Genomic DNA, 57671 nt, shown 5'->3' with positions numbered 1-57671 from the left:
CCTGGTCTTCCCCTTCTACGTCATCCCCGCCCACGAGGGCGGCGACGGCGCTATCGAGCAGGACGGTGTCTGATGTCGCTGCCGGCCCCCAACCTCGACGACCGCCGCTTCCAGGACCTCGTGGACGAGGCGAAACGCCTGGTCCAGCGGAACTGCCCGGAGTGGACCGACCACAACGTCTCCGACCCGGGGGTGACGCTGATCGAGACCTTCGCGATGATGGTCGACCAGCTCATCTACCGGCTCAACCGGGTGCCCGACCTGCACTACCTGCGGTTCCTGGAGCTGATCGGGCTGCGGCTGTTCCCGCCGACCGCGGCCCGGTGCGACGTCACGTTCTGGCTGTCCGCCGCGCGTGACGCCGCGGTGACGGTGCCGGCGGGCGCCGAGGTGGCGTGCGTGCAGGCCGAGGCCGAGGAGCCGGTGGTCTTCCACACCCGCGACGACCTGTTCATCGTGCCCTGCTCGCTGTCGCGGATCATGACGTGGAGCGCCGGCGGGCAGCCGTTCGACCGCACCGAGGACCTGCGCGGCGGGGCCGGGGTGGAGTGCTTCGCGCAGCCGCCCGGGATCGGCGACGCGGTCCTGTTCGGGTTGTCGGCCGCGGTGCCGCGGTGCGCGGTGCTGCTGCGGCTGGACTGCCCGGTACGCGGTGTCGGCGTCCGCCCGGACGATCCGCCGCTGCAGTGGGAGGCGTGGACCGGCACCGAGTGGGCGCCGTGCGAGGTGGACCGGGACGACACCGGCGGCCTGAACAAGCCCGGCGACGTGGTGCTGCACGTGCCGCCGTCCCACGTGGTGTCGCTGATCGGCCGGCACCGCGCGGGCTGGCTGCGCTGCCGGACCGTCGAGCCGCGCCCCAAGCAGGCGTACTACACCAACACCCCGGGCATCACCGGGGTGACCGCGGCGACCATCGGTGGGACGATCGGCGCCGAGCACTCCGACACGGTGGAGCACGAGGTGGTGGGCCTCTCCGAGGGCGTACCGGGGCAGCGGTTCCGGCTGCAGCGCCGCCCGGTGGCGGCCACCGGCGACCTGATCGTCGAGGTGGCCGGCGGCAACGACTGGGAGCAGTGGCACGAGGTGCAGACGTTCGCCGCCTCGGGCCCCGGCGACCCGCACTTCATGGTCGACCGGGTGCAGGGCGAGGTGGTGTTCGGCCCGGCGACCCGCGAGCCGGACGGCACCCTGCGCTACTACGGCAAGGTGCCGCCGAAGGCCGCGCCGATCCGGGTCCCGCTGTATCGCACCGGCGGCGGCAAGCGCGGCAACGTGGCCCGCAACGTGCTGCGGATCCAGCGCGACCCGGTGCCGTTCGTGACCAGCGTGACGAACCGGCGCGCGGGCAGCGGCGGCGTCGACGGCGAGTCGGTGGCCGACGCCGCGCTGCGCGGGCCGCTGCTGCTGCGCACCCGGGACCGGGCGGTGACGGTCGACGACTACGAGTACCTCGCCCGGGAGGCCGCGCCCGACGTGGCCCGGGTCAAGTGCGTGCCGGTGCCGGACCAGCCCGGCGCGGTCCGGCTGCTGGTCGTGCCGAAGGTGTCCGAGGCGCTGGACCCGGCCCTGGCCGAGCCGCAGCCGAGCGACGACACACTGGCCCGGATCGCCGACTACCTGGCGGAACGGCGGTGCCTGGGCGCCCGCGTCATGGTGGAGCCGCCCTACTACCTGGGCGTCACCGTGGTGGCCCAGCTGCACGCGCGGACCCGCACCACCCGCGACACGCTGCTCTCCCGCGCGACCGAGGCGCTCTACGGCTACCTCAACCCGGTCGTCGGCGGCCCGGACGGCACCGGCTGGCCGTTCGGCCGCCCGGTGCAGTCCGGCGAGATCTTCGCGGTGCTCCAGCGGCTGCCCGGCGTCGACCTGGTCGAGGACGTCCAGCTGTACGAGGCACGCGCCCGCACCTCACCCGACGTGCGCCCGGTGCAGCGCATCGACCTGCCACCGCACGGCCTGGTGATCTCGCGCGGTCACCAGATCCGGATCACCGAGGGATGACCATGCGTACCGGACTCGACCAGGCGCCGACCGCGCACCCGATCGGCCAGACCCTGCCGGCGGTCTACCAGGAACACCAGTTCGTACTGCAGCTCACCGAGGCGCTCGACGAGGTGCTCGCCCCGGCGCTGCTGACCCTGGACAGCTTCGCGGCCTACCTCGACCCGCACGTGGCCCCGGAGGACTTCCTGGACTGGCTGGCCGGCTGGGTCGCGTACCCGCTGGACGACACCTGGCCGCTGGCGCAGCGACGGGCGCTGGTGGCCGAGGCGGTGCAGCTGCACCGCTGGCGCGGCACCCGGCGCGGGCTGGCCAAGCACGTCGAGCTGCTCACCGGCGGCACGGTCGAGGTGGCGGACAACGGCGGCTGTGGCTGGTCGCCGCACCCGGACTCGGCGCTGCCCGGCACCCCGGTGCCCCGGATCGAGGTGACGGTGCGGACCCGCCCGGGCACCACGGTCGACCCGGCCCGGATCCGGACGCTGATCGTGGACTCGCTGCCGGCACACGTGCCGGTGACGGTGCGCGCGGAGACCGTCGCGGTGGGCCGCGCCCGGGTGCACCGGGATCAGTGAGCGGCCTGCGGGGCGATGCCCAGCTCGGCGAGGACCTCGGCGTACCGGCCGCGGGCCCGCTGGGCGGCGCCCACGTCGCCGTTGCGCTCGTACGCCGCGACCAGCACCCGCCAGCCCTCGTCGTGGTAGCGGTCGATGGCCAGGCAGCGCTCGGCCGCCACGGTGGCCGGCACCGCCTCGCCCGCGTCCAGCTCGTACGCGGCGAGCTGGGCGGCCGCGATGGCCACCGCGGTGCGCAGCACGTCGCGTTCGCGGACGACCCATTCCTCCGTACCGTCCTGGGGTAGCAGGTCGCCGCCGTAGGCGCCGACGGCCGCCCGCAGGGCCCGCACCGCGCCCGGATGGTCTCCGCCCAGCTGCCGGCGGCGCGCGGCGTCGAGCGCGGCGCGCACCTCCGTCACGTCGCAGGACGACGGCGGCGGCAGCGCCAGCCGGTAGCCGTCGCCCTCGCGCACCAGCAGCCGGGCCTGCCCGCGCGGGGACTGCGGCTCCAGCAGCTTGCGCAGGCTGGACACGGCGACGTGCAGGTTGTGCGCCGCGGTGGTCGGCGACAGGTCCGGCCACAGCGCCTCGACGAGCACGTCGCGGTGCACGGCGGTGCCGGCGTTCATCGCCAGCAGCCGCAGCAGGCTGCGCACCCGGGGCTTGACGGTGGACGGGTCCACCGGCAGCCCGGCCAGTTCGACGCTGAAACCGCCGAGGCAGCGCACCGCGATCGGCGGCGGCCCGCCGGCTTCCGGGCGCGGCGGCTCGGTGGCCTCCAGCCACGCCGCGGTCAGCGTGGCGGGCAGGCCGCACTCCGCGGCGAAGCTCCGGGCCCGCGCCGCCGAGCCCGGCGGGCACCCCGGCACCCCGGCCACCGCGGCCAGCGCGAGCGCCCGCGCGCCCGGCACCCCGGCCGACCGGGCCACCGCGGCGGCCTGCCCGGCCAGCAGCTCGGCGTCCGGCAGCTCCGCGGCGGTCGCGGCCAGCGCGTGCAGGGCCTGCAGCCAGGCGACCAGGACGGCGGCGTCCAGCCGCCGGCAGCGCTGCACCAGCTCGGCGGTCTCGGCCGGATCGGCGGCGCCGGCGTGCGGCAGCCACGCCAGCCCGGCGGCGATGACCTCACCCCAGGCGTCACCCTCGCGCGCGCACTCCTCCGCGATCGCCCGGGCCGCCTTCGCCCCCTGCTCGGTGCCGTCGACCGCGACGGCGGCGCGGGCCATCCGCGCCAGCCACGGCGCCTCGTGCTCGGCCTCCAGCGCGACCTGCGCCAGCGCAGCCGGGCCGGCCGGCGCCCGGGTGGCGACCTGCGCCGCGCCGTGCAGCAGCCGCAGGGCCATGCCGAGGACCCCGGGCACGTCCGCGTCCGGGTCGGCCAGCTCCCGGCGCACCCCGAGCAGGTCGCCGGCGAGGGCCAGGGCGACCGCCCGCACCAGCCGGCCGACGGGACCGGTCAGCTCGTCGGCCCGCCCGGCGACCATCGCCGGGTGTCCCTGGGTGGCCGCCCGCAGCCAGTTCGGCCACGGCCCCTGCGCCCGCTGCGGCCCGGGCAGCCAGACGTTCGCCCGGGCCAGCGCCTGCTGGCAGTGCGCCCGCCCGTCGGCGTCGGTGAACCGCCCCTGGGCGTGCCGGAACGACTCGATGGCGGCAGCGAGCCGGCCCCGGCTGAACCGGTGCCGGCCCTCGGCGAGCATCAGCCACGGGTCCTCGGCGACCAGCCAGGCGGGCAGCACGTCCCGCCACGGCTCCACGCCGTCCGCGATCAGGCTCGCGCCCAGCTCCCCCAGCAGCCGGCGCACGCTCGACCAGCGGCCGGCGCGGGCGTAGGACCGGGTGGCCTCGGCGTACGCGTGCTCGCGTTCCAGGATCTGCGCCGCCCGGACGTGCCACTGCCGGGCGCCGTCGTCGCCGAGGTCGTCGACCAGCGTCGCGGCCAGGTGCGACCGGAGCACCTCGTGATAGCGGTAGGTCCAGCCGCCGTCGGCGCTGGTGGTGAAGGCCTGGAGGCGTTCCAGCTCGGCCAGGATCAGGTGGCTGTCGTGCTGGCCGAGCAGCTCGTCGCAGCGCGGGCCGGTGAGCGTGTCGAAGACCCCGGTGCGGATGAGGAAGGAATGCAGGTGGCCGGGCAGGTCGGCGAGCACCGTACGGGCCAGGTAGGCGCGGCAGAGCGACGCCCGCCCGTCGAGCGCGGCCACGGCGGCCCGCCGTTCGGCCAGCGGGCGGCCGCGGGTCGACAGGTGGAACAGGTGCAGGCCGGCGGGCCAGCCACCGACCCGCCGGGACAGCGCGGCGATGTCGCTGGGCGGCAGCGGCTCCCGGTAGACGTCGCGGAGCAACTCCTCGGCTTCCCAGGCACGGAAGCGCATCTTGTCCGGTCCGATGGTCAGCAGCCCGGTCAGCTCGTGCCGGGCGGTGTTGACCCCGGGCATCCGCCGCCCGGCGAGCACGGTGTGCAGGTGCGGTGGGGCGGCGACGAGCATCCGTTCCACGGCCCGCTCACCGTCGGAACCCTCCAGCCATTGCGCGTCGTCGATCACCAGCAGGGTGTCCTGGCGCAGCACGGCACCCAGATCCTCGGCGAACTCGGCGAGATCGTGGGCCCGCCGGGCCGGTGGCAGCGCGACGGGACAGGCCCGGCGCAGGCGGCGGCCCAGCGTCGCGGGGTCGGTGTCGCCGGGATCGGCGGTGATCCAGACGACGGCGCCGTCGAAGGCATGGGCGTAGTGGGCGAGCAGCGTCGTCTTGCCGAACCCGGCCGGTGCGACGATGAGCGCGAGGGGGGACTGACGGAGCGGGGTGAGCTCCATCAGCAGGCGAGATCGCACCAGCCCGGTGGCGCCGGTGTATCGGTACGTCGGCACGTCATCACCGCTTTGGTGGGCGGAGTCATGGGCAGGTCGTTCCACCGACCAGTCTGCACCGACGCACGCGCTGGTTACGCGTGAAAGTTGACACCGGTCAGGAACACGACACGCACCGCTACTTCTTGCCGGGCACCAGCACCTTGTCGTCCTCGCTCGCCACCGGCGCGGGCCCGACCTGGCCCGGGCTCACCGTCCACCCGGCACCGGCGATCTCGCCCAAGGATGCATTTGTGGTGCTCCGGTTGTCGGCCCCCGTGCGCCGCTTGTCGATATAGGCTCGGCTCCACGACAGCGCCCGGCTCGCCTTGTCGGCGTTCGGCGTCAGGGCGGCGATCGTCGTCAGGTCCACGGTGCACAGGGTGCAGGGGCTGTAGTTGATCTGCGCGTCTATCCGGCGGATCCGGCTGCGCCACTTGTCGTCCGCCTCGTTCTGCAGCCAGCTGGCGAACTGCCGCTCCGCGTGCGTCGCGTTGGACTGCACGCTGCTTCCCTCCGCCGTGTTGAAGGTGACCATGCGGAGGGTCTTCTCGCCGGGCCGGGGCGGTTCGATCAGACCGCCGGAGCGCTGTTGCGTGGAGCTGAGGGCACGCCCGCGCTTCGGCTTGGCCGACTTGTCGAGCTCGACGCCGGACATCTCGTAAACAGCGTCGGTGAAGACGTAACCGCCGCTGCTGTCGCGCACCGGCTGACCCTTCTCGTCGCGGGCCACCTGCGTTCCCGAGGGCCGGCGTCCGCGCATGCCCGCCGGCAGCTGGTCGGTCGCGTCGTCGAGCGTCACGGTGATCTTCATGGTGACGTAGGGCGTGCCCTCGGTGAGCTTGCCGGTCTCCTTGTCCTCGCGCTTCTTGAGGTAGCGGGGAATGAGGCTGACCAGGCGGTCGAACGGGCTCGCCTCCGCCATGACGTCAACGGCACCTTCCGGGCCGACCGGACCCAGCTCGAGCCGCTTGAGCCCGCGGGGTGCGAGCTCGGCCAGCAGGGTGGGCAGCTCGCCGCGGACCTTGTCCACGCTCGCACCGCCCCGGAACGCGCTCAGCACCCGGCTGCGGGCCAGCGCCCGGACGTCGCCGCCCCGCACCCGCGCCATCGCCGCGCTGGCCTTGCCCTTCACCCAGGCCTTGCCGGCGGCGACCTTCGCCTTCACCTTCCCGCTGATCCCCTTGATGCCCCGGATCACCGGCCCGGCCAGCTTCAGCCCCGTCTTGATCACGAAGTCCAGCGCCTGGTTCACCGGCTTCTGCAGCGTCTCCACGATCGACCGGATCTTCTGGCCGATGCCGCCCAGCCCGATCACGCTCGCCAGGAAGCCGATGATGATCGGCAGCATCTGCCCCAGCACGTCGTTGATCTTGTTGATGACCCCGCTGATGTTGCCGCGCACCACGTCGGCGACCGAGTCCAGCACCGTCTCCACGAACTTCGCGATCCGGCTCGCGTTGGTCACGAAGAACATCACCACGTCGTAGATCAGCTTGCAGGCCTTGATGAACGCCGCCGCCGGGTTGAGCAGGCCGATCAGCCAGGTGATGCCGGCCGCGATGATCCTTTCCTCGACGAAGTCGCGGACCTTCTCCAGGATCATCTCCTTGATGTCGCCGAGCTTCTCCAGCAGCATCTCCCAGAGCCCGCCGACGCCCTGGGCGGCCAGGATCTGGAAGATCGCCACGCCCTTCTCGACCGCGGCCATCGCCGGCGCGCCGATCTGCTTGACGATGCGGTTGCGGATGTTGGCCCAGGTCAGTCCGAAGATCGAGGCCAGCAGCTTGATGATGCCCTTGACGTCGAAGGTCTCCGGCAGCTCGACCCCGCCCTCGGCCAGCGCGCCGAACAGCCAGCCCATCAGGCCCTTGCGCAGGTGGTCGACGATGTTGTCCTTGAATTTGAGGATGCCGCCCTTCACCCCGGCGATCAGGTTGCCGAGGAAGCCGGCCGGGTTCTTGATGATCTCGCCGACCACGCCTGCCGCGCGGGCCAGCACGTTCTTGAGCATCGCGACGAGCTCGCGGATCGTGTTGATGACCGCCTTGATCGCGCCGATCGCCTTGTCGACCAGGCCCTTGTTCTCCGCCTGCAGCGCCTCGATCCGCTCGTCGAGGCCCTTGCGCGCGTCCACGTACCTGGTGGCGAGGGTGTCGACCAGCGACTCCTGCTTGCTGTCGACGTCGCTCTCCAGCTGGGCGAACCGGTCGCCGATCTCCTTCGAGGCCGCGGAGCCGACCTTCCTGAGGTCGGTGGGCAGGCTCTGCACGTACGCGGAGATCTCGTTCTTGCCCCGCGCGATCCGCTGCTTCGCCGCGGTGAGCTCGGTGCCCACGATGGTCGCGACCCGGGTGATGACCACGTCCATCCGCTGCAGGTAGAGCTCGCGCCCGGCCCGGTAGAACTCGTCGACCTTCGCCGGCATCCCGAACAGCTTGTCCTTGGCCCAGCGGAGGCCGCCCAGCCAGCCGCCGTAGCGGTCCTTCTTGTAGGCCGCCATCTTCGTCGCGACGAAGATCTCGAACGCGCTCCGGGCGCTCGCCTCGCCCCGGTCGAACTCCGCCTCCACCTTGGCGTCGATGCCGTCGAGGAGCTTGCGCACGTCGGCCTCGGCGGCGGCGAAGATGCCCTGGATCTTGCCGGTGACCTCGGCCCGCTTCGCCTCGTCCTGGGATTTCGCCTTGCCCTTGCCGGCGACCAGCGCGGCCAGGGCGGCGCCCTTGGCGCCCTGCATGCCCGCGACCCCGGCGGCGGTCTGCGCGCCGGCCTCGGTGCGGCCCTGGGCGAGGACCTGCTGCTCCTGCCGGCGGAACTCGGCCGGCGCGGTGTCGGCGTGCGCGGCCGCGGTCTTCTTGTCCGCGAGGGCCTGCTGGAACTCCGGCTCGTCGGACTGCGCCAGCTGGGTCTCGGTGACCTCGGCGTCGGCCAGTTCCTGGTCGGCCTGATGTTTGCCGGCCGCGAGGTTGACCTGCTCGGCCGGGGCCGGCTTGGGCACGGCGCCCGCGGCCGGGATCGCCACTGCCCGGCCGGGCTGCTCCTCGGCCATCGGCGTGACCGGCTTCGGCAGCGCCTTGCTCTCGTCCGGCGGCGCGGCGGTCGCGGTCTCGATGTCCCGGGACTGGCCCTGCTTGCCCTGGGTGACCAGGCCCTTGACGTCACCCTTGACCTCGCCGGCCTTGCCGGACCCGCGGTAGGAGTCGGCCTCCGCCAGGGTCTTCGGCGACTTGGCCTCGATGGCCGCCTGCACGGCCGCGATGAAGGCCTGCTTGTCGAAGCTGCCGGCCGGCTGGGCGTCCATCGTGTCGACCTTGGCGGCCTTGGCCTGCCCGGTCAGGTCGTCGCTCGGCGCCAGCGCGGCGTCCTGCGCCTCCTTCGCCTTCGCCGCCGCGGCCGGGTGCGCCCGCTTCTGCTGCGCGAAGCCCTTGACGTTGTGCCGCACCTGGGTGAAGGCCGGGTCGTCGTCGGGCCGCACGCCCGGCGGGGCGACCGGGGGGCGCAGCAGCTGGTCGTCGGAGAGGGCGGTCGGAGCGGGTGGGGCGCCGCCGACGGCCGGGGCCGGGGCCGCCTTCACCCCGGCACCGCCGCCGCGGGCGCCGGCCCTGGTGACGGCCGCCGCGGCCCGGCCGAGCGGGCTGACCGCCGGGACCGGTTTCGGCGGCGGCACGGGCGCCTTCGGCTTCACCGAGCCCGGGCCGAACCCGGTCGTGGTCACCGCGAGCGCCGACGCGGGCGGTCGCGGACCTTCCAGATCAACAGGTACGCCCACAGCCTTCGCCGCGCGCAGCCCCTTCTCCACGGTGTCGAGGGCGGGCTCGTCGCGCCGCATCTCCCGCAGCGCCGCATCGACGTCGGCGCGGGCCTGCTCGCCGGGCGACCGCAGCCGCGCCGCCAGCAGGGCACCGACCGCCGCGTTGCCCGCGGCGCGCTGCAACGCCAGGACGGCCTGCCGGCCGGTGGGCGGGCGCCGGTGCTCGCCGCCGGCCCGCTGCCGGCCGGCGGCGAGCGCGTCGCTCACCTGGGCCCGCGCACCCTCGGCCGTCTGACGTGCGCCCGTCATCCCCCGAGCGTGCCGCCGCGGCCCCGGCCGCGCCGCCGACCCGCAGGCACCCGCGGAGGCAGTTCCGGTTGCCCGATCGGGCAGCCGGGGCGCACTCAGGCGAGCTGGTACGCCCGCACCACGTAGAACTTCCGCCGGAAGATGATGTTCCGCTCCACCCGGACGTCGATGTAGTAGCCCTCCCCGACGCTGATCCCGGTGATCTCGTAGCCGACGTCGAAGTCACCCGGGTCCGGCCCGTCGAGGTCAACCTGGGGGCCGCGGCCGGCGAACGCGTTGCGCAGTTCCTCCAGCATGCCCAGGCTCCCCGCCACGCCCAGCACCTTGATGCCGGTGCCCGGCTCGACCGGCCGGGCCGGGCCGGGTTGCTGCTCAGCGGGCCGGGCGAACCGGCGTGCGGTCATGGCGGCCTACCGGGGCTCACGGGCCGGCCCAGCGTAGGCCGGGGTGTGCCACCGGTGGGTGCGTGAAAGGGCAGCTATGCGGGCAGACCGTCCAGGCGGGCGAGCACCTGGAGCATCACCTCGTCGGCGCCGGCGCCGATCGAGGTCAGCCGGGTGTCCCGGAACAGCCGGGCCGTCCACGTCTCCTCGAGGTAGCCCATGCCGCCGTGCACCTGCAGGCACCAGTCGGCCACCTCCCGCACCAGCCGCCCCGCCTTGAGCTTCGCCACCGTCGCCGCGCGGGTGATGTCCTCGCCCGCCATCAGCGCCTCGCAGGTGATCAGGTTGTGGCTGCGCAGCAGCTCGACCTCCGCCTGCAGCTCGGTGAGCCGGAACGCCACGTACTGCCGCTCGGCCAGCGGGCGGCCGAAGACCGTCCGGTCCAGCGCGAACCGCCGGGTCCGGTCGAGGGCGTACCGGCACTGACCGACCGTGGTGTACGCGGCGAACATCCGCTCGGTGACGAACTGCCGCATCTGCTGCTGGAAGCCGCGCCCCACCTCGCCGATGGTGTTGGCGACCGGCACCCGCACCTCGTCCAGCACCAGCTCGGCGGTGTCGGAGCAGCGGTTGCCGAGCTTGTCGAGCGTACGGGCGACGCGGAAGCCGGGGGCGTCGGTGGGCACGACGATCTGCGACATGCCCCGGTAGCCGCCCTCGTCCGAGGTGCGCGCGAGCAGGCAGAGCCAGTCGGCCTGGGCCCCGTTGGTGATGTAGACCTTGCGGCCGGTGATGACCCAGTCGTCGCCGTCGCGGACCGCGCGGGTGCGCAGCCGGGCGACGTCCGAGCCGGTGTCGGGTTCGGTGACGGCGATGGCGGTGACCGCGGTGCCGGCGATGGCCGGGGCCAGGTAGCGCTGTTTGAGCTCGGCGGATCCGAACTCGTGCAGCGACGGCGTGGCCATCATCGCCTGCACCCCGAGGGCCATGCCGACCCCGGTGGCGTGCATCCGCCCGTACTCCTCGGCGGCGACCAGCTGGAAGCTGTGGTCGGCGCCCTCGCCGCCGTAGGCTTCGTCGTATTCCAGGCCGAGCAGGCCGAGCGCCGCGGCCTTGGGCAGCAGGTCGTGCAGCGGCACCCGCCCGGCCGCCTCCCAGGCGTCGACCTGCGGGTTGACCTCGGTGTCGACGAACCGGCGGACGCTGTCCCGGAAGGCACGGTGATCCTCGTTGAGCCGCATGGGCCCGACGCTAGCCAACCCGCCCCGGCAGAAACAAGCACACTTGCTTGTTTTTTGAACCTGTGCCAGTGTCCGTGCCATGGATCCCGAGACGCTGCGGGTCGGCAACTGCTCCGGCTTCTACGGCGACCGCCTGTCGGCCATGCGGGAGATGCTCGACGGCGGCGAGCTGGACGTGCTCACCGGCGACTACCTGGCCGAGCTGACCATGGCAATCCTGGGCCGGGACCGGGCCAGGGACCCGGCCACGGGCTACGCGAAGACGTTCCTGGCGCAGCTGCGCGACTGCCTGCGGCTGGCGCTGGACCGCGGCGTGCGCATCGTCAGCAACGCCGGCGGGGTCAATCCGGGCGGTCTGGTCGCGGCCGTCCGCGAGCTCGGCCTCACCCCCAGGATCGCCCTGGTACGCGGTGACGACCTGACCCCGCGCGCCGGCGCCCTCGGGCTGGGCGCCCCACTCGGCGCGCACGCGTACCTGGGCGCCTTCGGCATCGCGCGGGCGTTGCAGGCCGGCGCCGAAGTGGTCGTCACCGGCCGGGTGACCGACGCCTCGCTGGTGGTCGGGCCGGCCATCGCGCACTTCGGCTGGGGCCGCGACGACCTCGACGCGCTCGCCGGCGCCACGGTGGCCGGTCACGTGATCGAGTGCGGCGCCCAGGCCACCGGCGGCAACTACAGCTTCTTCACCGGCGTCGCCGACCTGCTGCGCCCCGGCTTCCCGCTGGCCGAGCTGCGCCGCGACGGCTCCAGCGTCATCACCAAGCACCCGGGCACCGGCGGCGAGGTCAGCGTCGGCACGGTCACCGCCCAGCTGGTGTACGAAGTGGACGACGCCCGCTACGCCGGCCCGGACGTCACCACCCGGCTGGACACGGTGGCGCTGCGGCAGGCCGGCCCGGACCGGGTGGAGATCACCGGCGTGCGCGGCGAGCCGCCACCGCCGGACGTCAAGGTCTCCTGCACCGCGATCGGCGGCTACCGCAACGAGCTGACGGTCGTGCTGACCGGGCTGGACATCGAGGCCAAGGCCGCGCTGTTCCGCCGCCAGTTCGAGGCCGCCGGCGGCACCGCGCCGGCCGAGGTCGGCTGGACGCTGGCCCGGCTGGACGCCCCGGACGCGCCCACCCAGCAGCAGGCTTCCGCCCTGCTCACCGTCGTCGCCCGGGACCCCGACGAGAAGGTCGCCGGCCGCGCGTTCAGCAACACCGCGGTCGAGCTGGCGCTGTCGTCGTACCCGGGCTTCTTCAGCACCACGCCGCCGGAGCGGGCCCACCCGTACGGTGTCTTCACGGCCGGCTTCGTCCCGCAGGCCGCGCCGGTGCACGAGGTCGTGCACGACGACGGCGCCGTGGAACGGATCGACCCGCCGCCGGTCACCGCGGCCCTGCACCCGCATCCCGGCGGCCCGCCCGTCCCCGGGGTCCCGGGCCCGACCCGGCGGCTGCCGCTCGGCACGCTCGCCGGGGCCCGCTCCGGCGACAAGGGCGGGAACGCGAACATCGGCCTGTGGGTCCGCGAGGACGCGGCCTACCCGTGGCTGGCCGCGCTGATCACCGAGGAGACCGTCCGCGAGCTGCTGCCGGAGACGGCGGCGCTGCCGGTGCGGGTCACCCGGCTGCCCGCCCTGCGGGCCGTCAACGTCGTCGTCGAGGGGCTGCTCGGCCGCGGCGTGGCCTACCAGGCCCGCTTCGACCCGCAGGCCAAGGGGCTCGGCGAGTGGCTGCGCTCGCGGCACGTCGAGATCCCCGTCGCCCTGCTGCCCGACCGGGAGGAACAGTGACCATCCTGCGGTCCACGTTGGAGCCGGAGGGGGCGGAGGCCCGGCTCGCCCGGCAGTCCATGCTGGACGCGCTGGACGAGATCGCCGCCGAGACCGCCAAGGCGGTGGCCGGTGGCGGCGAGAAGGCGGTCGCCCGGCACCACGCCCGCGGCAAGCTGACCGCCCGCGAGCGGATCGAGCTGCTGCTCGACCTGGACTCGCCGTTCCTGGAGCTGGCCGCGCTGGCGGGCTACGGCTCGCCGTTCACCGTGGGCGGCAGCGTCGTCGCCGGAATCGGCGTGGTCAGCGGGGTGGAGTGCCTGCTGATCGCCAACGACCCCACGGTCAAGGGCGGCGCCAGCAACCCGTGGTCGCTGCGCAAGACGCTGCGGATGCACGAGATCGCGTTGCAGAACAGGCTGCCGGTGCTCGCGCTGGTCGAGTCCGGGGGTGCGGACCTGCCCACCCAGAAGGAGGTCTTCGTCCCCGGCGGCGCGGTCTTCCGCAACCTGACCCGGCTGTCGGCCGCCGGCATCCCGACCATCGCGCTGGTCTTCGGCAACTCCACGGCCGGCGGCGCGTACCTGCCCGGGATGAGCGACCACGTGGTGATGATCGAGCGGCGGTCCAAGGTCTTCCTGGCCGGGCCGCCGCTGGTCAAGGCCGCCACCGGGGAGGAGTCCGACGACGAGTCGCTGGGCGGCGCCGACATGCACGCCCGGGTGTCCGGCCTGGCCGACCACTACGCGGTGGACGAGCAGGACGCCATCCGGCTGGGCCGGCGGATCGTGGCCCGGCTGAACTGGCGCAAGACCGCCGGCCCGGTCACCGATACGCCCAAGCCGCCGCGGTATCCGGCCGAGGACCTGCTGGCGATCGTGCCGCCCGGGCTGAAGGCGCCGTTCGACCCGCGCGAGGTGATCGCCCGGATCGTCGACGACAGCGACTTCGACGAGGTCAAGCCGCGCTACGGCAGCTCGCTGGTGACCGGCTGGGCGCAGCTGCACGGCTACCCGGTCGGCATCCTGGCCAACGCCCAGGGTGTGCTGTTCAGCGCCGAGGCGCAGAAGGCGGCCCAGTTCATCCAGCTCGCCAACCGGTCGCACACCCCGCTGCTGTTCCTGCACAACACCACCGGCTACATGGTCGGCGCAGAGTACGAGCAGGGCGGCATCATCAAGCACGGCGCCATGATGATCAACGCGGTGGCGAACTCGACGGTCCCGCACATCTCGGTGCTGCTCGGCAACTCCTACGGCGCCGGGCACTACGGCATGTGCGGGCGCGCGTACGACCCGCGGTTCGTTTTCAGCTGGCCCAGTGCCCGGTCGGCGGTGATGGGCGCCCAGCAGCTCGCCGACGTCAGCATCATGGTCTCCCGGGCATCCGCGCTGGCCCAGGGCAGGCCGTTCGACGAGGACGGCGCGCAGGTGGTGCGGCAGATGATCGAGCAGCAGATCACCGCGGAGGCGATGCCGGCGGTGCTGTCCGGGCTGGTCTACGACGACGGCATCATCGACCCGCGGGACACCCGGGACGTGCTGGGCCTCGCCCTGTCCGCGATCCACACCGCCGAAGTGCGAGGCACCGACGCGTTCGGTGTCTTCCGGATGTGAGGGCAGCCACCATGACCATCAGCTCCGTCCTGGTCGCCAACCGCGGCGAGATCGCCCGCCGGATCTTCGCCACCTGCCGGCGCCGTGGCCTCGGCACGGTCGCGGTCTTCGCCGATCCCGACGCCGGCAGCCCGCACGTCCGGGAGGCGGACAGCGCCGTCCACCTGCCCGGCTCCGCGCCCACCGACACGTACCTGCGCGGTGACCTGATCATCGCGGCCGCGCACCGGGCCGGCGCCGACGCGATCCACCCCGGCTACGGCTTCCTCGCCGAGAACGCCGCCTTCGCCCGCGCGGTGCAGGAGGCGGGGCTGACCTGGATCGGGCCGTCCCCCGAGGCGATCGAGGTGATGGGCTCCAAGATCGAGTCCAAGCGCCGGATGGCCGCCGCCGGCCTGCCGGTGCTGGACCTGCTCGACCCGGCCGCCGTCACCGAGGCCGAGCTGCCGGTGCTGGTCAAGGCGTCGGCCGGCGGCGGCGGGCGCGGCATGCGGATCGTCCGGGCGCTGGCCGACCTGCCCGGTGCCGTGGCGTCGGCGTCCCGGGAGGCGGCCGCCGCGTTCGGCGATCCCACCGTCTTCTGCGAGCGGTACCTCGACGCCGGCCACCACGTCGAGGTGCAGGTCCTGGCCGACGCCCACGGCACGGTCTGGGCGCTGGGCGAACGCGAGTGCTCGCTGCAGCGCCGGCACCAGAAGGTGATCGAGGAGGCGCCCGCGCCGCTGGTCGACCGGGTCGGCGGCGACCTGCGCAAGCGCCTGCTGGCCGCGGGGCGCGACGCCGCGGCCGCGGTCGGCTATCGCGGGGCCGGCACGGTGGAGTTCCTCGCCGACGAGCGCGGCGAGTTCTGGTTCCTGGAGATGAACACCCGCCTGCAGGTCGAGCACCCGGTCACCGAGTGCGTCACCGGCACCGACCTGGTCGGCCTCCAGCTCGACATCGCCGCGGGCCGCCCGCTGAGCGGTCCGGAGCCGGCCATGACCGGCCACGCCGTCGAGGCCCGCCTGTACGCGGAGAGCCCGGTCGACGACTGGCGCCCGCAGACGGGCACCGTGGTGACCTTCGACGTCCCCGACGTGACCGCCCGGTTCGGCCGCGCCGGGCTGGACGGCATCCGCCTCGACTCCGGGGTGGAGCCGGGCAGCGTCGTGGGCACCCGCTACGACGGCATGCTCGCCAAGGTCATCGCGTACGCGGCCACCCGCGAGGCCGCCGCCCGGCAGCTGGCCGCCGCCCTGCGCCGCACCCGCGTGCACGGCGTGACCACCAACCGCGACCTGCTGGTGGCGAGCCTGCTGCACCCGGCGTTCCTGGCCGGCACCGCGGACACCGGCTTCTACGCCGCGCACCCGCCGGCCGCGCTGACCGCCGGGGCAGGGCTGGATCCGGAGCTCGGCGCGCTGGTGGCGGCCCTGTCCGACGCCGCGCTGGGGCCCCGCCTCGCGCGTGGCTTCCGCAACATCCCGGTCGGCTACCGCAGCCGCACGTACGCCGCCGGGGACCGGGAGATCGAGGTGCGGTACCGCTTCGGCCGGGACGGCCTGGAGGTCGCGGGCACGCCGGGCGTCTCCCTTGTGGACGCCACCGCCGGGGCCGTGGTGCTCGACCTCGACGGGGTCCGCCGCCGCTGGACGGTCGGCCGGTTCGACGACCGGGTGGTCGTGGACGGCCCGCGCGGTGCGGTCGAGCTGCGCCGGGTGCCGCGCTTCACCGACCCGTCGGCGCAGCTGCCGGCCGGGGCGCTGGTCGCGCCGATGCCCGGCACCGTGGTGCGGGTGGACGTCCGGATCGGCGAGCCGGTGCGGGCCGGCCAGTCGCTGGTCTGGCTGGAGGCGATGAAGATGGAGCACGTGGTGCGGGCCGCGGCGGACGGCACGGTGGCGGAGCTGCCGGTCCCGGTCGGGCAGCAGGTCAGCCAGGGCACCCCGCTCGCCGTGGTGACCCCCGCGTGACCTCGCCGCGGCAGGACCGCTCGCGGGCGACCCGGCGGCGGCTGCTGGAGACCACCGTCCGGTGCCTGGCCGGGCACGGCTGGGAGGTGTCCACGGTGGCCTTCATCGCCGCCGAGGCCGGGATCAGCCGGGGCGCGGTGCAGCACCACTTCCCGACCCGGGAGGCGCTGATCCTGGCCGCCCTGGAGCACATGTTCGAGGAGCGGGCGGCCCTGCTCGACGCGTTGCCCGATCCCGGCGGCGCCGGCCCCGACCGGGTGCACGCCGTGGTGCGGGGGCTGGTCGACGCGATCGGCGGGGAGCTGTTCCGGGCCGCGCTGCAGGTGTGGACAGTGGCCGCCGCCGACCCCGAGCTGCGCGCCGCGGTGGTGCCGCTGGAACGGCACTTCGCCCGGGGCGTGCACCGCCGGGCGGTCCGCCTGCTCCGGGTGGACGACGCCGACCCGGCCGTGCGCGGGCTCATCCAGGCCACCCTCGACCTGGCCCGCGGGCTGGCCCTGGCCGACGTGCTCACCGACGACTCCCGGCGGCGCGCCCGGGTCGTCCGGGTGTGGTCGGACCAGCTGGCGGCGGCCCTGGCCGGGCCCGCCACAAGGTGACGCCCGTCGATGTCTTGACACGCCCGCGGCGCTGAGCTGGGCTGGTCCGGACAAGGAGGTCGACGATGACAGCAGCCACCACCCGACTCCGGAACCTCGGCACCGCCGCGGTCGCCACGTTCGCCGCCGCGACCCTCACCCTGACCGGCTCGGCCGTCGCCGCCGAGCGGCCGGCCGCCTGGACCGGCACCTGGACCACGGCGGTGACCGCCGCGGCCACCCCGCCGCAGCCGCAGACCGTGTTCGAGGACCAGACCCTGCGCCAGCTCGTGCACACCAGCATCGCGGGCCGCTCGCTGCGGGTGCGGCTGTCCAACGAGTACGGCAGCACGCCCCTGGTGATCGGCGAGGCGCGGATCGCCCGGCACGCCGGCGGCACGCAGCTCGTGCCGGGCACCGACCGGCGGCTCACCTTCGGCGGACGGTCCTCGGTCCGCATCCCGCCCGGCGCGCCCGCGCTCAGCGATCCGGTGTCGCTGGCCGTACCGGCGCTGACGAACCTGGTGGTGAGCATCCACCTGCCGGAGCGCACCGCCGCCGCGACCGTGCACGGCTCGGCGTTCCAGACCAGTTACCTCGCCGCCGGCAACGTCACCCGCTCCCCCACGCTGACCGGCACCACCACGACGTCCTGGCACTTCCTGTCCGGGGTCAGCGTCGCCGCCGCGCCGCGCTCGGCCGCGGTGGTGGCGTTCGGCGACTCCATCACCGACGGCGCGATCACCACCATCGACGCCAACCACCGCTGGCCCGACTTCCTGGCCCGCCGGTTGCAGGAGCACGACCCGCTACGCACGGTCGGCGTGCTCAACAAGGGCATCGGCGGCAACCGGCTGCTGTACGACGGCAACACGCTGCCCGGCACCCCGTTCGCCGGCATCGGGCCGCTGTTCGGCGACAGCGCGCTGAGCCGCTTCGACCGCGACGTGCTCGCCCAGCCCGGCGCCCGGGCGGTGATCGTGCTGCTCGGCATCAACGACATCGGCCAGCCCACCTCGATCGCGCCGCCGGCGGAGGCGGTCACCGTGGCGGAGCTGATCACCGGCCACCGGCAGCTGATCGCCCGCGCGCACGAACGCGGCCTGCGGATCCTCGGCGCCACCCTGACGCCGTTCCAGGACACCACCATCCCGGGCTACTACAGCGAGGCGAACGAGGCCAAGCGCGCCGCGGTCAACCGGTGGATCCGCACCAGCGGCGAGTACGACGGCGTCATCGACTTCGACCGGGCGGTGCGCGACCCGGCCCAGCCGCAGCGCATCCTCGCGCGGTACGACAGCGGCGACCACCTGCACCCCAACGACGCCGGCATGCAGGCGATGGCCGACGCGGTGCCGCTGCGCCTGCTCCAGGGCCTCGGCGACCGGGTCAGCGCGGGCTGAGAGGCACCGCGTAGGCCAGCGGCAGGGGCAGCCGGTCGTCCCAGGTGCCGGTCAGCACCGGGCCGGTCACCCGCTCCCGGGTGCCGAGCCGGCGCAGCACGGCCAGCTCCACCTCGTCGGTCACGATCACGGTCGGGTCCTCGTCGACGACCCGGCGCACGGCCCCGGCGGCCGGCACCGGGGCGTCCCCGGTGCCGCTGCCGCTGACCACCATGCCCGGCGCCCGGGTCTCCCGCCGCCCGTCGACCTCGAAGAACTCCTCCGCCTGGGTGCCGCCGGCGTGGATGACCCGGGACAGCGTCGCGGCGTAGACCGGGTCGCCGCAGGCGTCGTAGACCCAGCGGCGACCCAGCACCGAGTGCTCGGTCGTGCCGACGAGGAAGTCCGCGGCGCCCTCCAGGGGCGCGCCGCGGTAGCTGAGCGGGACCTGCAGCACGGGACCGTCACCGGCGCGCACCAGCATCGTCTCGAGCCCGACCGCGCCGGCCGGGTCGTCGAAGCGGTAGGCGGCGACCCGCACGAGCTCGGCCTCGGGCTGCCCCTGATACCAGGGCCGGCCGGCCAGCCAGCCGGCCAGCAGCTCAAGTTTGGTCGGGGTCAGTTCCGCGCGGTGCAGCAGGGCCATGCGCTGAATCTAGTTGATGCCTGCCTCCCGCAAGGCGGCCGCGACCTCCGGCACATCAAGCCGGCCCTGTGCCACACCCATCACCAGGTTGTACGCATCGTCATTGCTCATGCCGGGCTGCCTCCCGGTATTGAGGCCGCAGAACACCCACGCCGCCGCCAGCGCCAGACGTTTGTTGCCGTCCTGCAGCGGACGGTTCATACAGATCGACACCAGAAGGGCCGCTGCTTTGTCGGCAACGGTCGGGTACGGCTCATGCCCGCACACCTGCGCCTGCGGCCGGTGCGCCGACATCGACAACAGCCCGACGTCACGGATCACCACCGGCTGCGTGTCGAGCACCGCCACGGCGATGTCGACCAGATCTTCGGCATCGAGATATATCACTCGCCCAGGCGCCGCAACGCGTCGGCGAAGTTCGTCCGCACCACCGCCACCTCGCGGCTGATCATCGCCTTCTTCGTGTGGCGGCTGAGATAGTCCTCCGCCATCTTCACCAGGAGCGCCTGCACGCTGAGGTGCTCGCTCTCGGCCTGCGCGCGGAGTCGTTCCGCCAGCGCATCCGGGGGTCGAAAGTTCATCGCCATGTCTCGGATGGTACCAGAGTGGCACCACTCAGCGACAACGCAAAGTGCCACGTCAAGCGGCCCCGCGGGGGCGAAACTCACCATCAACCGACCGCCGTACGGCCGCCGGTGAGCGCTCAGATCCAGCCCTTGCCACGGGCGATCCGGACGGCCTCGTGGCGGTTCGCCGCGCCGACCTTCCCCGCCGCCGCGGATAGGTAGTTGCGGACCGTCCCGGGTGACAGCGCGGCCCGCCGGGCGATCTCCTCGACGGCGGCGCCGTCGGCGGCCAGGTCGAGCACGTGCGCCTCCCGCGGGGTCAGCGGGCTGTCGCCGGCGCTGATCGCCTCGGCGGCGAGTTGCGGGTCGACGTACCGGCCGCCGCCGTGGACGGTGCGGACCACCGCGGCGAGGGTCTCGGTGGAGACGGTCTTGGGCAGGAAGCCGCGGACGCCCGCAGCGAGCGCCCGCTTGAGGTGGCCGGGCAGGCCGTGGCTGGTGACGATCATCGTGTGGCAGGCCGGCACGTCCTGCTGGATCAGGCCGGCCACCGTCACGCCGTCCAGGTCGGGCAGTTGCAGGTCGATGACGGCCACCTCGGGTCGCAGGGCGCGGGCCATCGCGAGGGCCTCCGCGCCGGTCGCGGCCTGGGCGATCACCGCGAGGTCGTCCTCGAGCGCCAGCAGCGCGGCCAGCGCGCCGCGGATCAGGTGCTCGTCGTCGGCGAGCAGGATCCGGATCGGCTCCGGCCGGTTCGGGGTCACGGATGGGCCGGCGGGGTGCTCGCCGGCAGCCGCGCGGTGAGCCGGAACCGGTCCGGTCCGGGCCGCTCGGCGACCACGACGCCGCCCTGTCCGGCGATCCGTTCGGTGAGCCCGGTCAGCCCGCCGCCGTACCGCACCCGGTCGGTGCCGGGCTGCGGTGGCCCGGCGACACCGTCGTTCTCCATCATCAGCGTCACCGTACCGCCGTCGTCGGTGTGCAGGGTGATGGTGCAGTCGCCGGCCTCGCTGTGCCGCAGCACGTTGGTCGTCCCCTCGCGTACGGCCCAGCCGAGCATCCCCTGCACCAGCGGGGACAGGCCGGCGCCGTCCCCGCTGACCCGGCAGGCGATGCCCGCCGAGCCGAGCAGCGAGCGGGCGCCGGCGAGCTCCACGTCCAGGTCGGCCGCGCGGTATCCGCCGGCCACCGCCCGCAGCTCGGTCAGCGACTCCTGGGCGATCCGGCGCACCTCCAGCATCTCGTCGACGGCCTGCGCCTGGCCGCGCCGGGACAGCTGCGCCGCCAGCTCCGCCTTGAGCGCGAGCACCGACAGGGTCCGGCCGAGCACGTCGTGCAGGTCCCGGGAGAACCGCAGCCGCTCCTCCGCGACGGCCAGGCTCGCCCGCACCTGGTGCGAACGTTCCAGCTCCCGCACCGTCCTGAGCATCCAGATGGAGACCCGGTACGCGGGCACCACGAACACGATCAGGGCGCCCATCGCCAGGGCCGTCGCCCACGGTTGCGCCGCACCCTGCGCCCAGGACACCGCGAAGCCGCCGGCGCAGACCACGGCGCCGGCGGCCAGCGCCACCCGTGGCGCGACCGTGGTCGACAACGCGGCCACGAACGCCACCGAGAGCACGAGCAGCAGGGCGTTCGCGGGACCGTCGGGGTGACCGGGCGTCGGCTCCGGATAGGCGAGCAGGACCGCCACCCCGCCCGCCACCGTCAGCACGCCGGTGGCCGCCGTCAGCCGGACCGGCCGGGGCCCCTCGCCCAGGTAGTGGTTCGTCCCGGCGTGGGTGAGCGCCAGACACGCGGCGGTGTGCACGGCGAGCAGCCCCAGCACCGCGCCCGCGGCGACCGGCCCGCCGAGCTCCGGCAGCACCCCCACGGCGACCAGCAACGGCAGCAGCACCGCGCTGAGGTAGAACGACCCGCGCAGGTAGAGATCAAGGCGGGCCGCCTGGCCACGGGTACGCCACCAGGCCGTCACGTCCATCCGGCATCGCCCTTCCGTGGTTATGAGCGTGGCTCCCAGCGGAACCGGCGGCGCACCGCGCCAACCGCGAGCATCACCCAGGCAGCGAGGATCACCACGGGCAGGCCGGCGGCACCGGTCGTGCCCGCGAAGTCCGCCGGCGCGCCGTCATCGGCGGTGCCCAGCCAGCCTAGGCGCAGCAGCTCGACGACCGGCGTCAGCGGCAGGTACTCCGCGACCGCCGCCACCGGCCCGGGCAGCGACTCCCGCGGCAGCATCAGCCCCGAGCCCAGCATGCAGGCGAGCAGCACGGGCAGGGTGGTGATCTGGGCCAGCTCCACGGTCGCCGTGAAGGCCGCCGAGGCGGCGGCCAGCACCGTGAACAACACCAGCCCGCCGGCCATGCCGAGCAGCAGCAGCGGCGGGTTCACCGGGGTGGGCAGCCCGAGCAGGAGCGCGCCGGCCCCGACGGCCAGCACCGCCTGCGCGAGCCCGACGAGCACCACCGGGACCGCGGCGCCGGCCAGGATCTCGCCGTCGGTCAGCTCGCCGACGCGCAGCCGCTTGAGCACCAGCGACTCCCGGCGGGCCACGTAGGTGCTGACCAGCGGGTGGTAGACCGTGCTCAGCAGCAGGAACCCGAAGAGCGCGGTCAGCGCCAGCGCGCCGTCCCCGGTGTTCGCCGAGGCGAGCAACGCGACGAAGGCCACCGGGGTGAACAGCACGTGCAGCAGCGTCATGCGGTTGCGCCAGAGCAGCAGCAGCTCGGCGCGGGCCAGGGAACGGACCCGGCCACCCGCGCCGTCGCTCCACAGGCGAGCGTGGTCGGTGAGCGTCATGACACAGCCTCCCGGATCGGTTCGGACGCGGTGATGGCCAGGAAGGCCTCCTGCAACGAGGCCGACCGGGCATCCAGCTGGTGCAGGTCGACGCCGAGCCGGGTGGCCCACTGCAGCAGCACGGTCAGGCAGGCCTGCAGGCGATCGGTGCGCACGACGACCCGGCCGTCCGCGCCGACCTCCAGGCGGCAGTTGCCGGGCAGCTCGGGAAGCCGTTCGGCCTGTTCCGGCGGCCGCAGGACGAAGCCGATCCGGGCCGGATGGGCGGCGACGATGTCGGTCACCGAGCCGGCCGCGACGATCCCGCCCCGGTGCAGCACGGCGAGCCGGTCCGCCAGGTCCTGCGCCTCCTCGAGGTAGTGGGTGGTGAGGAGCACGGTGACGCCCTCGTCGCGCAGGCGCCGGATCAGGGCGTGGGTGTCGCGGCGGCCGTGCGGGTCGAGCCCGGTGGTCGGCTCGTCGAGGAACAGCACCTCCGGGCGTCCGAGGATGGCCAGGGCCAGGTCGAGGCGCCGGCGTTCGCCGCCGGAGAGCTGCTTGACCCGTACGGCCGGAGCCAGCGCGACCGCGTCGAGCGCCTCCTCGACCGGGCGGGCGGCGCGCAGCGTGCCGGCCCACATGCGCACGGTCTCGGCGACGGTGAGGTCGGCCGGGAAACCACCCTCCTGCAGCATCACCCCGGTCCGCGGCCGCACCGCCGCGCGCTGGGCGTACGGATCGTGGCCGAGCACCCGCACCGTGCCGGAACTGGGCCGGGCGAGGCCCTCGATCATCTCCATCGTGGAGGTCTTGCCCGCGCCGTTGGTGCCGAGCAGCGCCCACAGCTGTCCGCGCGGCACCGCGAACGACACCGCGCGGACGGCCTCGAATCCGCCCGCACCGCCGTAGCGGCGGCTCAGGTCATGCGCCTCGACGGCGACATCAGACGTCGGGTTTCTCATGGTTCGAGTCTCGGGACCCGCCGTGCCGCGGTGAAGTGCCGATCCTCATCGGCGCAGATGCGGAACGCGCCGGTGGCCCATGACAAATGTCAGCCGCCGGACGGCCCGCGGGCCGGTGTCATCCGAGGTCTGTCAGCGGCTGCTCCGCGCGCATCGCGGGCCGTGGCCGGCGGCCGGCCGGCCCGGTGGTGCGCGCCGGCGCCGCCACCGAGGCCCGCGACCGCAGCCGCATCGGCAGCTCCCGCACCCGCGGCTCGGCGTCGCCGGCCAGCAGCAGTTCCACCGCCCGGCGGCCGAGATCAAAGTACGGCAGATTGATGCTCGACAATTCCGGGTCGAGCCAGCGGGCAATATCGGAGTTGTCGAAGGAGATCACCGAAAGGTCGTCCGGAACGGTCAGCCCGGCCGCCGCGACGGCCTGATAAACGCCCATCGCCGTCCGGTCGTTCATGGTGATCACCGCGGTCGGCCGCGCGGTGTCCCACCAGCCCGCACGGAACAGGTCGGTGAGGGCGGCGCGGGCCGCCTGCGGCCACCAGGCGCACGGCACCCGGCCGGCCAGCCGGAGCCCGGCGGCGCGCAGGCCCTCCTCGACGCCGGCCCGCCGCCGCCGGCCGGCGACGGCGTGCGCGGGCACCTCCCCCACCAGCCAGATGCCGGTGGTGTGCCCGGCGTCGGCCAGCGCCTTCGCGGCGGTGCGCCCGCCCCTGCCGTCATCCGGTACGACCGCCGGCACGGCCAGCGTGGGGTCCACGCAGTTGGCCAGCACCAGCCGCCGGTCGCGCAGCGGCTCGGGCACGGACCGGACCGAGGTCGCCATGGTCGCGTAGATGAACCGGTCGACGCCGCGGGACAGCAGCGCCTGGACCGCCGAGGCCTCCAGGTTGCCGACGCCCTCGGTGTCGGCCATCAGCACCAGGTGGCCCCGGTCGGTGGCGGCGGCGATGCACCCGCGCAGCAGTTCCCCGGCGAACGACTCGGTGGCGATCACGTCGCAGATGAGCCCGACGGTCGGCGCCCCGGCCGGCACCGTCGTCCGCGGCACCAGGTGGCGCCGGTAGTCCAGCGTCCGGGCGGCCTGGAAGACCCGCTCCTCGGTGCCCGCCGAGATGCGCATGTCCCGCCGCCCGGACAGCACGAAGGACGCGGTGGTGGCGGACACGCCCGCCCGCGCGGCGACGTCCCGCAGGGTGACCCGCCCCCGCTTTCCCACCGGCATCAGCTCCGATTCCCGGCCCGCCTGATCAATTTCCGGTGGATCACGGCGGGATTTCCGGACCATTACGAGTGCCTTGACATGCGCTCGGAACGCGCAGGACACTCACGCTAATTGTTTAGCACCCGGAGGCCCGTCCGGGAGCACCTCTCCTCGGACCCACCTCGGCCAGGTGGTGGTCCGCAGCGCCGGCCTGACGGAGCGATCCGGCCCGGCGCACCCTGCCGCCGGCCGCCCGGAGCCATCGGGGCGACCGACGACTGCCCGGCAGCAGTCCCGGCGAAGGAGTGACCGATGACGACCACAGTGCCGACCGCTCGGGACCGCACCGGCCCCGCCCACAGCCGCAGGAACCGCCGCCGGGACGACACCGGGCTGGCTCTCCTGTTCATCCTGCCCGCGTTCATCGGCTTCGTGGTCTTCCTGCTCTGGCCGACCGCCCGGGGCATCTATCTCAGCTTCACCCGGTTCAACCTGCTCACCCCGCCGGAGTTCAACGGGCTGGACAACTACGTCCGGATGGCGCAGGACCCGGTGTTCTGGAACTCGATGCGGGTGACCGTCTACTACGTCATCCTCAACATCGGCATCCAGACCGTGCTCGCCCTGGTCATCGCCGTGATGATGCAGCGGCTCACCAAGAGCACCTGGCTGCGCGGGATCGTGCTCACGCCGTACCTGGTCTCCAACGTGGTCGCCGCGCTGATCTTCCTGTGGATCCTGGACTACCAGCTGGGCATCGGCAACACCGCGCTGGAGGTCATCGGCGTGGACCGGATCGCCTTCCTGTCCTCGGACGCCTGGGTCATCCCGACCATCGCGCTGATCAACGCCTGGCGCCACGTCGGCTACACCGCGCTGCTCATCTTCGCCGGCCTGCAGACCATCCCGGAGACCATGTACGAGGCCGGCCGGGTGGACGGCGCGAGCGAGATCCGGATGTTCCGCAGCATCACCGTCCCGCTGCTGCGCCCGATCCTGGCGCTGGTCCTGATCATCACCGTGGTCGGCTCGTTCCAGGTGTTCGACACGGTCGCGGTGACCACCCGCGGCGGGCCGGTCGACTCGTCCCGGGTGCTGCAGTACTACATCTACGACGTCGCGTTCGGGCGTTTCCAGTTCGGCTACGCCTCCGCGATGTCGGTGGCCCTGCTCGTCGTGCTGGTCGTCATCACCTTCATCCAGTACCGGCTCACCCGCGCCGAGCAGTCCGACCTGAACTGAGGAGGGGACATGGCCACCGTTACCACTCCCCCGGTCGCCACGACCGGAGCCGACACCGCAGTCCGGCCGGCCGAGGCGCCGGTGCCGCGCCGGTTCAGCGTCGGCCGGCTGCTCGCCTGGCTCTTCCTGATGCTGGTCATCCTGGTCAGCCTGTTCCCGTTCTACTGGATGCTGCGCACCGCGCTGTCCAGCAACAACGCGCTCTACTCCGGCACCGACAGCCTGCTGCCGGTGCAGCCCTCGGCGGGCGGCTTCGAGCGGGTCTTCGGCATCCAGACCGGCCAGGAGGCGATCGACGCCGGCGGGGCCGGGCAGCCGATCAACTTCTGGCGGTACCTGTTCAATTCCGTGGTGGTGTCCACCCTGATCACCGCCGGCCAGGTGTTCTTCTCCGCGATGGCCGCGTACGCCTTCGCCCGCCTGCAGTGGCGGCACCGGGAGAAGGTCTTCGCGTTCTTCCTGGCCGGGCTCATGATTCCGGCGATCTTCACGCTGCTGCCGAACTTCGTCCTGATCAAGCAGCTCGGCCTGGTCGACACGCTGCTCGGCATCGCCCTGCCGTCGATGCTGATGACGCCGTTCGCGGTCTTCTTCCTGCGCCAGTTCTTCCTCGGCATCTCCCGCGAGGTCGAGGAGGCCGCGCTGGTCGAGGGCGCCTCCAAGGTCCGGGTCTTCTTCCGCCTGATCATCCCGATGTCCTGGGCGCCGATCACCACGCTGGCGATCCTGACCTACATCACCTCGTGGAACGAGTACTTCTGGCCGCTCATGGTCAGCTACACCGACAACTCGAGGGTGCTCACGGTCGCGCTCGGGGTCTTCAAGTCGCAGACCCCGCAGACCGGGCCGGACTGGTCCGGGCTGATGGCGGCCACGCTGGTCGCCGCGCTGCCCATGCTGATCCTCTTCATGCTCTTCGCCCGGCGCATCGTCAACTCCATCGGCTTCAGCGGGATCAAGTGATGTCCAGGAACCTGCGCGCCACCGCGGCCGCCCTCGCCCTGACCCTCCTGACCGCCTGCGGCGGCGCCGGCACCGGCGGCACCACGGGCACCATCGAGTACTGGCTCTGGGACTCCGGGCAGCAGCCCGGGTACCAGAAGTGCGCGGACGCGTTCCAGCAGCAGAACCCGGGGCTGCGGATCCGCATCTCGCAGTACGGCTGGGACGACTACTGGTCCAAGCTCACCGCCGGCTTCATCGCCGACACCGCGCCCGACGTCTTCACCGACCACCTGTCGAAGTACGCCCAGTTCGTCGACCTCAAGGTGCTGCGCCCGCTGGACGACCTGGCGCCCACCGCCGACGTCCGGGACGCCGACTACCAGGCGGGCCTGGCCGAGCTCTGGAAGGGCCAGGACGGCAAGCGGTACGGCACGCCGAAGGACTGGGACACGATCGCGATGTTCTACGACCGCGCCGCGCTGCGGGCCGCCGGCATCGAACCGGCCACCCTGGAGACCCTGTCCTGGAACCCGGTGGACGGCGGCACCTTCGAGAAGGCGATCGCGCACCTGACCGTCGACGTCAACGGCGTCCGCGGCGACGAGCCCGGCTTCGACAAGAGCCACGTCAAGACGTACGGGCTGGCCTCCGAGGGCGCCGGCGGGGGCGGCTGGGGCCAGACCCAGTGGTCCGCCTTCACCGGCAGCGCCGGCTGGCAGGCGCTCGACAAGAACCCGTGGGGCACCCGCTTCAACCTCGACCAGCCGGTCTTCCAGGACACCCTGCGGTGGTACTTCGGCCTGGCGCAGAAGGGGTACATGCCCAGCTTCGCGGCGATCGGCGGCGCCAACGCGATCGGCACGGACAAGCAGATCCAGTCCGGCATCGCGGCGACCGGCCTGAGCGGCTCCTGGATGATCTCGACGTTCAGCAAGCTCACCGACTCCGCCGGCAAGAAGCTCGACATCGGCATCGCGCCGACCCCGATCGGCCCCACCGGCAAGCGCGCCTCGATGTTCAACGGGCTGGCCGACTCCATCACCACGCTGAGCAAGCAGCCGGTCGACGCCGCGAAGTGGGTCAAGTTCCTCTCCGGCGAGCAGTGCCAGAACATCATCGGCGAGTCCGGGGTGGTGTTCCCGGCCCGGCCCAAGGGCACCGAGCTGGCCATCGCCTACAACAAGGCCGAGCGCGACCTGGACGTCACGGCGTTCACCGACCAGGTACGCGACAAGACGACCTTCCTGTTCCCGGTCACCACCAACGCCGCCGACATCCTGGCGCTGATGCGGCCGCGGCTGGACGGCGTCTACATCGGCTCGTCGCCGGTGTCCAGCCTCACCGAGCTCAACAACCAGCTGAACGAGCTGTTCAAGGTCACCCGGTAGGCCCGCCGTCCCGCCCTGCCGCGGCGCCGCCCGGTCAGCGCCGCGTCCTCGATCCGACTCGGGAAGTCCACGCGCCCGTCCGTCGCGAGGCGGCCGGTGGATGACAGCGTGGGCTACCGTGCGAGCGGTGCTGACCATCCCGGGCCGGAAGCTGGGTAGCCTCGCCGCCGTCGCTGTGCTCCTCGCCGTCGCCTTCGTCCTCGCCCCGCCCACCCTGGCGGGGGCCCGGTCGAGCGCCGGCATCGGCGACGAGCGCGATCTCACCGAGGCGCTCCGCGCGGCCTTCGTCGAGTACTGGCACTCCGGGGCGCCGGCCTTCTCCCCGCGCCTGGAGCAGGTGGTCGACTACTGGTTCCGCTACCACGTGGTCAAGGCCGGGATCGCCGCGCTGCTGCTGGTCGTGCTCGTCGCGCTCGGTGTCCTGCTCCGGCAGGCGTACCAGCGGGCCGACGCGATCGGCCGGCGGGGCAGGGCCGCCCTCGCGTCGGCCGGCGCCCTGGTCACGGCGCTCGGGCTGCTCGCGCTGGTGACGGTGATGGCCAACGTCCAGGGGGCGGTGGCACCCTTCGCCTCGCTGCTGCCGATGCTCACCGGGAACACCGCCGACGCCGAGCTGACCGGCACGCTGGATCAGGTCAGGCAACGGATCGCAGCAGCCCCGGCGCCGGGCGGCCGGACCCCGCCGGCGCTCGCGGTGATGATCGACGACTTCGCGCGGTACCACGTGGCGATGGCCCTGATCGCCGCGATCGTCGCGGCGAGCCTGGTCGTGCTGAGCGTGGCGGCCTGGCGGCGGTTCAGCAGGGCGACCGCGGCCGACCGGGCGACCAGGCGCAGCCGGGCGTCGTTCGGCGTGCTCACGGCGGTGACGTCGCTGATCCTGATGGTGATCGCGCTGGCGAACACGGCCACCGCGGCGGACCCGGCGCCGGCGCTCGCGGCCTTCTTCGCCGGTGGTTGGTGACGCACGGGCCACCGGTCACGAGCGCGGGCCGGTTCATGTCAGAACAACATCAAGCTATGCTCCTCGGGTGACCACCCGGGACCACGCTCAGCTCCGCATCGCGGCGGACCTCGCCGTGCTCACCGTCCGCGAGGGTGCCCTGCAGGCGCTTGTCATCACCCGCGGCAACAAGCCCTTCATCGGCCAGCCCGCCCTGCCCGGCGGCTTCGTCCACACCGACGAGAGCATCGACGCCGCCGCGGCCCGGGAGCTCCACGAGGAGACCGGCCTCGACGGCAGGAACATGCACCTGGAGCAGTTCGCGGTGTACGGCGACCCCGACCGCGACCCGCGCGGCCGGGTGGTCAGCGTGGCGTACCTGGCGATCATGCCCGACCTGCCGATCCCGACCGCCGGGTCGGACGCCCGCAGCGCCGCCTGGGTCCCGGTCGACAAGGTGCGCGGCAGCCTGGCCTTCGACCACGACCGGATCCTCGACGACGCCGTCGAGCGCGCCCGGCAGCGGCTGGAGCTGACCACGCTGGCGACGAGGTTCTGCCCGCCCGAGTTCACCATCGGTGACCTGCGCTCGGTCTACGAGGTGGTCTGGGGCGAGCCGCTGGACCCGCGCAACTTCAGCCGGAAGGTCATCAACACCGAGGGTTTCGTCGAGCCCACCGACACCAAGCGGTCCCCCGCGACCGGCCGCCCCGCGGCGCTCTACCGGGCCGGGCCGGCCGTCACGCTCAATCCGCCGATCATGCGGGCCGGCTCGCGCTGAGCCGGCCCCACAGACGCCGGTGCCGGCGCCCCGGGCGGGGCACCGGCAGCCGGGTCAGGCCGTGATCAGCGGCAGACCTTGAGGACCCCGTCCCAGTTGGTGCCGGCCTGGCAGACCGGCTCGGCGGAGGCGGGGGCGGACGCGACGGTGGCCGCGCCCAGGCTGATGGCGGCCGCCGTGACGAGCAGGGTCACGGCGCGGCGCAGGGTTGAACGCATGGTGATTCCTTTCCGGAACCTCGTGGGAAAGTCGTGAATGAGGGCGAGAGGACCCGGCGTCGCGTTCTCCCCCGCCCGGACGGGCGTGGGAGCCGGAGGCTTGCCGGCCTCCACGCGGCGCCCCGCGCGGCCGGTCCCCGGCGGGCCGGCACGATCGCCGGCCGCCCAGTGCGGCGGTGGAGCCCGGGCCGGTCGTCCGCCTCGGCGCCGGCTCTCCGCCTTACTGTCAAACTCACAATAACTGGGTCCAGGGTTTGCGTCAAGTAGACAATAAGTCTGTTACGGTGAGTGGACTCCCCGACACTCTCGGTCTTGAGGTGGACGCATGATGTATCGCGCGCTGGATCTGGTCCTGACCGTCGCCCTGGCCCTCGCCGTCGGTGTGCTCGGCGCCTTCGACGTGGTCGGCCCCGCGGTCACCGGCGGCGCCACGCTCACCACGCTGGGCCTGCTCGCGGCGAGCACTCTGCACGGCCGCTCGTCGCTGGGGGCGCTGACCCGTACCGTCGCCGAGCTCGGCCGGAATCTCAGCGAGCGCGCCGGCGCCGACCGGCTGCTGACCGCCTCCACGTCCGGTGTGGACCTCGATCTGGACGCGGCCGACGACGTCCGCGCCCTGGGCGTCACGCTGGCCCGGACGCTGCGCAACCATCACGCCGTCCTGCGCCGGCGGCTGGACGCCGGCGCCACCGTCCGCATCGCCCTGATCGCGCCGCGGGCGGAGACCGTCGCCGAGGCGGCCCGGCGCAGCACCATCGCGGACCGACCGATGATCTTCGAGCACCGGCTGCGGCCCACCCTGGACCTGCTGGACGACCTGGCCGAGCACGCGGCGGCCGGCCCCGGCCGCATCGAGGTGCGGCTGCTGGACTTCGTGCCGGCGTTCGGCCTGCTCGCGATCGACGCGGACACCCCGCACGGCCAGCTGCGCGTCGACATCTACTCGCACCGCTGCGGCACCCCCGAGCCCGCGCTGCCGCTGTACGCCGACCGCGACGTCCGCTGGTTCCGGCACTTCGTCGCCGAGTTCGACCAGGTGTGGGCGGCGGGACGGCCCTACGACCGCCCCCAGGAGGAGCTCACGCGATAGGGGTGCCGCCGCTGGCCGCGGTGAGCGCCTCGACGATCCGCGGCGCGGTCCGGCGGGTGCCGCCGGACCGCAGCAGGCAGCGGATCGCGGTCACCGCGTCGCCCGCCGGGATCCAGGACACCTCCGAGCCGGTGGCCGCGGGCAGGTCCAGCCGGCCGGCGATGCTCGGGTGCACCACGACCACGGCGCTCGCCCGGTGCCCGCGGGGTTGCAGGCGGCGCAACCGGCGTACCGCGCCGAGCAGCGGGCCGGCCGACTGACCGATGTAGACGCCGCCGCAGAAGACGGCGCCCGCGGCGCTGGTCGCGTACGAGCCGGGCGGCCAGGCCACCGCGTCCACCAGCACGACGCGGGGGCCGGCGCTGAGCGCGTACGGCAGCGGCGGCTGGCCGTTGAGCCGGACACCCTGATAGAGCCGGACGCCCGGCAGCCGCAACAGGCCGGTCAGCAGCTCACCGGTCCGCCGGGCGACCTCGGACGCGGTGGTCCCGATCGGACGCAGTGGGCGCCGTTCGGTGTCCACGATCCGGGCCGGGCCGGCGTGGCGTGCATCGATCATGCGCGGTCCCCCCAACGCTTTCGGTCATCCCGCACTGACGTGGCGCAATTCAGTCACGGCCGACTACCGAAGAGCTTCCGAATGACTACTTAAAGTTCGACGCGGCCCGTTCGGCGCTGGCGGCGGGCACCGGCGCCTTCTACGGTCGGACAGCGGGGATCGACGCGGTGTGAGGGGCGGAGGTCCACAGAAGGTGATCTACGGGGTCCTGGGCGAGCTGGAGGTACGCGATCCACGCACCGGGCGGCCGGTGCGGCTGCCGCCCGCACGGCAGCTCGCCGTGCTCGCCGCGCTGCTGATCCAGCCGAACAAGCGGCTGTCGCACGCCGACCTGCTGCGGATGGGCTGGGGCACGGCCGACGTCGCGGAGGCCCAGCTGCACAAGGCGGTGTCGGCGCTGCGGGCCCTGCTGCGGCCGATCGGCCGGGCCGACGACCTCGTCACCCACGCCCGTTTCGGCTACGAGCTACGCGCCGGCCCCGACGACCTCGATCTGATCGCCTTCGAGCGGCTCGCCGCGACCGCCGCCGACCCCGGCCGCACCGAGGACGAGGCGGAGCTGCTGGGCCGGGCACTCCAGCTGTGGCGCGGGCCGCGGCCGCTGTCCAACGTGGCCGCGCCGATGCTCGATCCGCTGGTCCTCGCGCTCCAGCTGCGCCGCAAACGGATCGCGGTCCGGTTCTTCACGCTGCGGGCCCGGCGGCGCGAGTTCGGCGCCGTCCTCGACGACCTGCAGCGCCTCGCGGCCGAGTTCCCGACCGACCACCAGCTGCAGAAGCTCCTGATGATCGTGCTGTACCACAGCGGGCACCGGGCGGAGGCCGTCGAGGCGTACGAGCGGTACACCCGGGCGCTGGACGCGGCCCTCGGCGACATCGACGCCGAGCTGCGCACGCTGGCCTACGCGATCGGCGCCGGCAACGACGAGGTGGTGGCGCGGTCGTTCCCGCTGGACGAACGGCCCGCCCGCAGCGTCACCACGGTGCCCCAGCAGCTGCCCGCGGCGCCGCCCGGGTTCGTCGGCCGCGACCCGCTGGTGGCCGAGCTGAACTGGCTGCTCGGCGCGGGCACGCCGTACCGGGTCATGGTCGTGCCCGGTCCGGGTGGCATCGGCAAGACCGCGCTCGCGCTGCGGGCGGCGCACCAGCGCCGCGCGGAATATCCCGACGGCCAGCTCTGGGCGGAGCTGCGCGGCGCCTCGGCGGACCCGGCCGGCCCCGCCGAGATCCTGGCGCAGTTCCTCCGCTCGCTGGACGTGCCGGTCGTGCCGGAGTCGCTGGCCGAGCGGGCCGCGCTCTACCGCAGCCTGCTGGCCGACCGGCGGATGCTCGTGGTGCTCGACGACGCGGCCGAGGGCGCCCAGGTCGTGCCGCTGATCCCGGCCGGCGCGGGCTGCAAGGTGCTCGTCACCGCCCGCCGCCACCTGCCCGACGTGCCCGGCGCACACCACGTCGGCACGCTGGAGCCGCTGGCCGAGCCGGATGCCGCGGTGCTGTTCGAGTCCGTGGTGGCGGCCTCGCGGATCGACCTGAGCGGCGAGCGCGCGGCGGTGCGCGAGGTGGTCCGGCTGTGCGGCGGGTTGCCGCTGGCCCTGCGGATCGCCGCCGCGCTGCGCGTGCACGACGATCCGCACCCCACCGCCGAGCTGGCCCGGCGGCTGCGCACCCACGGGCCCGCGGCGTACGCGTTCGGCGCCGACAGCCTCGCGCGCACGCTCGAGACCGGGCTGGCCCCGCTCGCGGCGGCACACCGGCGGCTCTTCGTCGACCTCGGGCTGCTGCCGCTGCCGACCTTCGGCACCTGGACCGCCGCCGCGCTCAGCGACGACCCCGAGCGCGGCCGCGCCGCGCTGGCCGAGCTGGCCGCGGCGTCCATGGTGGAGACCACCGCGGCCCCGGTGCCACGCCGATTCCGGTTCCACGACCTGACCCGGGAGTACGCCCACCGCCGGGCCCTCGCCGAGCACCCGGACCCGGGTGAGCGCGACGAGCTGCTCCGCCGGGTGTGCGCGGCCCTGCTGGACCTGACCCGCCGCGCGCACGCCCGGCTGTACGGCGGCGATTTCGAGGTCGTGCACAGCGACGTGCCGGACGCGTACCTGCCGGACGACGCGTACGCCGAGGTCGACGCCGACCCGATCGCCTGGTTCCAGGCGGAGCGGCTCACCGTGCGGGTGGCGGTGGAGCTTGCCGCCCGGCTCGGGCTCACCGCGCTGTGCTGGGACCTCGCCGTCTCGGCGCACGAGTTCTACACGATCCTGAGCCTGCACGACGACTGGTACGCCACGCACACCACGGCGCTGCGGGCCTGCCGCACCGCCGGTGACCGCCGCGGCGAGGGCATCGTGCTGACCTGCCTCGGCCAGCCGGCCCTGGTCGCCGGCGGCCGCCGGCCCGGCGTCTCCGGCATCGCCGAGCTGACCCGGGCCGTGCGGCTGCTGGACGCCGAGAAGGACGAGCACGGCCTGGCGATCGCCCGCCGCACGCTGGCCAACGCGGTCCGCCGCCGCGGCCGCTCCACCGAGGCCCTCGCGCTGTTCGGCGCGGCGCTGCCCGGATACGAGGCCGCCGGCGACACCGTGGGCCGGTGCCAGACGTTGCGGTTCATCGGCCAGGTCCACCTCGACCGCGGCGACCACGGGCCGGCCATCGCCGCGCTGGCCCGGGCCCAGGAGATCGCCGACCGGCTGGGCAAGCCGCGGCTGATCGCGCAGACCCGGTACTGGACCGGCTGCGCGCGGCTGGCCGCCGGCGACCCGGCCGGCGCGGAACGCTCGTTCGCCGCCGTGGCGGCGATGGTCGGCAGCGACAGCGGGCTGGGCTCGGCGTACGCGGAGCACGGCCTCGGTGAGCTGGCCCGGCACCGGCACGACCCGGTCCGCGCGGAGGAGCACCTGCGCCGCGCCGCGACGCTGGCCCACGAGCACGCCGACGCGCTGCTGGAGGGCCGGGTCCGGCTCTCCCTGGCGGAGCTGTGCCGCGACCGGGGCCGGCCCGCCGACCAGGTCGCCGAGCTCGGCCGGGCGGCCCGCTGCTTCGCCGCCGTCGACGCCGCCTACCTGGAGATCCAGGCGCAGGCGCGGCTGGCCGCGGCGCTGACGGCCCAGGGCCCGGCCGTGGTCGCCGACGCCGCCTGGGCCCGCGTCCAGCAGCTCTACGACGCCGGGGAGGTGCCCGAGCAGGACCGGGTGCTGGGCCGCCCCGCCCCCGGCTGACCGGCGCCGGCCGGCGGCCCATCAGCTCGCCCGCCGGTACGCGGGCCCGGCCCACCAGCTGCGGCCCTCGGCGGCGACGCCCTCGAGGACGAACAGTGTGTTGCGCAGTCCGGTCGCGTCCTCGGCGCCGTCGGCCAGGATGCGCGAGTCCTCGTCCGCGCCGGCCTGCCCGGGCTCGGTCACGGCGACCTCGATGTCGGCGCCGTTGACCAGGAAGAGCTGGAACTCCCGGGCGCCGTCGTCGCGCAGGGTCACCCGCACCGCGGCCACCGCGTCGTAGCGGTAGTTGGTGCGCTCCCAGTGGTGGAACGTGGCCCGCGCGAGGTTCAGCTCGACGGTGATCTGCCGGACCCCGTCCGCGGTCAGCAGGAAAACCAGCAGCTTGTACCGCGAGTAGCGCCACGGGCCGTTCTTCGCCCGCGCCCGCTTGCTGCCCTCGCCGCGCGCCTCCATCGACGCGTACGCGCTGATGTCGCTCCACTTGAGCTGGTATGCGGCCAGCGCGTGCTCCAGCAGGATCCGGCGGTCGCAGTCGAGCCACTGCGCCATCTCGATGTCGTCCGGCCGGTCGGCGAGCCGCTGCTCCCACCGCTGGTGCTCGAACCAGTACGAGGTCTCCCGCTGCTGCCGTTCTTCCTCCTCGGCCACGACCCGCTTGTTCTCGGCCACCACGCGCAGCCCGACGACCACCGCGACCCAGACGGCGGCCGCGATCGCCACGACGGCGCCGGCGGTCTGGAGCAGGTTCTGCCGGGCGGCGGACTGCACGGCCCAGACGATGCCGAGCATCGCCACCACGGTGCCCGCGCCGGCGCCGGCCTTCACCGGCGGCAGGACCCGCCAACGCCACCGGTGGTCGAGCAGGGTTCCGGCGTCCCACTGCCGCCGCAGCTCCCGTACCTGGAAGCGGATCAGCCACTTGACGGCCTCCGGCTCGACGCGGTGCTCGCGGTAGACCTCGCACACCTCGTCCCGCAGCTTGCTCATCGGCCCGTACGCGTCGACGAGCCAGCCGGCCCGGTCCGGGCCGTTCGGCGCGTACCGGTCGGCGTAGCGCATGTAGAGCCGGTCCACCCGGTGGGTGAAGCCGCCCGGCCGGGCGGCGTCGCTGGGGAACCGCTGCGACCGCCACCGCCGCGTCTCCGCCCGCAGCGCGTCGGCGCGGTACCGCCACTCGGCGCCGTTGATCAGGGCGACGCCGGCCGCGACGAGGGCGACCACGAGCGCGATGACCGCCGAGGTGTCGTCGCGCTGCAGGGCGAGCCAGCCGACGGTGCCCACGGCGCCGGCGCCGACCGCGCTCATCGCCACGGCGAAGGCGACGCTCGCCGGGGGCACGTCGGACGGCCGGACCGGCCTGGTCCGCGGGCGGGCCGGATTGGGCTCGAAGAACTTCCACACCCGCTCCTGCCGGCGCTCGGCACCCTGACGGACCCGCGCCTGCTGGACGTCCCGGTCCCACAGGTCGTCCTTGAGCGAGCCCTGCAGCACCCGTTCCAGGTGGCGGAGGACCTCGTTGCGCAGCACGGCGTCGAGGTGGTCGATGTCGAGCAGGATCTCCGCGGCGCCGGTCCCGGGCTCCGCGTGGTCCTGGCTGGCGGCGACCAGGCGGCGGATGACGTTGATGCCCGGCGACCACCGGTCCTGCGGCAGCCCGTCGATCTCACGCAGCACCGCCCGCAGCTCCACCCAGTCCTCGCGGGACAGCTCCGACAGCGTCCGGCCGCTGAAGAACGCCAGCAGCCAGTAGAACCAGACCTTGCGGGACCGGCGGAGGTGCACGGTGACCTCGGTCAGCAGCTTGCGGGCGGTGGTGGCCTGCCCGGACGCGAGGTAGCGCAGCGCGAAGCCGAACTTCTCCTGCGGCGAGGCGTCGTGCGGGACCTGGTAGTAGTTGTTGTGGACGCCACCGTGGATGGTGCCGGCCACCGCGCCGTGGTTCCCGCCGTGCGCCGTGACGGTGGTGCCGCCACTCTCGGCGCTCACCACCAGCTCCCCTGCTCGTGATCGGCGCGAGCGGGGCGGGCACCGTTGCTGACCCCGCCGTTGATGATCCCGGCGACCGCGCCGTGACTGCCACCGGTCGTCTCGACGTGGATCCCCGGCGCACCCGGGTTCTCCTCGTCCTCCTCGGCGCCCGCTGGATGATGGGCGATGAGGTCCGCCGCCAGCGCGGTCGCGAAGACGGCCGCGTTGCGCACGGCCCGCGCCTGCCAGCGCCGGCCGTCGGTGGCGGACTTCGTCCCGTCGGCCCGGTCGCTGATCGCCCGGATGACGGCCACCGGCGCGGCGCCGAGCTGTCCCGCCTTGGCCACCCCGGCGGCCTCCATCTCGATGGCGACCGCGTCGTCGTAGTGCTCCCGGATCCAGCGCAGCGGCTCGGACACCCGGGCGTCGTGCAGCACCTCCCCGGACGCCACCGGCCCGAAGTGCACCCGCGGCCCCTGCGCCCCCGCCCGCAGGTTCCGGGCCCGCTCGACGCGCCGGGCGATCTGCCGGGCGGCCTGGTCGATGCCGTGGTCGATCTCCCAGACCCGGGGCCGGGACTTGAGCCCGTCGGCACGGGCGGCGGCACCGTGATAGGCGTACACGTGGGTGGCCACCACGACGTCGCCCAGCGCCAGTCCCGGCCGCAGGCTCCCGGCCACCCCGACGAAGAACACCGCCAGCGGCCGGAACTCCCGGATGGCCCGCTCGGCGATGACCGCGGACGCGTGGTTGCCCTGCCCGGTGAGGGCCAGCACCACCTCGCCACCGCCGCCGATCGCGCCGATCTCGAAGCGGGTGCCGGACACCGGCGGGGGCTGGCGCAGGTCGGCGAGCAGGTCCCGGACGGCGTCGTACTCGACGTCCAAAGCGGTGAGCACAACGACCGGCGGCCGGTTCCGTCGACGTTCGTTCATGCCATCAACCCTTCATGTCAAGGTCACATTAACCCCGACGACAGGTCGATCGCCGTACGTCCGGGGCGAGCGGATACATCGTCATAAATCGATCTACCGGACTCCTACCGGGCACCGGCTCCGGCCGCGAGATCCTGTGTTCGCGGCCGGCCCCTGTAGCCGCCGCCCCCGGTGAGGTGGTGCCCTGGGGTGCCCGGCGCCGACCGGCAGCCGCCACCGCCGCGCCGGCCCCGGGCACCCGTGCCCATGCTCGCCGGAATTTCTACCGTTTCCCCACCGTCACCCTGTCGGCGTCCCCCGATCGGGTCACCGCCGGTTTAGGCTCCGGACCGCCGCACGGCCGAGGACCGAGGAGCCCGCATGCGTGACGACGGCGACCCCGTCAGCCGGGGCGAGGTCGACGCCCTGATCATCACCGCGCTGAAGGAGGAGTACGAGGCCGCCAGGGCGGTCCCCGGGACAGCCGAGTGGCGGGAGCACGGGGTCGGCGGTCCGGCGCCGTACGCCACCGGTCGGTACCGCACCGGGACCGGGCAGACGATCTCGGTGGCGCTGGCCCGCCCGAGCGGGATGGGCGCGCGAGCCACCGGCCCCCTCACCACGACACTGACCGACCGGCTCAAGCCCACCTGCCTGGCGATGTGCGGCGTCTGCGCCGGCAATCCCGGTGACACCGCCCCGGGTGACGTGATCGTCGCCGCCCCGGCGTACGAGTGGGACGAGGGCAAGCACCACGGCACCGCCTTCCACGCCGATCACCAGCAGTTCCCGCAGGACACCCGGTGGGTACGGGCGGTCGAGGACTTCACCCCGGCGGACCTGCCGAGCCACGGCGTCGCCACCGAGGAGGAGGCGACGGTCTGGTATCTGGAGCGGCTCCACCGGGGCCAGGATCCCCGTACCCATCCCGCCCGGCCGCGCTACTTCCCGGGCTCGACCTGGCGCACCCGGCTGGACCGGCTGGCGTCCGACGGCCTCATCACCTGGCGGGACGGCAGCCTGGAGCTGACGCACCGCGGGCGGGACCGCATCCGGCGCGCCCTGTACATCGACGTCGACGGGCCGGACCGGCTGCCGTTCGCCGTCTTCGCCGGGCCGATGGCCAGCGGCAGCGCCGTCATGGCCGACCCGGAGATCTGGGACCGGCTCGAGATCACCCAGCGCCGGATCCTGGCCCTGGAGATGGAGGCGGCGACCGTCGCCACGGTCGCGCACGAACGGCAGGTGCCGCACTGGCTGGTCGCCAAGGGCGTGATGGACCATGCGAACCTCGACAAGGACGACCGGTTCAAGGCCTTCGCCGCCCGGGCCTCGGCCGAGGTGCTCTTCGCCCTGCTGGCCACGTTGCTGCCGGCCGCGACCGCGGCGCCCGATCCGGTCCCGCCGGCCGAGGGGGTGCCCGGGGCCGTCAAACTCGAGACGGTACGCCGGCTCACCTACGACTGGCAGGACCTGGCCGACGTCGTCGGGGTGCCCTCGTACGAGACGCGCCGGTTCCGCCCCGGCGACGAACCGCGGGAACTGTGGGCCTGGCTGCAGAACCGGCGCCGGCTGGCCGACCTGCCGGGCGCCCTGGACGAGATCGGCCGCGCCGACCTGGCCGCGCTGCTGCGCCCGTACCTCTGACGCCGTCAGGCCCGCGCGCGGGCCATGACCTCCTCGTCGGTCAGCGGGCTGCTCGGGTGGTGGGTCAGGCACATCGGCGTCCGCGCCTTGTGCGGCACCTCGCCCTCGAGCGCGACGTAGAACTCCCCCGCGGTCAGGTTGCCGATGTCCGGCACGTCCCCGCCCTTCACCCGGGCCATCTCCCGGGCGGCGTCGATCTGGATGGGCACGCTCAGCCGCCCGAAGAAGTGCGTCGCCGCGTTGCCGGGGATGCGGTTGTGCAGGTTCTTCGGCGCCTGGGTGGCGAAGATCAGGCCGAGGCCGTACTTGCGCGCCTGCGACGCCAGGGCCAGCGTGCTCTGGGTGCACGCGGTCATCGCCCCCGAGGGCGCGAAGTCCTGCGCCTCGTCCATGACCAGCAGACCCAGCAGCGGGCGGCCCCGGGCCGGATTCTTCTTGATCCACGCGAACAGCCCCATCTGCAGCTGGTTGACAAAACCCTGCCGGGCGCCGTCCGCCGGCAGGCCGATGAGGCTGATGACGGAGATCCTGGCACGCTTGCCGGGCGACGGGGTCAGCAGCGTGCCGGGATCCGCGGGCGTGCCGCCGCCGCCGAACATCGGGTCGTTGTCCATCGCGGCGGTCAGCGTCTGCGCGAGGCCCGCGGCGAGCTTCGCCGCGCCGTCGAGGCCGCTGACCCCCTCGGGCAGGTCGGACAGCAGCGCGATGAGCCCGCGAATGTCGTGGCCGCCCTGCCGGCCGAAGTGCTCGACCGCCTTGCGCAGCACGGCCGTGCCGAGGTTCACCCGGGGGGTGCGGCCCACCAGGTTGGCGCGGGGGGCCAGGGCGGTCACCGCGGCCTCCACCGCCGCGGTGAACTCGTCGGGATCGTCGCGGACGTCGCGGAAGTCCGGCAGCGGCTGGAAGCTGAGCGGCCGGCCGGACTCCCGCCGCGGCGTCCAGGTGAGCACCTCGGTGTCCGCCAGGTACCGGGCCGCCCGGTCGGCGTCGCCCGGGCGCCAGCCGGCCGGTGGCCGCGGCCAGGGATCACCGAGCCGGGCGAGGTCGTTGTTGGGATCCAGGACGATCGCCGACACGCCCAGCAGCGCGCATTCCTCCACGAGCCGGCGCAGCAGCACCGTCTTGCCGGAGCCCGACGCGGCGAAGATCGCCGCGTGCTTGCGCAACGCCTCCAGCGAGAGCGGCGCGGGTGCGTCGTCGTCGATGCCGTGACCGATGGTGAATCCGGCCGTCGCCGGGACCTGCGGCACGCGGTCCGGCGTCGTCCGCCCCCCGGTCCAGTCGTCCGCGTCCGCCAGGGCCTCCTTGAAGAACGTGATCTGCTCGGTGGGCCGGTAGCGGACCAGCCAGGCGTGCAGCTGCGCCGGGTTCTCGTCCCGCAGCCCGTGCAGCGCGGCGAGGATTCGCAGGTCGGTGTCGTCGACCCCGAGCGTCACGCCGCCGTCGCTCTCGAGTTGCCGGACCACCTCCTGGGTCTTCGCGGACTGGCTCCAGGGGCCGTTCCGCAGCAGGAACAGCTTCCGCTTGGCCACCTCGGGGGTGAGGCCCGCGGCGGTGCGGGCCCGGCGGATCCGGTGCAGCGCGGCCACCCCGTGGTGGGTGTCGCTGATCGCCCGGAAGGACCAGTGCATCTGATCCTCGGTACGCCTCTCGTCCGGCGAGCGCTCCCGCTCCTCCTCGGACCGCTCGTCGAGGTCACGGCGCAGGCGCGCGTGCAGATCCGGCTTGGAGCTCGGCGGCGGGTCGATGCTGAACCGCTCGCCGCCGTCGCCCCGCTCGGCGATCCAGGCCTGCAGGCCGGCGGCGAGCAGGGCCGGGAACGAGCCGTCCTCGGTGTCGTGCTCGAGCGGTGAGGTGACGTCGGCGTTGCGTTTCAGCTCCTCGAACCGGGCCTCGATCCGGGCCAGTTCGTCGCCGGAGATCGCCGGCGCCGTCGTCACCGGCGCCTTGGTCACCTGCTCCTCGCTGGGCACGTCGCTGAGCCGGCTGAGCTCACGCACCTCGCCGTCGATGAGGCAGGACCGGACGTGCCGGTCGATGGCGACGAGCAGCCTCCGGGGCGTGTAGCCGCCGGTCTCCGCGAAGACCTGCGCCCGGATGGGCCAGGTCGGATAGTCCGGGGCGAAGCCGACCTTGGCGAAGCGGTCCGCGAACCGCTTCTCGATCAGCTGCCGCGCGAGGTCCGGGTCCTGCATGCCCTGCAGCGCCAGGCAGCGGCGGAACCGGGCCGCGAACGACGAGGGCGCCCGCCGCTCGATCAGGTTCCAGGTCGTCGAGAGCGTGGCCACCACGGTCACCGTACGACGGGTGGTGTCACGCAGGTCGGTCAGGCCGTTGGCGAGTCCCGCCACCACCATGGCCTGCCGCAGATCCACCTCGCCGGGCGCCGCCTTCGCCAGGTCCTCCTGCAGGGCGGACTGCGCCACGGCCGTGTCGATCTGGTCGAACGCGATCACCGTCGGACCGGTCAGGGCCAGCAACCACGACACCTCACGGACCATCTCCTGTGCCGTCTTCGGGATCGGCCGGATGCCCCACGCCTGCCGCTCCCCGGTGATCGCCTCCTCGCCACCGGCGAAGAAGTTGTCGGCGACGTCCTGATGCTCCTCGTCGTCGGCGGCACGCAGGGCCAGTGCCCGCAGCGTGTCCCGGCACTGATGCGCGACATAGCTGTCGTACTCCCGCAACCCGCGGACGAAGGAATCCAGCGCGGGCCGGGTCAGCCTGGTCTCGCCGATCACCGCCCGCCGGTCGGCCCGCGGCGCACCGACCCGGGAGGCCAGGCGGCGCAGCAGCAACCGCAGCTGGGTCTCGCCGTTGGGCACCTCCCGTGCCATGCCGTCGAGCAGGAACACCAGCAGACCGTCCCAGAAGTCGCGGCCGTCCAGCAGGCTGATCAGGAAGAAGTAGCCGCCCTGCTGCTGCACCTGCTCACGGACCCAGCCCAGCAGGTGGGTCTTGCCGGTGCCGTGGCGGCCCTCGAGCACCAGGCCGATCGGGCTGGCGTCGGCGCTGGCCTCGGCCTCGGCGATGCCGTCCTGCACGTCCCGGATCACGGCCCGGTGCAGCCCCTCGACGTGGAAGGGCGAGCGTCGCCAGACGTCGTCCGGCGCCTGCACCCAGCTGAGCCGGAGCGCGGCGAGTGCCGTCCGTTCCTCCTCGGTCATCGCCGGCCGATCGCCAGCTTGTGCCGGTCCTCACCGCCGATGTGGACGGCGGCGCTCCGCTCCGCGGCGCCGATCCGGTGCCCGAACGGCTCCGGTTCGAGCCGCACGTCGGGCGCGTCGTGCAGCCGCACCAGCGCCTTGTCGACGTCGGCCTTCGTGACGTCGCCGAGCAGCGGCCGCAGCTCGGTGAGGTCGACATAGTCCCCCGGCTCGTCGGCCAGAATCGTGTAGGCGGCCCGGATGCGGCCGTCGAGGTTGGCCGGCGGACCGGGCACGGCGGCGGTGCTGCTCCTGGCCAGCAGGCGCACGATCTGGTTCTGCTGCGCGACCACGGCGGCCCAGAGCTGCTTCTCCCTGGCCGTGCGCTTCTCCCCCTCCTCGGCGTGGTCCTCGTCGATGGCCAGCGGGTCGGCGAGTTCCTGGGCGCCCTTCTCGGTGATGACGTGCCGGTACGGACGGCGCTTGGTCTCGGAGGAGACGTACCCGGCCGCGTTGAGCTTCTCGTAGGCCGGGCTCACCAGCCGGATCTCGTACAGCTTGTTCATCTCGGTGTTGGAGATCTCCCGGCCCTCCGCCTTCAAGATGATCAAGAACGCGTAGTCCGCGGAGGTCAGCTCGGCAGCCATCAGGTTTCCTTTCCACGTACGTCTAGGGGTTGGGTTGGGGGGTGACGACCCGCCCGTCCGCGTCCAGCCCGAAGGCCCGCAGCCGGATCAGCGACTGGTGTTCCTGCGCGGTGTACAGGGCGATCAGCCGCTCGGCCGCACCGGCGGTGCCGGCGTTCACCTCGGCCCGGAGGTTCCGCTCGTCGCGCAGCTCGAACAGCAGGGTGCACAGCTGCAGCGCGGCCTCGGGCGTGCCCTCGTCGACCGCCGCCCGCAGCTCGTTGATCTCGTACGCCGCGTCCGTGCGGCGGGCCGGGACGCGGTGCAGCTTCGACAGGCGCAGCTCGGCGGCGCGGTCCCCCGACTCGGCGCGGGCCCGCAGCAGGTCCACCTCGCCCCAGGCGGCGTAGAGATCGGCCAGCGCCTCCGCGGCCGGGACGTCGCCCCGCTCCGCACGGTCGCGGATCTCCCGGAGGCAGCCGCGCTCGGCCAGCAGCTCGACGAGCCGCTCGGCCGCCAGCGCGTCACCGGCGTCGGCCTCCCGGCGCAGGCCGTCGCAGACGCCGCCGTCGGCCAGGATCTCGGCGACCACCGCGGGTATGCCGCGGTCCCGGGCGCCGGACGGTGGCCGGACGTCCGCCACCCGCTGCCAGAGATCCTGGACGTGAGTCAGCTTCCGGCTGGCGAGGCGATCCTGGGGGTCGGCCGCCAGACGATGGCGCAGCACCTCGACGGCCCGCTTCAGCCGGTCCTGCCGGACCAGCAGGTCGGCCAGCTCGGCGGCGGCCCGGCCGTCGTCGAACTCGTCGACGAGCCGAGCCAGCGCACCCTCGGCGTAGCAGTAGCGGAGCCGCGCGGCGGCGCCGGCCGCGAGGCGCCGCAGGTCCTCGGGCCGGCGCAGGTTCGTCACCAGGGCGTGCCAGGCGTGGTGCGGCACAGGCTCGGTGCGGCGCTTGCGCCGGACGTGCTGGGCCAGGTAGTCCGCGATCGTGTAGCCGGCCAGGGTGCCCGCCCGGCCGTCGTCCACGGCGAACAGCGGTGACACGTCGCCGTAGAGCGGCTCGGTGGCGTGCGGCAACGCCTCGGCCAACCAGTAGTCGGTCGACCGCACCCGCTGGTGTGCCCGCAGATAGCCGAACATGGCCCCGGTCAGCAGGTCCTCGCTCAACGGCGACTGCACGCCCAGCCGGTGCGCGTCCGCCGCGGCGGTGATCATCGCCTTCGCGTACGGGGTGGCCGGCTGCTCCCAGCACATCACCAGCCGCGGCCCGCCGGCCAGGACCTGGGTGAACCCGACCTCACGCGCGTCCAGGGCGTCGCGGATCCGGGGGTCCTGCTCCGCGATGGCCTCCGCCTTCGACAGCTCCGCGGCGTTGAGTGTGTCCGGTACGGGAATGACGAAGGCGCTCTTCACCAGCAGATGCACGTCCTCGCGCCCGGCGGTCCATCTGGCGTACTGATCCGGCCACAGCGTCCCGACCACCAGGTTGCCGTGCCGCACCAGCGCCCGGACGCATTCGGAGGTCAGCGGCGGCTGGCCGCCCAGATACTGCTGCAATTCGTCGAGCCAGAAGACGGTCTGCCGCGGCGGCGCATTCTTCACGTCGAGCAGCTCGGCGGCATCGGCCGGCTGCACCAGGTCCCATTCCGGCACGAGTCCGTAGACCGCTTCATACAGCGAACGCGTTTTCCCGGTCGACGAACCGCCCACCATGACGACAAAACTCCCGCGCGACGGCAGATTCGTGGCGAGCGCGATCCGCAACTGGGAGTCGAATTCCCGCTCCACGTAGGTCGGCAGGTCGTCGTCGCTGCCCGAGATCGGGACAGCGCCGTGTATACCCAGCTCACGGGGTATCGCCAGGTCGACGCGGGGACGGTCGGGCGACACTACGAGATCGTCCCGGCCGCTCGGGAACGGCAGATCCGTGGCATTGTCCGCACTCGCCATCGCCTTCTCTCAAGCCCGCGACCACCGGGGCGCATCTCTATCGGCGCAGCACACAGAAAAGGCTCGGACCGAAACCGGGCCAGCTATTGCATACGTGTTTCGGGCGCATGATGCCAAGCATTTCTACCGTTTCTCTACCGTCGCTTTCGGGCGTGTGCGGCGCAGTGGTCGGAGGTGTGCCGACGGAGCAGGCCGGCCGGCCGCGCGCACGAACCGGACCCGGGACAGTGACGAGCAGCGCGGCCGACGTCGAGAAGGCCGCCGCCGGACCCGGTGAAAACTTGAACTATTCCAGAAACGGGCCTATGTTGATCCGGTGACGGCGGACTTCGAGACCCAGCTGCGGGCGGTCTCGTTGCGCGTGACCCGCCCCCGGCTGGCGGTGCTCGCCGCGTTACGTGACCATCCGCACGTCGACACCGATACGGTGATCGCGCTGGTCCGGGCCGACCATCCCACCGTCTCCCACCAGGCGGTCTACGACGTTCTGCGCGTCCTCACCGAGACCGACCTGGTGCGGCGCATCCAGCCCGCCGGCGCGACCGCTCGTTACGAGTCCCGGGTGGGGGACAACCATCATCACGTCGTGTGCCGCTCGTGCGGTGCGATCGCCGACGTCGAGTGCGTGGTCGGTCACGCTCCCTGCCTCACCGCCTCGGACGACCGCGGTTTTGTGGTCGACGAGGCGGAGGTCGTCTATTGGGGCACCTGCTCCGACTGCGCGACCGATCGCCTTTCCCAGAAATCCGCCAGTTCGGAAGGAAACAGATGAGCGACACGCAGGACAACACCCCCGCCGGCGCGCAGGGCGTGGACAAGATGGTGGCGGAGGGCTGCCCGGTCGCGCACGACTCGGTGACCGCGAACGGCAGCGAGAGCGAGAACCCGGCGATCGACTCGCCGACTCCGAAGACCGGCGGTCGCCCGCACACCAACCGGGACTGGTGGCCCAACCAGATCGACCTGTCGGTGCTGCACACGCACTCGTCCAAGGTCAGCCCGCTGGGCGAGAACTTCAGCTACGCCGCGGAGTTCGCCAAGCTCGACGTCGAGGCCCTCAAGCGGGACATCACCGAGGTGCTCACCACCTCGCAGGACTGGTGGCCCGCCGACTTCGGCCACTACGGCGGCCTGATGATCCGGATGAGCTGGCACGCCGCGGGCACGTACCGGATCCACGACGGCCGCGGCGGCGCCGGTGACGGCGGGCAGCGTTTCGCGCCGCTGAACAGCTGGCCCGACAACGCCAACCTCGACAAGGCCCGCCGGCTGCTCTGGCCGGTCAAGCAGAAGTACGGTCAGTCGGTCTCCTGGGCCGACCTGCTCGTGCTCGCCGGCAACGTCGCGCTGGAGTCGATGGGCTTCAAGACCTTCGGCTTCGGCTTCGGCCGCGAGGACGTCTGGGAGCCCGAGGAGATCATCTGGGGCCCGGAGGACACCTGGCTCGGCGACGAGCGCTACGTCGCCGACGACGCGATGGCGGAGAACGTCGGCGCGACCGAGATGGGCCTCATCTACGTCAACCCCGAGGGCCCGCGCGGCAGTGCGGACTTCCGGGCGGCGGCCTACTTCATCCGGGAGACCTTCGGCCGGATGGCGATGAACGACGAGGAGACCGTCGCGCTCATCGCCGGCGGCCACACCTTCGGCAAGACCCACGGCGCCGGCCCGGCCGACAACCACGTGGGCCCGGAGCCCGAGGCCGCCCCGCTGGAGAACCAGGGCCTGGGCTGGCTGAGCACGTACGGCAGCGGCAAGGGCGCGGACACGATCACCAGCGGCCTCGAGGTGACCTGGACCGACAAGCCGACGCAGTGGAGCAACCGGTTCTTCGAGATCCTCTTCGGCTACGAGTGGGAGCTGACCACCAGCCCCGGCGGCGCCAAGCAGTGGGTCGCCAAGGACGCCGAGGCGATCATCCCGGACGCCCACGACCCGGCCAAGAAGCACAAGCCGACGATGCTCACCACCGACCTGTCGCTGCGCTTCGACCCCACGTACGAGAAGATCTCCCGGCGCTTCCTGGAGCACCCCGAGGAGTTCGCGCTGGCCTTCGCCAAGGCCTGGTACAAGCTGCTGCACCGCGACATGGGCCCGGTCAGCCGCTTCCTCGGCCCGTGGGTCGCCGAGCCGCAGCTGTGGCAGGACCCGGTGCCGGCCGTCGACCACGAGCTGGTCAGCGAGGCCGACGTCGCCGCCCTCAAGGCGAAGGTGCTGGAATCCGGCCTGACCGTCGCCCAGCTGGTCTCCACCGCCTGGGCCTCGGCGGCGAGCTTCCGGCACACCGACAAGCGCGGCGGCGCCAACGGCGCCCGGATCCGGCTCGAACCCCAGCGCGGCTGGGAGGTCAACCAGCCCGAGCAGCTCGCGTCGGTGCTGGGCACCCTCGAGGGCATCCAGCGCGACTTCAACCAGGGCGGCGGCGCGAAGATCTCGCTGGCCGACCTGATCGTGCTGGCCGGCTCGGCCGCCGTCGAGAAGGCCGCGCTGGACGCCGGCGTCAAGGTGACCGTGCCGTTCCACCCCGGCCGCACCGACGCCACTCAGGAGCAGACCGATGTGGAGTCGTTCCGGGTCCTGGAGCCTCGCGCCGACGGGTTCCGCAACTACCTGCGCCCCGGCGAGAAGACCCAGCCGGAGACGCTGCTGCTCGACCGCGCGTACCTGCTCAACCTGACCGCGCCCCAGATGACCGTCCTGCTCGGCGGCCTGCGCTCGCTGGGCGCCAACGTCGGCGGCAGCCCGCACGGGGTTCTCACCGACCGGCCCGGCGTGCTCACCAACGACTTCTTCGCCAACCTGCTCTCCCCGGGCACGCGGTGGAAGACGTCGGAGCAGGACGAGCACGTGTACGAGATCCGCGACGTGGCCACCGACGAGGTGAAGTGGACCGCCACCGCGGTCGACCTCGTCTTCGGCTCCAACTCCCAGCTGCGGGCCCTCGCCGAGGTCTACGCGAGCCAGGACGCCCGGGACAAGTTCGTCACCGACTTCGTCGCCGCCTGGACCAAGGTCATGGAGCTCGACCGGTTCGACCTGGCCTGATCCCGCCGTTCTCCGCGAGCCCGGTCGATCCCCGCGGATCGACCGGGCTCGTCCCGCTCAGATAGACGACGTCGGGCTCACCGCGGCCGACCGGGACCCGCACGGTACGGACCGGACCCACCCGGGCGGCGAGCAGCTCGGCGTACCGTGCCGACTCGGTCGCGCTCCACACCGCCAGCACCCCGCCCGGACGCAGGCGCGAGCGCACCAGGCCGACACCCCGGTCCTCGTACAGCAGGTTGTTGCCCTCGAACACCGTCCAGTCCGGACCGTTGTCGATGTCGAGGCAGATCGCGTCGAAGCGCTCCCGCGTCCGGGCCAGCCAGCCGAGCAGATCGGCCGTGACCACCCGCACCCGCGGATCATCCAGCGCCCCACCGCTGTACGCCCGCAGCACGGTGCGATGCCAGCCGACGATCGCCGGCTCGATCTCCACGACCACGATCTCGGACAGCCGGGCCGACCGCACGGCCTCGGCCAGCGAGAAGCCGACTCCCAGCCCGCCGAGGAGCAGCCGGGCACCCGCCGGCACCCGCTCGAGCGCGGCCCGGACGAGCAGCCGCTCCGACTCCCCCGCCCGGGTGTCCATCAGGAACACGCCGTTGCTGACGATCTCGTGGTGCCCGCCGCGGGAGCGCAGGACCAGCTCACCGCGGGGCGTCGAGACGCGTTCGTCCGGCTCGCTCTCCGGTGCGGTCACCGGCCCAGGGTGCCTCGGCGGAGAAGATCACCTCAACCGCTTACGGCAGCCGGCGCAGGACCAGCAGGGCGATGTCGTCCGTCGGCTGTTCCGTGCCGACCCCGGCCATGACGGTGGCGCACACGGTGGACGCGGCGTCCGGCCGCACAGCCTCCGTCAGCCGCTTGATCCCCACGTCGATGATCTCCCCGCGCTGTTCCACCAGGCCATCGGTGTAGCTGACCAGCACGGCGCCGGGCGGGAAGTCGAGGACCGTCGTGCACCGGACCGCCGTCGCCTTGCCGACGCCCAGCGGCGGCCCGACCGGCATCTCGGGCACCGCGGCGTGCCGGCCCGGCACCGCGAGCACGGGCGGCAGGTGGCCGGCCAGCGCGATGTGGATCGTGCTGCGGTCGGGCGAGAGCATCGCGTACAGCGCCGTGGTCAGGTTGCCGGTCTCGAAGTGGTGGACCTTGCGGTCCAGCAGCGTCAGCACCTGTGCCGGGTCGTCGCAGACCAGGGCGTACGCGCGCAGGGCGCTGCGGACCCGGCCCATCACCACGGCGGCGTCGAGGCCGTGACCGGAGACGTCGCCGATCACCACGCCCAGCCAGCCCGAGGGCAGCGTGAAGACGTCGTACCAGTCGCCGCCGACGCCGAAGTCGTGGCCGGGGACGTAGCGGGCCGCCAGCTCGACGCCGGGCACGCCGGGCAGCTGGACCGGCAGCAGGCTGCGCTGCAGGGCGACGGCGGCCGCCTGGTCGAGCTTGTCGGAGCGCAGCCGGCCGACGTGGCCGGCGCGGTCGGCGACCAGCTGCAGCAGGTGCACATCGTCGGGGGTGAACGCGCGCGGCGTGCAGCTGCCCACGTGCAGGACGCCGACCAGGTCGTTGCCGACCAGCATCGGCACGCCGAGCAGGGACTTGATGCCCTTCCTCCGCAGCGGCCGGCTCACCACGTCGGCCGGGCCGATCTCGGCGATGATCACGGGCGCCCGGGTCTGCGCCACCCGGCCCACGAAGCCGCGGCCGACCGAGACCCGGAACCCCTCCCGTACCTCGTCCTCCAGGCCTCTCGCCGCGGTCACGGTGAGCTGGCGGGCGTGCGCGTCCAGGATGAGGATCGTCGCGGTGTCGACGTGGAGCAGGTCGCGGACGCGGTCGAGCAGCTCGTCGAGCAGGTCGGCGACGCCGAGGGAGGAGAGAGCCGTGTCGGTCACCGCCTCGATGCGCCGCAGCCGCTCGTCGTCCTCCATCCGCCCGGTGTCGACCACGCCTGCAGCCTATGCCGCCGTCCGCCCGCCGGCGCATCCGCGGCGGACGAACACCCTCGCGGGCCGGGCGCGGGCGTCCCCGCCGCCGGCCACGGATCCGGATGCTGCGCATCCGGCCCGATCGGCGTAGCGTCGGTGCTCGGTCGCGGAGCTACGCACAGCTCACCGGAGGACGCCATGACCACGGTCGTACCGAAGCCGATCGTCACCCGCCCCTGGCCCGTCCGACGCCCGGTCCGGGGCTCGGCGCTGGCGCGGATCCTGCGGACCACGGACGCGAAGCAGATCGGGATCATGTACATGGTCACCGCCTTCGTGTTCTTCGTGATCGGCGGGTTCATGGCCATGCTCATGCGCGCCGAGCTGGCCCGGCCGGGCATGCAGGTGCTGTCTCCCGAGCAGTACAACCAGCTGTTCACCATGCACGGCACGATCATGCTGCTGTTCTTCGCGACGCCGATCGTGTTCGCGTTCGCCAACTTCGTGGTGCCGATCCAGATCGGCGCCCCGGACGTGGCGTTCCCCCGGCTGAACGCGTTCGCCTACTGGCTGTACCTGTTCGGCGGCGTGATCGCCGTCGGCGCGTTCGTCGTGCCGGGCGGCGCCGCGGACTTCGGCTGGACGGCCTACGCCCCGCTGAGCACCGCGGAGCACTCGCCCGGCATCGGCGGCAACATGTGGGTGGTCGGCCTGGCCCTGTCCGGTGTGGGCACCATCCTCGGCGGGGTCAACATGATCACCACCATCCTGACCCTGCGCGCGCCCGGCATGACGATGTTCCGGATGCCGATCATGACGTGGAACATCCTGGTCACCAGCCTGCTGGTGATCATGGTCTTCCCGTTCCTGGCCGCCGCGCTGTTCGCGCTGGCCGCCGACCGGGTGCTCGGCGCGCAGGTGTACAACCCCGACACCGGCGGCCCGCTGCTCTGGCAGCACCTCTTCTGGTTCTTCGGCCACCCCGAGGTCTACATCATCGCGCTGCCGTTCTTCGGCATCATCACCGAGGTCGTCCCGGTCTTCAGCCGCAAACCGCTGTTCGGCTACAAGGGCCTGGTCGGGGCGACCCTGCTGATCGGCGCGCTGTCGATGAGCGTGTGGGCGCACCACATGTTCGCCACCGGCCAGGTGCTGCTGCCGTTCTTCAGCTTCCTCAGCTACATGATCGCGGTGCCCACCGGGATGAAGTTCTTCGTGTGGATCGGCACGATGTGGCGCGGCCAGGTCAGCCTCGAGTCACCCATGCTGTTCGCGGTCGGTTTCATGGTCACGTTCCTGCTGGGCGGGCTGACCGGGGTGCTGCTCGCCGCCCCGCCGATCGACTTCCACGTGCACGACAGCTACTTCGTCGTCGCGCACTTCCACTACGTACTGTTCGGCACGATCGTGTTCGCCGTCTTCGCCGGCGTCTACTTCTGGTTCCCGAAGATGTTCGGCCGGATGCTCGACGACCGCCTCGGCAAGATTCACTTCTGGCTGACCTTCATCGGCTTCCACACCACCTTCCTGGTGCAGCACTGGCTCGGCGGCGAGGGCATGCCCCGGCGGTATGCGGACTACCTGCCCGGCGACGGCTTCACCTTCCTGAACACCGTGTCCACCATCGGCTCGTTCATCCTGGGCGCAGCCACCCTGCCGTTCCTCTACAACGTGTGGCACTCCTACCGGGCCGGCCCGGTCGTCACCGTCGACGACCCCTGGGGCCACGGCAACTCGCTGGAGTGGGCGACGTCGAGCCCGCCGCCGCTGCGCAACTTCGACAAGATGCCGCGGATCCGCTCGGAGCGCCCGGCCTTCGACGCGAAGTTTCCGGAGCTGGCCGCGGGCAGCCAGTCGGCCGCCGGCCCGCCGGAGGGCGGCGCCCGCCCACTGACCGGCGAGTCCGCCGGCGGCGCCGACTACCGGGAGGACCGCTCCGACGAGCAGTGACCGGATGCCGCCGGGCGGGCCGCTGTCGGGTAGCCGACCGTCGATACTCTCCAGTGAGCTCCCCATCCGACTCCTGTCAGTGAGGAGGCGGCGGTGACCCACGCCATCGGCTCGTGGGACCTGGTGACCGGGAATGCCGAGGTGCTTGCGGTGCACGCCGCGCTGCTGCCGAGCGGCAAGGTCCTCTACTTCAGCGGATCCGAGCACGACGAGGCGCCGGTGGATCCCGCCGCGCGGATCAACGCGACGCGCATCTGGGATCCGGCCGACAACAGCGTGCGCCCGGCCGGCGGCCCGCTGACCGACGACCTGTTCTGCTGCGGGCACTGCCTGCTGCCCGACGGCGACGTCTTCGTGGCCGGCGGGACCGAGCACTACGAGGGCGAGGCCGCCGCCCAGCACGCCCAGGTCGGGCACTTCACCGGCAGCAGCTCCGCCATGATCTTCGACTGGCGCGCCGAACGCTGGCGGCCGGCCCCGCCGATGGCCGGCGGGCGCTGGTATCCCACCTGCGTGACGATGGCCGACGGGCGGGTGCTGGTGCTCAGCGGCCACGGCGACGACAACGGGCCGCACGAGGTCACCGCGGTGGAGATCTTCGATCCGGTCGCGGGTGCGTGGTCCGCGCCGGCGGCGACCGTGCCGCCGCTGGAGGACACCGGCGGGCTCCAGCGGCTGCTCGGCGTTGAGGTCCGCCCGATGGTCTACTACCCGCGCCTGCACCAGCTCCCGATGGGCAGCATGTTCAGTTCGACGCCGCTGCGGGTCGACGATGACCGCCGCACCCGCGACCTCGTCTCGGCGCGTTTTGTCCGCGACCTCGGGCCGCCGCCGCTGTTCGGCACCGATCCCTCCGTGCCGGTCAACATCTACGCGCGCTCGGCGTTCGCGTCCGTGCTGCTGCCGCTGGCCCCGCCGGGGTACCAGGCCCGGGTCATGATCTTCGGTCAGCGGCAGCCGTACTTCTTCGATCCGGGCAATCCCCACCTCGGGTGGCGGGATGCCGGCCGGCGCCCGGGCAGCGGCGCTCGGCCCGCGGTGCGTGCCTACGCCAACGGGGTGCTGCTGCCCGACGGGACCGTGCTGTTCGTCGGCGGGGCGACCTCGGAGCGGCTGCCGATCTTCGGCGGTGGTGCCGACGCCGGCGCCGTGCACCACGCCGAGCGGTACGACCCGACGACGGACACGTGGCAGGACCTGGCCGCCTCACCCGACCGGATCGCCCGGGTCTACCACTCCGTCGCCCTGCTGCTGCCGGACGGCCGGGTCTGGGTCGCCGGCTCCAACCACGACAGCGACCGCAATCACGGCGGCGTACGCAGGGACGACCCGGGCCGGGGCGACGCCCGGGAACTGCGCATCGAGACGTTCTCCCCGCCGTACCTGTTCACCATCGACGGCACCGGGGCGACCGTTCCCGCTCCCCGGCCGGTCATCGGCCGGGTCCTGGCCGGTGCCGGCCACGGGCAGCTGTTCCGCGTGCGGACGCCGGACGCGGACACGGTCCGGGCGGTCCACCTGGTCCGGAGCGGGTCGGCCACGCACGCGTTCAATCCGGACCAGCGGCTCGTGGTCGCCGCCATCGTCAGCCGCGACAGCGGCTCGCTGACCGTCCGCATGCCACCCGACGGTAACGTCGCCCCGCCCGGCTACTACCTGCTGTTCCTGCTGAACGCGGCCGGCACGCCGTCGGTGGGCCGGTTCGTCCGGGTCGCCGAGCGCTACCCCATTGCCGCCGTCTACCTCGGACAACCGCTGACCACCGTTGATCCGCCCGACCTGCCCGGCGGCGCCGACCCGGCGGCAGTTCCCACTCTGGTGTGGAATCTCGGCGCGCTGGACGTCGGCACCACCCGGCGCGCCCTGCTGCGCTGCCGCAACGTGGGAACAGGCCCGTTGCGGCTGTCCGACCTGCACGTCACCGGTGACTTCCGCACCGAGGCCGGGCCGGACTCCCCCACGCTCGGCATCCGGGGCCGGCCGAAGAACCTCGAGGCGACGTTCCGCGGCCAGGACGCCACCTTCGACGAGTATGCGGAGGTGGAGCTGCGGTTCAGCCCCACCGAGGCCGGTCCGCACGCCGGCGCCCTGTCCCTGCGGACCAACGCGGAAGACCTGGGCCACCTCGTCGTCCAGCTGCGCGCGGAGGTGGCCGGCTTCGAGGTCGAGCTCACGTCGGCGCCCCGACCGGGTGACCGCATCCGGTTCGGCGACGTCGACGTCGGCGGCACCGCCGTCCGGATGCTCACGGTCCGCAATCTGGGCACTGTGGACGGCGTGCTCGCGGAGCTTGTCATCGACGGGCCGGCGGCCGCCGCGTTCGCCGTGCCGGCGGTCCTCGTGGACTCCCGGATACCGGCCGGGCGGACCGTCCAGATACCCGTCACCTTCGTCCCGGCGAATGTCGGGCCGCAGCAAGCCATCCTCACGGTCCACGCGGTCAGCTCTCCCGCACCGTCCCGGTTCGAGCGGCGGCCGGCGATCACCCTGGAGGGCGCCGGGGTCGGCGCCCGGATGGCATTGGCGCCGGCCACCCTGATCTTCGGCCCGCAGCGGATCCGCACCCGGAGCGCCCCGCAGACGTTCACGATCACCAACACCGGCTCCGGCCCGCTGCGCCTCCGCGGTATCCTCGCCAGCGCCGACTGGACCGTCCTGACCCCCGTGCCCGGCGCCGCCGTCGCGCCGGGCGCCACCCACCGACATCGAGGTGGCGTTCCGGCCGCGCACCTCCGGCCTGGTCGCCGGCAGCGTCATCGTCGACGGCGGCACGGCCGACGGTCCGGCCGGCCTGGCCCTGGAGGGCACCGGGGTGGCCGCACCCATCGCGGTCGTGGCCCCCATCGCCCTGGACTTCGGCGCCCAGCCCCTCGGCACCCGCGGGCTGACCCGTGGCGTCTCGGTGACCAACGACGGCGCCGCGGACCTGCACATCACCGGGGTCAGCATCACCGGCCCGGACGCCGCGGACTTCCCGATCGTCACCGACAACGCCGCCGGCGCCACGCTCGGGCCGGAGGACACCGCCGGGGTCGACATCGCCTTCCGGCCCGCCGCGACCGGCGGCACCGGGGTCCGGCGGGCGAGCGTCGCCTTCACCGACGACGCCGCGGGCAGCCCCCGGTCGGCCGAACTGACCGGCACCGCGACGGCACCACCCGCCGTGACCGTCGACCCCACCGCGGTGCACTTCACCCCGCGCCCGGTCGGCGAGTCCGGCCCGCCGCAGCTCATCACCCTGACCAACAACGGTACGGCGCCCGTCACCGTCACCGGCGTCGCCATCGTCGGCCCGGCCCCGGACGACTTCACCGTCCGGCACACCTGCGGCGCCGGCCCGCAACCTCCGGGCGGCACGTGCACGATCGAGGTCGCCTTCCGGCCCACGACGGACGGGCCACGTTCCGCCGCGCTGGCCATCGAGCGGGACGGCGCCGCCACGGCGGTCCCCCTCACCGGTACGGGGCTCGGCGGCACCGTGACCTTCGACCCCGCCCGGCTCGACTTCGGGGCGCAACCCGTCGGCAGCTTCAGCGCCCGCCAGGACGTGCTGCTCATCAACGCCGGGGGCGCGGCGCTGACCCTGACGGCGATCTCCGTGACCGGCGACTTCCGGTACAGCCACACGTGCGGTTCCGTCCTCGGGCCGCAGGGTGGCTTCTGCCGCGTCTCGGTCATCTTCCAGCCCACCGCGCCGGGCGTCCGCGGCGGAGCCGTGACGGTCACCGACGGGCTCGGCATCGTCCACACCGCGGTCCTCACCGGCACCGGCGTCCAGCCCCGGGCGGCGCTCAGCACGGCCGCCCTCGCCTTCGGCGTCCAGCCGGCGGGCACGGCCGCTCAGCAGACCCTGCGCCTGACCAACCTCGGCGCCGGCCCGCTCATCGTCGCCGCCGTGACCATCGACGGCGACACCGCCTTCTCGGCCACCGGCGGCCCGCGGACCGTCCTCATGCAGGGCGAGTCCGAGGCCGTCGACATCACCTTCGCCCCGCCCGCGCCGGGCCCGTACGCCGCGGCCCTGAGCATCAGCACGAACGCCCCCGACAGCCCGCACACCGTGACGCTCCACGGCGCCGCCGGCTGACCCCGCCGCCGCTTCCGGGCGCCCGCCGAGGATCATGGAATGCGTGATCTTCGGGTTCCTCGGCCTGCTGTGCTGGGCCCTTGTCGTCGCGCACCTGGCCGCCAAGCGGGTGTACGCCGTCGTGGTCGGCGCCGCCCACGGCCGGCCGTCCCGGGCGGCAGCCGTCGCGGCCGGCCTGCAACTGGGCGGGCTGCTGGCGTTCGGCCTGTGCTGCCTCGCCGGTTTCGCCCTGGCCCGGCACTTCGACGCGGCCTGGCACGCGGCCTTCGCGGTGGTGCCGGGCTGCCTGCTCTACACGCCGCTGCTGGTCCTCGCCCTGCCCGGGGCGGGTGGCTATCGGCACGTCCGTGGTGACCTCGGCGACGCCGGAGCCGGCCCGCGGGTGGCCCGTGCCGCGGCGTGGGCCGGCGGCCCGGTCGCGTTCCTCGGCATGATCGCGGTCCTGTCCGCCCTCGTCGTCACCTTCGACACCTGACCGCGGGTAATCTGCGGGACGTGACCGCCATCTCTCTCATGATCGTCGCCGGCGCGGTGGCCGCCGGTGCGGACTGCCACGACCCGGTGCGCGACCACGAGACGCCGTGGGCACCCATCGGCAGGGCGGGTTCTTCGACCCGTACGGGCATCTCTGGCTGGCCGGCGACAAGTCGCCGCTGCGCCGGCCCGGCGGAGAAGACCCGGGTGGTGGTGTCGGATCCGGGCCGGGGCGTTCGTAGCAGGAGTGAGCGGCCGCCCGGCAGGGGCGCCCCGAACCACAGGAGTTGATCGTCCGATGCAGTACCTGGTCTCCGTGATCTTCGACGAGTCGTCCGGCCTGGCCACCCCGGAGGAGATGGCGGCCATCGACGACTACAACGACCGGCTCCGCGCCGAGGGCAACTGGGTCTTCGCCGGCGGCCTCGCAGCGCCCGGCACGGCCACCGTCATCGACAACCGCGGCGGCGAGGCGCTGGTCACCGACGGACCCTTCGTGGAGACCAAGGAGCACGTCGCCGGCTTCTGGATCATCGAGGCCGCCGACCTCGACGTGGCACTCAAGCTCGCGGCCGAGGGATCAAGGGCCTGCAACCGCAAGGTCGAGGTGCGGCCGTTCCGGTGAGCGTGGCCGACGTCCGCGCGGCGATCACCCGGGCCCACCACGCCGAGTGGGCCCGGGTGGTCGCCGGCCTGACCCGGCGTTTCGGTGACCTCGACTGCGCCGAGGAGGCCGCGGCCGAGGCGTTCGCGACCGCCGTCGAGCGCTGGCCGGCGGACGGCGTGCCGCCCAACCCCGGCGCCTGGCTGACCACCACCGCCACCCGCAAGGCCATCGACCGGATCCGGCGCGAGCACAAGCGCGACGACAAGCAGCGGGAGGCCCGGATGGTGTCCGACACCGGCCCGCCCGAGCCGCTCGGCGCGATCGACGACGAGCGGCTCCGGCTCATCTTCATCTGCTGTCACCCGGCGCTCGCGATGGAGACCCGGGTCGCGCTGACCCTGCGCATGGTCGGTGGCC

46 protein-coding genes and 1 pseudogene (2 of these 47 cut by a window edge) are annotated in these 57671 nt (G+C 73.5%); 25 read left to right on the top strand and 22 right to left on the bottom strand.

Going from position 1 to position 57671, the window contains the following annotated elements; translation table 11 throughout:
* The 3 genes in view from ACIBQZ_RS19915 to ACIBQZ_RS19905 are tightly spaced (at most 2 nt apart) and all read left to right on the top strand, a layout consistent with a single transcriptional unit that may run on beyond the window.
* Positions 1-73: the end of a GPW/gp25 family protein gene (locus ACIBQZ_RS19915; RefSeq protein ID WP_396090197.1), read on the top strand. The gene continues 359 nt to the left of window position 1, outside the view; the window shows 73 of its 432 coding nt (coding positions 360-432); the start codon falls outside the window, past its left edge; the stop codon is at positions 71-73.
* A complete protein-coding gene (locus tag ACIBQZ_RS19910; protein WP_396090196.1) occupies positions 73-2007 on the top strand; it encodes a putative baseplate assembly protein in 1935 nt (644 codons plus the stop codon). The genes ACIBQZ_RS19915 and ACIBQZ_RS19910 overlap by 1 nt, the downstream gene beginning before the upstream one ends.
* 2 nt (positions 2008-2009) lie before the next feature.
* On the top strand, positions 2010-2582 hold the full coding sequence (locus ACIBQZ_RS19905; protein WP_396090195.1) for a phage tail protein: 573 nt from the start codon (positions 2010-2012) through the stop codon (positions 2580-2582).
* Here the strand turns inward: ACIBQZ_RS19905 and ACIBQZ_RS19900 are convergent.
* From ACIBQZ_RS19900 to ACIBQZ_RS19885, 4 genes are all read right to left on the bottom strand, one after another.
* The gene (locus ACIBQZ_RS19900; RefSeq protein ID WP_396090194.1) at positions 2576-5425 is read right to left on the bottom strand and encodes a winged helix-turn-helix domain-containing protein; all 2850 of its coding nucleotides are present in this window, start codon (positions 5423-5425) and stop codon (positions 2576-2578) included. The two genes, ACIBQZ_RS19905 and ACIBQZ_RS19900, sit on opposite strands and share 7 nt — an antisense overlap.
* A 118-nt stretch (positions 5426-5543) precedes the next feature.
* Entirely contained in the window at positions 5544-9464 is a 3921-nt protein-coding gene (locus tag ACIBQZ_RS19895; RefSeq protein WP_396090193.1) for a hypothetical protein, read from the bottom strand.
* 95 nt (positions 9465-9559) lie between these two features.
* A complete protein-coding gene (locus tag ACIBQZ_RS19890) occupies positions 9560-9868 on the bottom strand; it encodes a hypothetical protein (protein WP_396090192.1) in 309 nt (102 codons plus the stop codon).
* 74 nt (positions 9869-9942) lie between these two features.
* A complete protein-coding gene (locus ACIBQZ_RS19885) occupies positions 9943-11088 on the bottom strand; it encodes an acyl-CoA dehydrogenase family protein (protein ID WP_396090191.1) in 1146 nt (381 codons plus the stop codon).
* Between the two features lie 79 nt (positions 11089-11167).
* Here ACIBQZ_RS19885 and ACIBQZ_RS19880 point away from each other — a divergent pair, with 79 nt between their 5' ends.
* The 5 genes from ACIBQZ_RS19880 (at position 11168) to ACIBQZ_RS19860 (ending at position 18396) form a co-directional block, all read left to right on the top strand.
* Positions 11168-12868 (top strand): acyclic terpene utilization AtuA family protein, encoded by a 1701-nt coding sequence (locus ACIBQZ_RS19880; protein WP_396090190.1) that lies wholly within the window; start codon positions 11168-11170, stop codon positions 12866-12868.
* Positions 12869-12927: 59 nt separating this feature from the next.
* A complete protein-coding gene (locus ACIBQZ_RS19875) occupies positions 12928-14463 on the top strand; it encodes an acyl-CoA carboxylase subunit beta (protein ID WP_396090333.1) in 1536 nt (511 codons plus the stop codon).
* 11 nt (positions 14464-14474) lie between these two features.
* On the top strand, positions 14475-16415 hold the full coding sequence (locus ACIBQZ_RS19870; RefSeq protein WP_396090189.1) for an acetyl/propionyl/methylcrotonyl-CoA carboxylase subunit alpha: 1941 nt from the start codon (positions 14475-14477) through the stop codon (positions 16413-16415).
* Positions 16412-17014: a TetR/AcrR family transcriptional regulator gene (locus ACIBQZ_RS19865; RefSeq protein ID WP_396090188.1), complete on the top strand. Its 603-nt coding sequence runs from the start codon at positions 16412-16414 to the stop codon at positions 17012-17014. Before ACIBQZ_RS19870 ends, ACIBQZ_RS19865 begins: the two co-directional genes overlap by 4 nt.
* 65 nt (positions 17015-17079) lie before the next feature.
* Positions 17080-18396 carry an SGNH/GDSL hydrolase family protein gene (locus ACIBQZ_RS19860; protein WP_396090187.1) on the top strand — a complete coding sequence of 439 codons (1317 nt, stop codon included), beginning with the start codon at positions 17080-17082 and terminating at the stop codon, positions 18394-18396.
* On the opposite strand, the gene ACIBQZ_RS19855 is transcribed toward ACIBQZ_RS19860, so the two are convergent.
* From ACIBQZ_RS19855 to ACIBQZ_RS19820, 8 genes are all read right to left on the bottom strand, one after another.
* Positions 18383-19021 carry a hypothetical protein gene (locus ACIBQZ_RS19855; RefSeq protein ID WP_396090186.1) on the bottom strand — a complete coding sequence of 213 codons (639 nt, stop codon included), beginning with the start codon at positions 19019-19021 and terminating at the stop codon, positions 18383-18385. The two genes, ACIBQZ_RS19860 and ACIBQZ_RS19855, sit on opposite strands and share 14 nt — an antisense overlap.
* 9 nt (positions 19022-19030) lie before the next feature.
* Positions 19031-19408 carry a type II toxin-antitoxin system death-on-curing family toxin gene (locus ACIBQZ_RS19850; protein ID WP_396090185.1) on the bottom strand — a complete coding sequence of 126 codons (378 nt, stop codon included), beginning with the start codon at positions 19406-19408 and terminating at the stop codon, positions 19031-19033.
* A complete protein-coding gene (locus ACIBQZ_RS19845; protein ID WP_396090184.1) occupies positions 19405-19608 on the bottom strand; it encodes a hypothetical protein in 204 nt (67 codons plus the stop codon). Before ACIBQZ_RS19845 ends, ACIBQZ_RS19850 begins: the two co-directional genes overlap by 4 nt.
* A gap of 116 nt (positions 19609-19724) precedes the next feature.
* On the bottom strand, positions 19725-20351 hold the full coding sequence (locus ACIBQZ_RS19840) for a DNA-binding response regulator (protein ID WP_396090183.1): 627 nt from the start codon (positions 20349-20351) through the stop codon (positions 19725-19727).
* Positions 20348-21571, bottom strand: coding sequence for a sensor histidine kinase (locus ACIBQZ_RS19835; protein ID WP_396090182.1), 1224 nt, complete (start codon positions 21569-21571; stop codon positions 20348-20350). Before ACIBQZ_RS19835 ends, ACIBQZ_RS19840 begins: the two co-directional genes overlap by 4 nt.
* A 20-nt stretch (positions 21572-21591) precedes the next feature.
* Positions 21592-22389, bottom strand: a complete 798-nt coding sequence (locus ACIBQZ_RS19830) for an ABC transporter permease (protein ID WP_396090181.1) — start codon at positions 22387-22389, stop codon at positions 21592-21594.
* Positions 22386-23330 (bottom strand): ABC transporter ATP-binding protein, encoded by a 945-nt coding sequence (locus ACIBQZ_RS19825; protein WP_396090180.1) that lies wholly within the window; start codon positions 23328-23330, stop codon positions 22386-22388. The genes ACIBQZ_RS19830 and ACIBQZ_RS19825 overlap by 4 nt, the downstream gene beginning before the upstream one ends.
* A gap of 118 nt (positions 23331-23448) precedes the next feature.
* Positions 23449-24543: a LacI family DNA-binding transcriptional regulator gene (locus ACIBQZ_RS19820; RefSeq protein ID WP_396090179.1), complete on the bottom strand. Its 1095-nt coding sequence runs from the start codon at positions 24541-24543 to the stop codon at positions 23449-23451.
* A gap of 297 nt (positions 24544-24840) precedes the next feature.
* Here ACIBQZ_RS19820 and ACIBQZ_RS19815 point away from each other — a divergent pair, with 297 nt between their 5' ends.
* From ACIBQZ_RS19815 to ACIBQZ_RS19795, 5 genes are all read left to right on the top strand, one after another.
* The gene (locus ACIBQZ_RS19815) at positions 24841-25770 is read left to right on the top strand and encodes a carbohydrate ABC transporter permease (protein ID WP_396090178.1); all 930 of its coding nucleotides are present in this window, start codon (positions 24841-24843) and stop codon (positions 25768-25770) included.
* A gap of 9 nt (positions 25771-25779) precedes the next feature.
* Positions 25780-26733, top strand: coding sequence for a carbohydrate ABC transporter permease (locus tag ACIBQZ_RS19810; RefSeq protein ID WP_396090177.1), 954 nt, complete (start codon positions 25780-25782; stop codon positions 26731-26733).
* Positions 26733-28103 carry an ABC transporter substrate-binding protein gene (locus ACIBQZ_RS19805; RefSeq protein ID WP_396090176.1) on the top strand — a complete coding sequence of 457 codons (1371 nt, stop codon included), beginning with the start codon at positions 26733-26735 and terminating at the stop codon, positions 28101-28103. The genes ACIBQZ_RS19810 and ACIBQZ_RS19805 overlap by 1 nt, the downstream gene beginning before the upstream one ends.
* Before the next feature lie 127 nt (positions 28104-28230).
* Positions 28231-29067, top strand: a complete 837-nt coding sequence (locus ACIBQZ_RS19800) for a hypothetical protein (protein ID WP_396090175.1) — start codon at positions 28231-28233, stop codon at positions 29065-29067.
* Between the two features lie 67 nt (positions 29068-29134).
* A complete protein-coding gene (locus tag ACIBQZ_RS19795; protein ID WP_396090174.1) occupies positions 29135-29827 on the top strand; it encodes an NUDIX hydrolase in 693 nt (230 codons plus the stop codon).
* Positions 29828-29892: 65 nt separating this feature from the next.
* On the opposite strand, the gene ACIBQZ_RS19790 is transcribed toward ACIBQZ_RS19795, so the two are convergent.
* A complete protein-coding gene (locus ACIBQZ_RS19790) occupies positions 29893-30045 on the bottom strand; it encodes a hypothetical protein (protein WP_396090173.1) in 153 nt (50 codons plus the stop codon).
* A 325-nt stretch (positions 30046-30370) separates the two neighbouring features.
* Between ACIBQZ_RS19790 and ACIBQZ_RS19785 the strand changes: the two genes are divergently transcribed.
* Positions 30371-31135, top strand: coding sequence for a hypothetical protein (locus ACIBQZ_RS19785; RefSeq protein WP_396090172.1), 765 nt, complete (start codon positions 30371-30373; stop codon positions 31133-31135).
* Here the strand turns inward: ACIBQZ_RS19785 and ACIBQZ_RS19780 are convergent.
* The gene (locus tag ACIBQZ_RS19780) at positions 31125-31694 is read right to left on the bottom strand and encodes a hypothetical protein (RefSeq protein WP_396090171.1); all 570 of its coding nucleotides are present in this window, start codon (positions 31692-31694) and stop codon (positions 31125-31127) included. The two genes, ACIBQZ_RS19785 and ACIBQZ_RS19780, sit on opposite strands and share 11 nt — an antisense overlap.
* A gap of 193 nt (positions 31695-31887) precedes the next feature.
* Between ACIBQZ_RS19780 and ACIBQZ_RS19775 the strand changes: the two genes are divergently transcribed.
* Positions 31888-34908, top strand: coding sequence for a BTAD domain-containing putative transcriptional regulator (locus tag ACIBQZ_RS19775; protein WP_396090170.1), 3021 nt, complete (start codon positions 31888-31890; stop codon positions 34906-34908).
* Positions 34909-34929: 21 nt separating this feature from the next.
* On the opposite strand, the gene ACIBQZ_RS19770 is transcribed toward ACIBQZ_RS19775, so the two are convergent.
* Both ACIBQZ_RS19770 and ACIBQZ_RS19765 read right to left on the bottom strand, forming a co-directional pair.
* The gene (locus tag ACIBQZ_RS19770; protein ID WP_396090169.1) at positions 34930-36894 is read right to left on the bottom strand and encodes a hypothetical protein; all 1965 of its coding nucleotides are present in this window, start codon (positions 36892-36894) and stop codon (positions 34930-34932) included.
* On the bottom strand, positions 36891-37811 hold the full coding sequence (locus tag ACIBQZ_RS19765; protein WP_396090168.1) for a purine phosphorylase: 921 nt from the start codon (positions 37809-37811) through the stop codon (positions 36891-36893). The genes ACIBQZ_RS19770 and ACIBQZ_RS19765 overlap by 4 nt, the downstream gene beginning before the upstream one ends.
* 360 nt (positions 37812-38171) lie before the next feature.
* On the opposite strand from ACIBQZ_RS19765, the gene ACIBQZ_RS19760 reads away from it, so the two are divergent.
* Positions 38172-39437, top strand: coding sequence for a hypothetical protein (locus ACIBQZ_RS19760; protein ID WP_396090167.1), 1266 nt, complete (start codon positions 38172-38174; stop codon positions 39435-39437).
* 5 nt (positions 39438-39442) lie between these two features.
* On the opposite strand, the gene ACIBQZ_RS19755 is transcribed toward ACIBQZ_RS19760, so the two are convergent.
* Genes ACIBQZ_RS19755 through ACIBQZ_RS19745 form a run of 3 tightly spaced genes read right to left on the bottom strand, consistent with a single transcriptional unit; the run spans position 39443 to position 45100 of the window.
* A complete protein-coding gene (locus ACIBQZ_RS19755) occupies positions 39443-42604 on the bottom strand; it encodes a helicase HerA domain-containing protein (RefSeq protein WP_396090166.1) in 3162 nt (1053 codons plus the stop codon).
* A complete protein-coding gene (locus ACIBQZ_RS19750; RefSeq protein WP_396090165.1) occupies positions 42601-43230 on the bottom strand; it encodes a hypothetical protein in 630 nt (209 codons plus the stop codon). The genes ACIBQZ_RS19755 and ACIBQZ_RS19750 overlap by 4 nt, the downstream gene beginning before the upstream one ends.
* Positions 43231-43252: 22 nt before the next feature.
* The gene (locus ACIBQZ_RS19745; protein WP_396090164.1) at positions 43253-45100 is read right to left on the bottom strand and encodes a hypothetical protein; all 1848 of its coding nucleotides are present in this window, start codon (positions 45098-45100) and stop codon (positions 43253-43255) included.
* A 376-nt stretch (positions 45101-45476) separates the two neighbouring features.
* On the opposite strand from ACIBQZ_RS19745, the gene ACIBQZ_RS19740 reads away from it, so the two are divergent.
* Positions 45477-45932 (top strand): Fur family transcriptional regulator, encoded by a 456-nt coding sequence (locus ACIBQZ_RS19740; protein ID WP_396090163.1) that lies wholly within the window; start codon positions 45477-45479, stop codon positions 45930-45932.
* Entirely contained in the window at positions 45929-48205 is a 2277-nt protein-coding gene (gene katG, locus ACIBQZ_RS19735) for a catalase/peroxidase HPI (RefSeq protein ID WP_396090162.1), read from the top strand. The genes ACIBQZ_RS19740 and katG overlap by 4 nt, the downstream gene beginning before the upstream one ends.
* On the opposite strand, the gene ACIBQZ_RS19730 is transcribed toward katG, so the two are convergent.
* Both ACIBQZ_RS19730 and ACIBQZ_RS19725 read right to left on the bottom strand, forming a co-directional pair.
* The gene (locus ACIBQZ_RS19730) at positions 48174-48905 is read right to left on the bottom strand and encodes a spermidine synthase (RefSeq protein WP_396090161.1); all 732 of its coding nucleotides are present in this window, start codon (positions 48903-48905) and stop codon (positions 48174-48176) included. The two genes, katG and ACIBQZ_RS19730, sit on opposite strands and share 32 nt — an antisense overlap.
* A gap of 40 nt (positions 48906-48945) precedes the next feature.
* On the bottom strand, positions 48946-50157 hold the full coding sequence (locus ACIBQZ_RS19725) for a PP2C family protein-serine/threonine phosphatase (protein ID WP_396090160.1): 1212 nt from the start codon (positions 50155-50157) through the stop codon (positions 48946-48948).
* Between the two features lie 177 nt (positions 50158-50334).
* On the opposite strand from ACIBQZ_RS19725, the gene ctaD reads away from it, so the two are divergent.
* Positions 50335-52086, top strand: a complete 1752-nt coding sequence (gene ctaD, locus ACIBQZ_RS19720) for a cytochrome c oxidase subunit I (protein WP_396090159.1) — start codon at positions 50335-50337, stop codon at positions 52084-52086.
* A 374-nt stretch (positions 52087-52460) separates the two neighbouring features.
* On the opposite strand, the gene ACIBQZ_RS19715 is transcribed toward ctaD, so the two are convergent.
* Complete coding sequence (locus tag ACIBQZ_RS19715; RefSeq protein WP_396090158.1) at positions 52461-52745, bottom strand: hypothetical protein; 285 nt, start codon at positions 52743-52745, stop codon at positions 52461-52463.
* Positions 52746-52785: 40 nt separating this feature from the next.
* On the opposite strand from ACIBQZ_RS19715, the pseudogene ACIBQZ_RS19710 reads away from it, so the two are divergent.
* The 6 genes and pseudogenes from ACIBQZ_RS19710 to ACIBQZ_RS19685 form a co-directional block, all read left to right on the top strand.
* Positions 52786-54735, top strand: a pseudogene (locus ACIBQZ_RS19710) (choice-of-anchor D domain-containing protein); the annotation flags it as partial.
* Between the two features lie 61 nt (positions 54736-54796).
* Positions 54797-56173, top strand: coding sequence for a choice-of-anchor D domain-containing protein (locus ACIBQZ_RS19705; protein ID WP_396090157.1), 1377 nt, complete (start codon positions 54797-54799; stop codon positions 56171-56173).
* 43 nt (positions 56174-56216) lie between these two features.
* Positions 56217-56648 carry a hypothetical protein gene (locus tag ACIBQZ_RS19700; protein ID WP_396090156.1) on the top strand — a complete coding sequence of 144 codons (432 nt, stop codon included), beginning with the start codon at positions 56217-56219 and terminating at the stop codon, positions 56646-56648.
* Between the two features lie 106 nt (positions 56649-56754).
* The gene (locus tag ACIBQZ_RS19695) at positions 56755-56889 is read left to right on the top strand and encodes a hypothetical protein (RefSeq protein ID WP_396090155.1); all 135 of its coding nucleotides are present in this window, start codon (positions 56755-56757) and stop codon (positions 56887-56889) included.
* Between the two features lie 56 nt (positions 56890-56945).
* Positions 56946-57272 carry a YciI family protein gene (locus ACIBQZ_RS19690; RefSeq protein ID WP_396090154.1) on the top strand — a complete coding sequence of 109 codons (327 nt, stop codon included), beginning with the start codon at positions 56946-56948 and terminating at the stop codon, positions 57270-57272.
* A gap of 2 nt (positions 57273-57274) precedes the next feature.
* A protein-coding gene (locus tag ACIBQZ_RS19685; protein WP_396090332.1) for an RNA polymerase sigma factor crosses the window boundary here: on the top strand, positions 57275-57671 show its beginning. It continues 830 nt past the right edge of the window; the window shows 397 of its 1227 coding nt (coding positions 1-397); its start codon is at positions 57275-57277; its stop codon lies beyond the right edge, outside the window.

Source organism: Actinoplanes sp. NPDC049599, from assembly GCF_044465625.1.
Classification (GTDB): domain Bacteria; phylum Actinomycetota; class Actinomycetes; order Mycobacteriales; family Micromonosporaceae; genus Actinoplanes.
This window is presented reverse-complemented; position numbering and strand designations above follow the sequence as displayed.

Coding starts and splice junctions, on each gene's coding strand:
- ACIBQZ_RS19910 (WP_396090196.1), top strand. CDS start 73: ATGTCGCTGCCGGCCCCCAACCTCGACGACCGCCGCTTCCAGGACCTC.
- ACIBQZ_RS19905 (WP_396090195.1), top strand. CDS start 2,010: ATGCGTACCGGACTCGACCAGGCGCCGACCGCGCACCCGATCGGCCAG.
- ACIBQZ_RS19895 (WP_396090193.1), bottom strand. CDS start 9,464: ATGACGGGCGCACGTCAGACGGCCGAGGGTGCGCGGGCCCAGGTGAGC.
- ACIBQZ_RS19890 (WP_396090192.1), bottom strand. CDS start 9,868: ATGACCGCACGCCGGTTCGCCCGGCCCGCTGAGCAGCAACCCGGCCCG.
- ACIBQZ_RS19885 (WP_396090191.1), bottom strand. CDS start 11,088: ATGCGGCTCAACGAGGATCACCGTGCCTTCCGGGACAGCGTCCGCCGG.
- ACIBQZ_RS19880 (WP_396090190.1), top strand. CDS start 11,168: ATGGATCCCGAGACGCTGCGGGTCGGCAACTGCTCCGGCTTCTACGGC.
- ACIBQZ_RS19875 (WP_396090333.1), top strand. CDS start 12,928: ATGCTGGACGCGCTGGACGAGATCGCCGCCGAGACCGCCAAGGCGGTG.
- ACIBQZ_RS19870 (WP_396090189.1), top strand. CDS start 14,475: ATGACCATCAGCTCCGTCCTGGTCGCCAACCGCGGCGAGATCGCCCGC.
- ACIBQZ_RS19860 (WP_396090187.1), top strand. CDS start 17,080: ATGACAGCAGCCACCACCCGACTCCGGAACCTCGGCACCGCCGCGGTC.
- ACIBQZ_RS19855 (WP_396090186.1), bottom strand. CDS start 19,021: ATGGCCCTGCTGCACCGCGCGGAACTGACCCCGACCAAACTTGAGCTG.
- ACIBQZ_RS19845 (WP_396090184.1), bottom strand. CDS start 19,608: ATGGCGATGAACTTTCGACCCCCGGATGCGCTGGCGGAACGACTCCGC.
- ACIBQZ_RS19835 (WP_396090182.1), bottom strand. CDS start 21,571: ATGGACGTGACGGCCTGGTGGCGTACCCGTGGCCAGGCGGCCCGCCTT.
- ACIBQZ_RS19830 (WP_396090181.1), bottom strand. CDS start 22,389: ATGACGCTCACCGACCACGCTCGCCTGTGGAGCGACGGCGCGGGTGGC.
- ACIBQZ_RS19825 (WP_396090180.1), bottom strand. CDS start 23,330: ATGAGAAACCCGACGTCTGATGTCGCCGTCGAGGCGCATGACCTGAGC.
- ACIBQZ_RS19815 (WP_396090178.1), top strand. CDS start 24,841: ATGACGACCACAGTGCCGACCGCTCGGGACCGCACCGGCCCCGCCCAC.
- ACIBQZ_RS19810 (WP_396090177.1), top strand. CDS start 25,780: ATGGCCACCGTTACCACTCCCCCGGTCGCCACGACCGGAGCCGACACC.
- ACIBQZ_RS19805 (WP_396090176.1), top strand. CDS start 26,733: ATGTCCAGGAACCTGCGCGCCACCGCGGCCGCCCTCGCCCTGACCCTC.
- ACIBQZ_RS19790 (WP_396090173.1), bottom strand. CDS start 30,045: ATGCGTTCAACCCTGCGCCGCGCCGTGACCCTGCTCGTCACGGCGGCC.
- ACIBQZ_RS19785 (WP_396090172.1), top strand. CDS start 30,371: ATGATGTATCGCGCGCTGGATCTGGTCCTGACCGTCGCCCTGGCCCTC.
- ACIBQZ_RS19780 (WP_396090171.1), bottom strand. CDS start 31,694: ATGATCGATGCACGCCACGCCGGCCCGGCCCGGATCGTGGACACCGAA.
- ACIBQZ_RS19765 (WP_396090168.1), bottom strand. CDS start 37,811: ATGAACGAACGTCGACGGAACCGGCCGCCGGTCGTTGTGCTCACCGCT.
- ACIBQZ_RS19760 (WP_396090167.1), top strand. CDS start 38,172: ATGCGTGACGACGGCGACCCCGTCAGCCGGGGCGAGGTCGACGCCCTG.
- ACIBQZ_RS19755 (WP_396090166.1), bottom strand. CDS start 42,604: ATGACCGAGGAGGAACGGACGGCACTCGCCGCGCTCCGGCTCAGCTGG.
- ACIBQZ_RS19750 (WP_396090165.1), bottom strand. CDS start 43,230: ATGGCTGCCGAGCTGACCTCCGCGGACTACGCGTTCTTGATCATCTTG.
- katG (WP_396090162.1), top strand. CDS start 45,929: ATGAGCGACACGCAGGACAACACCCCCGCCGGCGCGCAGGGCGTGGAC.
- ctaD (WP_396090159.1), top strand. CDS start 50,335: ATGACCACGGTCGTACCGAAGCCGATCGTCACCCGCCCCTGGCCCGTC.
- ACIBQZ_RS19690 (WP_396090154.1), top strand. CDS start 56,946: ATGCAGTACCTGGTCTCCGTGATCTTCGACGAGTCGTCCGGCCTGGCC.